The organism is Lysobacter firmicutimachus, assembly GCF_037027445.1.
GTDB classification, from domain to species: domain Bacteria; phylum Pseudomonadota; class Gammaproteobacteria; order Xanthomonadales; family Xanthomonadaceae; genus Lysobacter; species Lysobacter firmicutimachus.
On the sequence record NZ_JBANDL010000002.1, the window covers coordinates 3955881 to 4013551 of the forward strand.

Below are 57671 nucleotides of genomic sequence, written 5' to 3' on the forward strand. Positions count from 1 at the left end.
TGCCAGAAAAGCATCGGACGCGATTGCCGCGTCAAGTTGAGGTCATGCCTTACTGCGCTGCGGGATGCTCCGCATTCCATTCCGCCGCAATACGCTCCGGACCTTTCGTCTTCCACTCCCACGCCTGCTCGGTCGTCAGGCGGCGAATTTTCCGCTCCTATGCAGATCCGTCGTTCGAGGGTGGCTGCCGTCGATCAGAGAGACTCCCCAAACAAAGCCGGCCTCATCGACGCCCAGGCATAAGCACGGATGGAAGAACACGTCTTCGTAGATATCTCCGAGCTTGACGATCACCACTCATTCTCCAAATCAGTATCCCCAGAGCTGACGACGGGGCTTCGGCCTCGCCCGAGTCGAAGCGTTCGAAAGCCAGAGTAGCCGTCCACGCATAGAAGTAGCTCTAACCCGGTTTTGCAGAGCCTGGGCGGGTCCGGGCGGGTGGATGCGCGGACGGGGGATGCGATGGGGAAGTTCGGCTTGATGTGTGGACGCGATTCTAACAACCCGCTTAAACAACAAGCCGAGAGGACATCAGCCCACCTTCGGCAGGGCCGTCTTAGAAAAAATGACAAGCCCTCCAGATTCATTATTCGCCAAGAAGTCATTCAAATGAGCATGTTCCCATTCCGAGTTCGCTCTCATTTCGCGACCAACTTCGCCTAGAAATTCAATCAATCGAGCAACCTCATCTCGATCTAGAACGACAGTAACTTCATGGAGCCTGACAGGCTCTCTAGCCCCCACAGACAGTCGACCAAAAAATTCCATCCCCTCCTCCTTTGTTATGCAACGACAACAGCGCTTACGCCATCTAACAGCCCACCATCATTCAGCAACGCTACTGGAGGATCATCTATAACCTGCCCCCCCCAAATCTTGGAACAATTTACAGGAAGCCCCGTCTCCATTTGCGCAGTCTCTCGCCAATATTTGCATAAGCACATCGTAGAAAAACGGCGGGCATATAACGAGCTTAAAACCGTGCTTTCTCAGATAGTCCTTGACGCGTCGCTTTAGCTTCGACGGATCGGTGCCGTGACTACCGGTACCATCTCTATTCACCACGATTTCTTTGCAACCCTTCTCGCAAACATGCGCATGCTCCTGCTGTCCAGTAACGTGAGGAGGATCAATTCGGACGGTTGTTGGATTTCCGCCTTGGATTTTTACAGTTTGACCCGAATTAGCTAGGCCAAATAGATCTACAAGAGCCAGTGGCCTCCCCTCAACATAGCCATAGGTTGACATGCCCGCCTCAAGGCCAATCGGATCGCTCTGCACATACCGACCGATCCCGGCATCGTAGTCCCGGAAGTAGTTGTAGTTCAGCCCCGTAGCCACATCGAACCGTTGCCCAGGAAATCGCAAGTCGAACACGAATGCGACGCCGTCCTGATCCGGATCTTGATTCGGGTTGTCGCTGCCGAAGACTTCGCTCTTGGCGTTCCACGACCAGATGGCAACGTTTCGGTTCGCATCAATGACCGACCGCGGGCCGCCTAGGTGGTCGGGTTGGACGTAGTGCAGCTTCTGCACGGTGTCGGCGCCAACTAGGACACCGACCGGCGAGCCACCTAACCACACCGCTTGCTGCTTGGCCGCACCGCTGGCTTCGTAGTCGCCGATCCAATTGCCAGCTTCGTCGTACAGGGTGTATATCGCGACAGGACCGCTGGCGCCGTTAGTCGCTGCGACGCGTTCGCCGATAGCGTTATAGCGGTAGCTACGCGCGACCACCCCACCCAACTTGACCTGACTCATCCGGTCGTTGGCGTTGTAAACGAACTCCTTCGCCGCACCACCGATACTGGTGGTGTTGCCGACCGCGTCGTAGCCGCGGGCGATGCCGCCCACGTCGCTCAGGCGGTGGCTGGTGGCCGGGTAGCTGTAGGTCGTCGTCGTGCCCGCACGTAGCAGGCTGGTGCGGTTGCCGGTGGCGTCGTAACCGTAGGTCTCCAGCGGCGTGCCGGTGGGGCCGTCGCGGGTGATCTTCAGCCGCCCAAGGGCGTCGTAGTCGTACTTGGCCAGGAACGCGCTCTGCAGGCCGTCTTTGAGTTCGGTCAGTTCGCCGGCTTCGTTGTAGCCGTAGGCCAGCGACAGGCCGCCGGCGGCCGGGTCGAAGACGGTCTTGGCGCGGTAGTCCAGGTCGTAGGTCCGGCTCAGGCTGCGGCCGTTGCCGTAGGTCCAGCCGGTGGCCGGGCCGAACGGCAGGTAGCCGACGTTGTTCAGCAGCACGCTGCGCACGCCGCCGGCCGGGGTGACGCCGATCTCGACGATGCGGCCCTGGGCGTCGCGCACGTAGTCGGCGACTGCGCCGTCCGGGTAGGTCAACGCGCTCAGTTCGCCGGCCGGGGTGTAGGCGTAGCGCAGGGTGAAGGACTGGGCGTCCACCGACTGGATCTTGCGCACCACCCGACCGAAGCGGTCGTAGCAGTACTTCAGCTCGGTGCCTTCGGTGCGCATCGCGGTGACCCGGCCGACGGCGAAGGTTTCGCCGGTGGCGCAGGCCGCGTTGACCGTGTCGTAGTCGTACTCGACGTCGTTCGCGCCGCTGCCGTAGGACACCGTCTTCGGCCGGCCCAGCGCGTCGTAGGTGTAGGTATGCGGGTTGGCGTCGTTGGCGTCCTGCTTGGTCGCCACCTGGCCGGCGGCATTGAAGGTGCGGGTGGTGATGCCGGTATCCGGGCTCGACAGCTGGACCTGGTCGCCGAAGCCGTTGTAGCCGTAGGTCGTGTTCAGGCCCTTCGGGTCGTTGACCTGGGTCAGGCGGTCGAGCGCGTCGTACTGGTACTCGATCTTGGCGTTGATGCCGCCGACGTCCTGCAGGGTCTTGGCCAGGCGGTTCAGCGGGTCGTAGTCGTTATCGGTCTTGCGGTTCAGCGCGTCGGTGGTCAGGTCGGCGTTGCCGGCCGCGTCGTAGGTGAACGCGGTCGGATGGCCGTCCGCGGTCTTGGCGGTCTTGAGCTGGCCGAGCTGGTTGTAGATCCGCGACAGGGTGCGCTTGAGCACGCCGTTGGCGTCGCGGGTGTCTTCCTGGGTGCGGTTGCCGGCGACATCGACGGTGTAGTGGATGCGGTTGCCGGCGTTGTCGTAGACGTCGCTCAAGCGGTGCGCCGCGTCGTAGTCGTAGCGGACGAAGGCGCCGTCGGGCTGGATCACCTTCTTGACCTGGCCGATCAGGTCGTACTCGTAGCGGGTGATCACGTCGTCGGCTTCGGACGCCGCGTTCGTACCGCGGACCTTGCTGGCCTTGAGCCAGCCGCGCGGGTAGTACTCCAGGTCGGTGACCACGCCGTTGGCGTCCTTGCTCGACAGCAGGCGGCCGCTGGCGTCGTAGCGCAGGTACTCGGTGACGTGGCCGAGCGCGTCGGCGACCCTCCACAGGTCGCCCTTGCGGTAGGCGCAGGTCGCCGGCGCGCTCGCGCAGGCCGGATCGTCGCTGGCGTAGTAGGTGTAGCGGGCGACATCGGCCACGTCGCTGCGCGGGCCGTCGACCGACTTGAGCAGGCCGGCGACCGGACATGTCCCCGCCGCCACGTCGGCCGACTCGCAATAGGTCAGCGTCGTGACGCGGGCGACGGAGGTAGCCGGGTCGATCGAAGATGCCGTGACGACCTGTCGGCGCGCGTTGTAGGTCCAGGCCTGCTTGCCGACCAGAGCGTTGCCCGCATCGTAGACGCGCCGTTCGGCGGGCAAGCCGACGGCGGCGTTCCAATCCGTTTGCGTGGTACGGGTCTGCGGCGTAGCCGAACCGCCCGTGGTCAGGCCTTCGATCGCCGACGTCGCATACAGACCGTTGCTGCTGGAGAACTCCGAGCGGGCTCCCGAGCCGGAGACCGAATGCGCGACCCGGTCGTTGGCATAACCCGCCGAAACCGTGCGAGAGCCGCCGTCGACGCTCGTGATGACGGCCTGCAGCGGACGCTTGAAGGGCGCGCTGTCGAAGGTATAGGTCTTTTTCGCGCCCGCAGGCAGCGTCACTTCGACGTTGGAGGCGGACGTATAGTTCAAAGTGACGCGGCCCGCCCCGCCGGCATGCTCGCTGCTGGTAACGCGGTTCTTGTCGTCGTAGGTGTAGCGCGCGACACGCACGCCTTGTTCGTCGATCACGCCGGTCAGGTTGTTCGCGTAATGGGCCGGGTTGCAATTGGCGATGGCGTTGCCCAGATGGTCGCGGCACAGCAGATCGGCCTCGGCATACAGATACTGCCGCCCGGCCCCCGAAGGACCGCCGTGGCGAACGCGGGTCAGACGGGCTGCGGCGTCGTACTCATACTCCAGCAACAGCTGACCGTCGGCCAGGACACGCTTCATGCGCATTTCGTAACGGGTGCCGCTGGCCCCGACCGGGATCGCCACACGCGTGTATTCGAACTTCAGGCTGCGCCCGCTCGACGAGGCGACGCTCGCCACGTAGTTGGCATTCGGGCATTGCTCGGTTCCCAGCACGCTGCCGCCGCAATAGCTCAAGCTGAAAGTCCGGGCGCCTTCTTCGATCCGACGCAGACGGCCGTCGGCGCCGAACCAAAGGCTTTCGCCGCTCGGTCGCCTGAGCTGCCATACCCCCTTGGCCGCGATCACCGCAGCATCGGTCTCCTGCCGCAGGCTCATGTTCGCGCTGCTCGACGGCCGGTACATCCCGGCCGAGGCCACCCAGTTGGTGGATTCGATGTAGCCGTCGGCGCGCACCCAGAGGTTCGGATAGCCGCCGTTGTCGAACATCAGCCGATCCGAGAACGGATGCGACCAACTGTCGCTCATGCCGGACAGCAAAGGCACTTCTGCGATGGAATTGTAGACCCGCTGGAAGCTCCGCCCTTCCCAATCGAAATCGCTCTCGCGGTACTCCTTGTTTCCGGTATCCGCCGCGCAGGGATTGCCGTCGCGGGGGATCAGGTCCGGCGGCAATGCATCGCAGCTTGGCGCATATTGCTTGGCCACCTTGACGATCTGCCCCATCGCGCCGTTACGGCAGATGACCGGCCAAACGCCGCGTCCCGGCTCGCCGAAGCTGTTGTCGGTGGCGGTGAAAAGCGTCGGGCACTCGTACACGTCGACACGGTTCACCCGATAGATGTACTGGTGCCCGGTAGCCGGCGCTGTCGCAATCACCTCGCGCTGATTGGGTATCGACCCGCCGCTGTACTGGATCGCATTCATGACCACATGCGCGGTCTGGCCGTTGCTGCCCCACATGGTGTGCGGCGGCGACAGATATGCGCCTCGCAGGGTCGCCGTGTAGCTCCCGGAAAGCGGATAGGCACGCAGGCTCGCAGCGACCATTTCCTCTTCCGTATCGCATTTCAGGCCATCGCAGTCGGTCGCGTTTCCGCTCATGTGGCCGTCGTAGAAGTCGCCCACGTAGCGCGCGAAGGCGCTGTCCGGAACGCGATAGTCGAACAACGTGCCGTACTGGCCGTTGTACTGCACCTTGTTCTTCTGCAGCAGCGCGTTGCCTATCGGTGTCGCCGGCTCCGTGCGGATATAGGCTTCGGCCTCGGCCAGCGTCTTGAAGGTCTGCGACTCACCATTGGGCATGTAGCGCGACGCGCGGTACTCGTATTCGGGCACTTGCGCGTCGGCAGCGCCGGCGATCGACAGGAGAAGCAGCGCCGACAAGGCTGCTGCGGAACGCTGGGCTACGACGGCCATCGGTTTTCATCCATTGAAATGCATGCGCGCGCATCGCGGCGTCCGAGCCGGCCGTACGAGGACTTCGCCTCGTCGCGCACAAGCGATCGGATTCGATCGAACGCGGGATCGAAGTCATGATTCATTAGATTCCGACGCGGTTACAACTGGAATCGGCGACGGCAGTCCGAATCGGGAGACCAGTCACACTGCTTGATGGGTTGCATAGCGACGCGTCGGCAATCGTCTGCGCATCGGCGCAACCAGCCGCTCCGACCGCCGCTGCGCGCCCTGACTGCAGCCTGCTATTTCGCCAAACTCAGCAAATACTAACCCGCTCGCCGCAACGCCCAGAACGGAATATCCCGCCGCAGTTCGAACCCATTGCGCTCGTACAAACCGATCGCGCGCGGGTTCTCGCGGCTGACGTGCAGGAACGGGATGCGGCCGCGGGCGTGGTTGTCGTTGGCCAGGAACAGCAGCAGTCGGCGTGCGTAGCCCAGGCCGAGGAAGTCGGGGTGGGTGCAGATCGCGCTGAGTTCGATGTAGTCGTGGGTGCCCATGCGCTCGCCGGCCATCGCTGCGAGGCGACCTTCGCGGTAGAAGCCGAAGTAACGGCCCAACTCCATCGTGCGCGGACGGAAGTAGTGCGGGTAGACCAGCGCCGTCAGCGCCAGCACGTCTTCGCGCTGGTCCGGGCCGAGTTCGACGATGCCGTCCGGGTCGGCTTCGCCGGCCACCGGCGCGGCGCAGACCATTTGCGCGAGATTGGCCAGATGGCGCAGCTCCCACCCCGGCGTTGCCGGCGGCGGTACGCCGAGCAGCAAGGCGGTGTCCTCGGGCGGCACCAGCGCGGCGAAGGCGCCGCTCAGCGCTTCGGCGGCATCGGCCGTTACCGAAGCGACGCCCAGGAAGGGCGCGATCTGCGCCGGGTAGCGCGCGGCCGGCTCATGGCGCTGCGCCAGGTCGAGGTGGCGGCTGATCAGCGAATGCCAGATGGGGTTGTCCAGGACGTGCGCACTCATGCCGAACGGGCCGCTGGGAGGACGCTCCCTCTATAGCGCAGCCGCGGCGACGCCGCAGTCGTCGCCGGACCCGCGGCCTGCGCAGCGGCATGGACGGCAGCCGCATGGTCCCGGCCGGCCCCGCCGCGCACCGGCGGGATCGATACTTTTATTTCATCGCGATAAAGAGATATTATCGACCCACCCCCACGCCCGCCTGCGCCCATGCTGCCGATCAGCTTCGAGTTCTATCCGCCCAAGACCGACGAGCAGCGCACGCAGCTGGACAAGACCGCCGCCAAGCTCAAATCCCACGCCCCGCAGTACGTGTCCTGCACCTTCGGCGCCGGCGGCTCGACCCTGAGCTACACCCCCGAGACCATCCGCCGCCTGCGCGAAGCGCATCGGCTCGATGCCGCGCCGCACCTGTCCTGCGTCGGCGGCACCCGCGCCGAAATCCGCGAACTGCTGGGGCTGTACCGCGAGCTGGGCTGCAAGCGCCTGGTCACGCTGCGCGGCGACCTGCCCTCGGGCATGGCCAGCGCCGGCGACCTGCGCTACGCCAACGAACTGGTCGAGTTCATCCGCGCCGAAACCGGCGATCACTTCCACATCGAAGTCGCCGCCTATCCGGAGACCCACCCGCAGGCGCGCGATGCGCTGTCGGATCTGGAGAACTTCAAGCGCAAGGTCCGCGCCGGCGCGAACGGTGCGATCACCCAGTACTTCTACAACCCCGACGCTTACTTCCGCTTCGTCGACGACGTACGCGCAGCGGGCATCGACATTCCGATCGTGCCGGGGATCATGCCGATCTCCAACTTCAGCCAGTTGCGCCGCTTCTCGGACCTGTGCGGCGCGGAGATTCCGCGCTGGATCGGCCAGCGCATGCAGGCCTACGGCGACGACGCGGACAGCATCCGCGAATTCGGCGCGGACGTGGTAGCGCAGCTGTGCCGCCGGCTGGTCGAGGGCGGTGCGCCCGGGCTGCACTTCTACACGCTCAACCTGGCCAAGCCGACCCAGACCGTGTTGGCGCGGATCGCCTGAAGCGTCCGGCCTTAACCGTTCAGACGAGGCGAAAAGCAAGCGCCGGCGTCGCAGTTCTATCTGACCTGGCGCGGCTGCTGGCCGGTTTTGCTAAAGCAGTTCTCAACCTCTATTTGCGATCGGACAAGTTCGTTCTTGAGCCTTGCGACGACGCGGCGGCTCACTGAGCCCAGGATGCATCGCCGCGACGAGCGATGCCCTCGCGACCGCCACCGCGGCTGAGGCCGCGGCGTGCCGCGGTCCCTCAATGGAGAGAACGCACCATGTCCGCACGCCATAAGCCGCTGCCCCTCAGCGTCGCCGTCGTACTGTCCCTGGGCCTGGCCGGCGCCGCTGCCGCCGCCGAACCCGCTCCGCTGTTCGGCTCCCCCGCTTCCAGCCTGGCGCGCAGCGCCGCCAGCGACAGCGCCTACCGCGCGGCCCGGGCCGAGCGCGCCGCGGTCCGGGTCGATCTGGTCCGCGCCGACACCGCGCAGATCACCGAGACCCAGGACACCCTGCTGCTGAACCTGGCTCCGGGCGTGAGCCTGAAAGCGCATAAGCTGCAGGCCGAACGCAAGCCCGACGGCGTGGTCATCTGGCAGGGCCTGGTCGGCGATCCGAACAAGCAGCTCAAGCGCATCAACACCTTCACCGGCGCCGAACTCATCGACGACCCGGAAGAGTCGGCGATCATCGTCCGCAACGGCGACAAGATCGCCGGTACCGTGCGCAGCGGCGGCAAGCTGTACCGCATCGATCCGCTCAAGCGCGGCGGCCACACCATCAGCCTGATCGACGAATCGCGCATGCCGCCGGACCATCCGGCCTCGGGCTACAACGCCAAGCCGATCGTGCCCTTCGTCAACGACCCCGGCTTCGACGAGGCCGCCTTCAACCAGAAAGCGCCGTACACGGTGCGGGTGATGGTGGTCTACACCCAGGCCGCGGCGAACGCGGTCGGCGACACGCTGGCCAAGGCCAATCTGGCGATCACCGAGAGCAACCAGAGCTTCGCCAACAGCGCGGTCAACGTGCGCTTCCAACTCGCCGGCCAATACACCAGCAGCTACGTGACCGCCGGCTTCGATACCGACCTGAGCCGCTTCCGCGGCACCGCCGACGGCTATCTCGACAGCTACCACACCACCCGCAACAACATCGCCGCCGACGTCAACGTGCTGATCATCACCGACAATGCGTACTGCGGCCTGGGCTATCTGAACTCGAACGCCGCCGGCGCCTTCAGCGTGGTCGGCCACACCTGCATGACCGGCTATTACAGCTTCGCCCACGAGATCGGCCACAACTTCGGCGCTCACCACGATCCCAACAACGGCACCAACACCGTCTATCCCTACGGTCACGGCTACTGGGCGCCGAACAAGACCTGGCGCACCGTCATGGCCTACAACTGCGGTTCGAACTGCCCGCGCCTGAAATACTGGTCGAACCCCAACATCACCTACAACGGCGTGCCGATGGGCACCGCGGCGAAGAGCAACAACGCCCGCGTGCTCAACGAGCGCGCCGCGACGGTGGCGGCGTTCCGCTGAGCCCGGACGCAGGCGGCGCCGCGCGCGCCGCCTGCCTTGGCCGGCCCGCCCACCGCGGCCGGATCCGGTGCACGGACGCCGCCCCGTCTTGTCCGGTTCCTGTACCGGCGCACTGTCCCGCGGCCGCGCGCGGCGCTAGGCTGAGCGGATGCCTTGGTTCGCCCGCTCCCGCTCCTCGCTGCCGTTGTTCGCGCTCGCCGCCGTCGCGTCCATCGCCGTCCCCTGCTACCCGGCGCCGGCCGCGGCGGAGATCCGCCGCTGCACCGACGCGCACGGCAATTCGGTCTATACCGATCGCGACTGCGCCGCCGCCGGCGGCGTCGATCGGCTGCCGCGCGGCGCCGCCGCCCAGGCGCAAAACCCGGCCCAGAACGGCGGCGGCTGCGCGCGCAACCTGCGCGATCTGGTCGGCCAGATCACCAACGCCATCGACGCCCAGGACGGCAACCGGCTGGCCGCGGTCTATCACTGGACCGGCATGTCCGACGACCAGGCCTATGCGGTGTTGCAGCGCCTGGATGCGATCGCCCATCGGCCCCTGATCGACATCGCCCCGGTGCTTCCGGCCGCACCGCCGCCGCCCGAGCCCGGCCCCTGGACCACCCTGCCGCCGGCCGCGCCGAACGCCGCCACCGCACCGCTGCCGCCGGCCGAACCGCCCTCGCCCGCGCTGGTCAGCCCCCTGGGCCGCCCCAGCGGCGCGGCGGCCACGGCCGCCGATGCAGACGCGGCGGCGCCCACCGCAACGGCCGAGACCGCCGCAGCCGCGGTCGCCGCGACCCCACGCCGGCGCGCGCCGGTCGGCCTGCGCCTGGAGCAGACCCTGGGCAACGGCATCACGCCCTCGCGCACCGTGTTCGGCCTGACCCGCCATTTCGGCTGCTGGTGGATCAAGGGCTGAACCCTTCCCGCGGCCGATCCGGCACGCGTCCCCGCCTCACACAGACGGCCCCGTACGTTGGGCCTGCATGCGCGCGCAGGGCACAATAGGCGTTTCTCCACCCCACGACGGAAGCCGACGATGCAATACCCCGAATGGATCTGGCACAACGGCGCGATCAAGCGCTGGGCCGAAGCGACCACCCACGTCATGTCGCACGCGCTGCACTACGGCTCGTCCGTATTCGAGGGCATCCGCACCTACGACACGCCGCAGGGGCCGATCATCTTCCGCCTCAACGACCACAATCGCCGCCTGTACGCCTCGGCCAAGATCTACGACATGGCGGTGCCGTACTCGCTAGAGCAGATCAACCAGGCCTGCCATGAGGTGATCAAGGCCAACGGCCACACCACCGACTACCTGCGTCCGGTCGCCTACCGCGGCCTCGGCGGTTTCGGCCTGTCCGCCGACACCCCGACCGACGTCGCCGTGGCGACCTGGAAGATGGGCCAGTACCTCGGCCCGAGCGTGCTCGAGGAAGGCATCGACGCTTGCGTGTCGAGCTGGCAGCGCTTCGCGCCGAACACCATTCCGGCCGGCGCCAAGGCCGGCGGCAACTACCTGTCCGGCCAGTTGGTCGCGCGCGAGGCGCGCCGCCTGGGCTTCGGCGAAGGCATCGCCCTGGCCTCGACCGGGCTGCTCTCGGAAGGCGCGGGCGAGAACCTGTTCCTGGTGTTCGACGGCGCCCTGCACACCACCCCGGTCAGCGCCGCCCTGCTCAACGGCATCACCCGCAACACCATCATCACCCTCGCCCGCGACGCCGGCATCGAAGTGATCGAACGCGACCTGCCGCGCGAGTACCTGTACCTGTGCGATGAGCTGTTCATGTGCGGCACCGCCGCCGAGATCACCCCGATCCGCTCGGTCGACGGCCGCCAGGTCGGCAGCGGCCGCCGCGGCCCGGTCACCGAACGCATCCAGGACCTGTTCTTCGGCCTGTTCAACGGCAAGACGGCCGATAAGTACGGGTGGCTGGAGCCCGTCAGCTGACGCTGCCGGGCCGGGATTCGGGATTCGGGATTCGTAGAGCGCTTCGTCCCCTTCCGACCCTGCACGCAAGCTTCAAACAAGAACGCCCGGCTTCCATCGAAGCCGGGCGTTCTGCTTTTTAGCTCTTGCTCAACCAATCCCTAATCTCTAATCCCGAATCCCAAATTCCAAATCCCAGCTCGACCAATCCCGGCTCAACCAATCCCGAATCCCAAGGTAGCCACCACCCCGCGCGTCTCGCCGGGCTTCACCCGCACGTCCCAGCCGTACAGGGCGCACAGGCGGCGCACGATCGACAGGCCGATACCGCCGCCCTGGGAATGGCCGGCGTGGGTGCCGCGGTAGCCGCGCTCGAACAGCTTGGCCGCGTCTTCGGCGCTGAGGCCGGGGCCGGAATCGATCACTTCGACCGAGTCGGGGTACAGGCGCACCACCACTTCGCCCTCGGTGGTGTACTTGACTGCGTTGCCGATCAGGTTGCCCAGCGCCACCGCGACCGCGGCCTCCGGCGCGTCGACCACCAGCCCGCGCTCGCCTTCGATGCGCAGCGCCAGCGGCTTGCCGCCGAGCTGGGCGCGGTGGGCGTCGAGCAGTTGCTCGGACAGCTTGGCGATGTCGGTCGAGCCGTGCCCGCGCTCGTTGCGCGACAGCAGCAGCAGGGCGCTGATCAGGTCAGTGCACTGCTGCTCGGCGCGCTGGATACGCAATAGTCGGTTGCGAGTCTTGTCTTCCAGATCGGGCCGCGACAGCAGCAGCTCGACCGCGCCCTTGATCACCGCCAGCGGGGTGCGCAGCTCGTGGCTGACGTCGGCGTTGAACTCGCGGTCGCGCTGGACCACGTTGGTCAGGCGCTCGGCGTAGTCGTCCAGGGCCTCGGCCAACTGGCCGACCTCGTCGTCGGGGAAATGCGCGGCCAGCGCCTCGGACTGGGCGCTGCGGCCGGACCGCTTGAGCCGGTTGGCCAGTTCCGACACCGGGCTCATGACCCGCGACGCCGCCCACCAGCCGACCAGCAGCGAGAACAGGGTGAACACCAGCACCGACAGGTAGATCGCGCGATTGAACTGGGCCTCGCCCTTGCTGGCCTGGGTCATGTCGTAGGCGAGGAAGAACCACTCGGTCGGCGTCTTGCGCACCGCGAGCTTGTACGAAAACGGGGTGCCGTCCGTGTTCTTGCCCTGGATGTTGTGAATGCCGTCGGGCAGCGCGTACCAGTCGGGCTCTTCCAGGCGCAGGTTCTCGAAGCGGTCGCTCTTGACCACCCGTCCATAGACCTGCTTGAACGGCACCGGCGGGTTGGAATCCGGCGCCAGGTAGAACTGGCGCGCGTACTCGTCGATGTTGCGGTTCATCGCGTCCTCGACCAACTGGTTCTCGACCCGAGTGCGGGTCCAGTTGGTCGCGAACGCGAACATCGCGGTCAGGCCGAAGCCCAACAGCACGAACGACAGAATGATTCGGCTGCGCAGGCGCCGCCGGAATCGCTTCTTTTTCCTTAGCCGCGAGCTCGCGGCAGGTTCTTCCGATGCCACGCGCTCAACCGTTGTCCGGGGCGGCGATGCGGTAGCCGATGCCGTGGCGGGTCTGGATCAGCGGCGTGTCGAAAGGCTTGTCGACCACCGCGCGCAGGCCGTGGATGTGCACGCGCAGGCTGTCGGAGTCGGGCAGCTCTTCGCCCCACACCCGGGTTTCCAGTTCCTGCCGGGTGACCACCGCCGGCGAGGCTTCCATCAGCGCCTGCAGGATCTTCAGCGCAGTCGGGTTGAGCTGCAGCAGTTTGCCCTGGCGCCGCACTTCCAGCGTGTCGAGGTTGTACTCCAGATCGGCCGCGGTCAGCACCCGGGTCTGCACGCCGCGGCCGCGACGCGACAGCGCGTTGAGGCGGACCTCGACCTCCTGCAGCGCGAACGGTTTGATCAGGTAATCGTCGGCGCCGGAATCGAAGCCGGCGAGCTTGTTGTCCAGGCTGTCGCGCGCGGTGAGCATCAACACCGGCGTCTGCTTGCGCGCTTCGTTGCGCAGCTTGCGGCAGACCTCCAGGCCGTCGATGCCGGGCAGGTTCAGATCCAGCACGATGGCGTCGAAATCGTGCACCACCGCCAGATGCAGCCCGGTGATGCCGTCGGCGGCGAAATCCACCGTATGCCCGCGGTCTTCGAGAAAGTCGCCGAGGTTGGCGGCGATGTCCTGGTTGTCTTCGATCACAAGTATGCGCATGGGCTCGTCCCAGTGGGTTGGCGTTCGACCGTAGCCGCGCGCCCGGGTTCCGTAGGCGTCGCGCACGAGGCGGCGACGGCAAGCGAAGGATGATGCCAGAGCGTTTGTAAAATGAACGGGAAACGCTCGCCCCCCATCCCCCGGAAGTCACTCCGGCGTTCATCGCCGGTCCCGAATCCCCAGTCCGAATCGCCCATTGCGGCGCCAAAAAACAAAGGCCCAGACGCGGGGCCACCGCGCCTGGGCCAAAAGGGTATTGCCCCGATTACCGTAACCTGCTTCGACCAGATACGTCTGACGAGGAGCGTGATTTGGTGGCGCTGCAGTGCTTCGGTCCGGGTAACGCTACGCGGATTTCGATTAAACGGTCGTTAAAGATCGCGTTAAAAGCAAGTTAAACGCAACTTGAAATTGGAACCGCCCCGGCCCAGCCCTTCCGCACCGGGGCGCTGCCGTTCGGCGGGGCGCCGACAGATGACCTGCCAGGCTTGCCATTGACGAGGATCGGGCAAGCCCAAGCCTCGCCCCACCCCCTGTTCAGCGTCTCACCGCAGCGCGGCGGGGGGTCTTCTCGCGCAGCCGGCCGGCCACGTATTGGACGATTTCCCCGGCCACGTCCACCCCGCTGGCCTCCTCGATGCCCTCCAGGCCCGGGGAGGAATTGACCTCCAGCACCAGCGGGCCGCGGGCCGAGCGGATCAGGTCCACGCCCGCCACCCCCAGCCCCAGCACCCGCGCGGCGCGCACCGCCACGTCCTGCTCGGCGGCGCTGGCGCGCACGCCCTTGGCGGTGCCGCCGCGGTGCAGGTTGGAGCGGAAATCGCCCTTCGGCGCCTGCCGCTTCATCGCCGCCACCACCTTGCCGCCGACCACGAAGCAGCGCAGGTCGGCGCCCTTGGCCTCGGCGACGAACTCCTGCACCAGGAAGTTCGCGTACAAGCCGCGCAGCGCTTCGATCACGCCCTTGGACGCCGACAGCTTCTCGGTCAGCATCACCCCCGCGCCCTGGGTGCCCTCGTTGAGCTTGATCACGTGCGGCGGCGGGCCGAGCATCGACAGCAGGTCGGCGGTGTCGTCGGGGTTGTCGCCGAACACCGTCGCCGGCAGGCCGATGCCCTCGGCGGCCAGCAGCTGGTGGCTGCGCAACTTGTCGCGCGCGCGCAGGATCGCGTCCGAGCTGTTCGGGCTGTAGGTCTCCATCAGCTCGAACTGGCGCAGCACGGCCGAGCCGTAGCGGGTGATCGAGGCGCCGATGCGCGGGATCACCGCGTGATAACCGGCGATCTCGCGCCCCTTGTAGTGCATCTGGAAGCCGTCCGAGGCGATGCGCATGTAGCAGCGCAGGGGGTCGAGCACGCGCACGCTGTGGCCGTGCTCGCGCGCGGCCTCGACCAGGCGGCGGGTCGAATAGAGCTTGGTGTTGCGCGACAGGATCGCAAGCTTCATCGGGCGGGGTTCGCGGAAAAAGGAGGGGGACGCGCGTTCAGAGGCTGGGCGCGCGGCGGCGCAGCCGCCCGTGCAGGAACGAGCGCGCCGGATCGACCGTGAACGCGCCGGTGACCGCGGTGCGGCCGAGCAGGATCGGGAAGCGCATGCCGCGACGATCCGCCAGGTTTATTTCAATTTCGCGTTCGGTGCCGGCCAGGCTCAGCGCGGTACGGATGAACAGGCGACGGGTGCGATGGCCGCCGGAGTCGGTGACCCAGCGCTCGTCGTAGACCGGCGCCGCGGCCTCGATCACCGCGCTGCCGCGCGGGCGCAGGCGGAACCCGACCCAGGGCGCGCCGGCCTCGACGAAGCTCCAGTGCGACTCCACGTGCAGCGCCGAACTGCGCGCGCCGGTGTCGATCTTGGCCCGCATCGCGGCGATGCCCAGGCCCGGCAAAGCGGCCAGTTCGCGCCAGCCGAGGACGATCATCGATGACATCGGACCTCCGCTGCGCAGCCAGCACGATCGAATGGGAACCCACGAACCGATGGCGCTTGGACCGTACCCGGCCGGCGTCGTTCCATCGCGCCGCGAGGCGACAAAAAAAGCGACCTTGCGGTCGCCCTGGGCCCGTCCCGACCGCGCTGCGCCGCCGCCTGGATGGCGAGCCGCATCGTGCCCGGAACGGACCGGGCGCGCAGTCTAGCGCGCGCCCCGCGTCAGGTCGATGCGCATCGCAACGGCCATCGCGCCGAGCCGGCGACCGCCGCCCAGGCTCCGACACTGCCCCCGCGGGCATTAGCGCAACGTGAGCGGGAAATGCTCTTGCCCACCGGCCGTCGAAGGCCGCCCGGCCACGATCGATGCTGCGTTGCGCGGCCGCGGATCGACGCGTCCCTGCCCTCCTGGCGGCGGACCCGGCCTGCGCGGATTCAGCCTGCGCTCGTATCCGTTCGGCCGGTCGATTCGCGGGCCGCGGCACAGCCGCATTCCGTCGACGCCGCCTGCCGCGATCGCGCCCGCAACGACCAAACACACCGGCGAACGCGAAACCGCTACCGCCCGGCCGCTGCCCTGCGCCGCCCGATCGACACCCTGGCCTGCGCGCACTGCGGAACTCGTTACCGTCCGATAACGGAGCATGGGCAGACGGCGGATGGACACGGGCAAGCGGATGTCGAGGACCTTGGCGCACTGGAACGACGACCGCGGCGATGGGTTCCTGGCACCGGTCGGCGGCGGCCCGCAGGTCTTCATGCACGTCTCCGCGCTCGCGCCCGGCAGCTCGCGGCCATTGCCCAATGAGCGCTTCACGTTCGAATCCGTCCGCGACACGCAAGGCAAGCACAGCGCGACGCGCGTGCGCCGCCCCAACGAGCGGCCGCATGCGCGAACCGACCGGCGCCGCCGATCGTCCGAGCGCCGCGGCCGCCGTTCCTGGGGACCGGCCCTATTCGGGTTGGTCGCGATCGGCGGGATCGTCGGGTATGCGCAGGGTCTCATCGACATCGCCCCCCGCACCGACGCCATCGTCGGCGCGATGCCGGCGTGGATACCGATATCGCGGCCCGCACCGGCCCGCTACCGCTGCGACGGACGCACGCACTGCAGCCAGATGACCTCGTGCGCCGAGGCGCGTTACTTCCTCGCCCATTGCCCCAACGTGAAGATGGACGGCAACGGCGACGGCGACCCTTGTGAGCAGCAGTGGTGCAACTGACGCGCCGTGCGCCGGCGAACCGGCCCATCGATCGATCCCCGGCGCGCCCCATGCATGGCCGGAACGCGATCGGGCCCGTCAACGACCTTCGTTCGAATCCGCGCAACGCCCTCATTGTCCGGCAATCGAATCGAACCATAGGTATCGCCCGCTCACCCTTTCTCATCGCTGAGCGCCTCGCAACCGGTGAGACGGCTTGCGCGGACGATCGCCGCATCGGCCGTTCGGACCGCTACGACGCAAGCGCTTTGCCGCGACCGATCGCCGTCGCGATCCGCGTGAGATCGGGCGTGACTGCGATTCCGGATCGGATCTGCGCCGATCTGCAGGAAGAAATTCGAAACACCGCCATCGTTCAAAAAACGCAAGGCGGCTTGTTCGTATAGTGCGGCCGGCATTGCGTCACGCCGATACCGGGCACCGACGTCCGAACCGGAAGGTTCCACCATCGAAGCAGGAAGCGTTGTCATGGGCATCGGCCTCGGCCAACAGCATTACGCGAATTTCATCGGCGGCCTGGACACGCCCGAGCGCACCCAGGACGAAGTGCTGTCGCGCCTGATCGCGCGCGGCCGCGACACCGCCTTCGGCCGCGAGCACGGGTTCGACCGCATCGACAGCCTGGCCGAGTTCCGGCGCCGGGTGCCGTTGCGCAACTACGAGGAGCTGCGCCCCTACGTCGACCGCATCGTCGCCGGCGAAGCCGACGTGCTGTTCCCGGGCGAGGTGTTCCGTTTCATCTCCAGCAGCGGCAGCACCGCCGGCAAGGCCAAGGTCCTGCCGCTGCCGCGCGTTTATTTCGCCGAGACCTTCAACCCCTTCTATCTGACCTACATGGAAGGCGCCGTGCGCGCCCATCCGGGGCTGGCGGCCAGCCGCGACCGCACGGTCAATTTCAAATGGGACCCGCTGCGCGACACCTCGGTGCTGAGCAGCGGCGCGCCGCACGTCGGCCTCAGCCAGGTCAACCTGGCCAACGAGTTCGACAGCCAGGCGTTGCTGGAGCCCGGCACGCAGGGCCCCTGGGCGACGGTACCGGCGGACATCCCCGCCGACCTGGACCGGCTGTATTTCCGTCTGCGCATGGCCGCCGGCCACGACATCCGCCAGTTCATCGGCATCAATCCGGCGATCCTGGCGGCGATACCGCAGCTGCTCGATAACAACGCCGAACGCTTGTTCGCCGACCTCGCCGCCGGCCGCTTCGGCGGCCGCGCCGTCGCCGCGCCCGATCCCGCGCTGGCCGAGCGCCTGTCCGCGCGTCGCGCCGCACGCGGGCGCCTGCTGCCGGCCGACGTGTGGCCGAACGTGGAACGCCTGCTGTGCTGGGACGAAGGCATCGCCGGGATCTATCTGCACCAGGTCGTCGCCGACTACGGCGCCGACGTGGTGGTGCTGCCGGCGCCGCTGGCCGCCTCCGAGGTCCCTCTGGCGATGCACCTGCTGGCCGACGGATTGCGCGGGGTGATGGCCTACAACGCCGCCTTCTTCGAATTCCTCGACGTGCAGAACGGCGCGGCGCAGACGCCATTGCGGCTGGAGCAACTGCGCGAAGGCGCCAGCTACGCCGTGGTCGCCACCCAGGCCGGCGGCTTCTGCCGTTACGTGCTCGGCGATCTGCTCGAAGTGACCGGTCGAGCGGGCAACGTGCCCACGGTGGCCTATGCCGGCCGCATCACCCAGTCCGCGTCCGTGCCCGAGTCGGCGCTGCTGCGCTTCATGCGCCGCTACAACGACGAACACGGCCTGCGCCTGCGCAACTTCACCTTCGTGCCCGCGGCACAGGGCGTGCTCGACCTGCTGGTGGCCTGCAACGACGCCGACGGCATCGACATTGGCGAACACACCCTGCGTCAGGCCTATGCCGCCGATGCGGCGATGGCCGGCACTTCGCTGGGCGAGGTGCGGCAGGTGCCGCCGGCGTACTTCACCCAGCAATGGTGCGACCGTGTCGCCGCGGGCCTGCGCCCGCCGCAGGTCAAGGACCGCATCGTGAGCCCACCCCGATGATCGGTTTCACGCTCGCCATCCTCGCCTGCTTCCTGCTCGGCGATCTGGTCCGCCGCTTCGGCGCGCCGGCCGAGGTCTCGCGCAAGTCGGTGCACGTCAGCAGTTGCCTGGTCATCGCGGCCTTTCCGCTGTTCGGCATCGGCTACCGCGAACTGTTCTGGATCGCCGCCGGCAGTTTCGCCGCCATCGCCTTGCTGCGCGGCACCGTGCTGTTGCGCTCGATCATGGGAGTGGAGCGCCAATCCTACGGCGACCTGCTGTTGCCGCTGTCGTTGATGGTGGCGACCTCGCTCGACCTGTCCTATCCCGCCTTCGTCGCCGCCTACCTGGTGCTCGGCATCTCCGATGCCCTGGCCGGCGTGATCGGCGAGACCTACGGCCGCCGCCGCTACACCTTGTTCGGCCATGCCAAGTCCTATGCCGGCAGCGCGGCGTTCTTCCTCTCCGGGCTGGCCATCCTGGTGCCGGCCGCCCTGTGGATGGGTCTGCCGCCGGCCGCCGCCCTGCCGGTGGCGATGGCGCTGGGCGCCGCGCTGACCCTGATCGAGGCGTTCTCGCACAAAGGCACCGACAACCTGTTCCTGCCGCTGATCGCAGCGATCTCGCTGCAGTCGCTGCTGTCCGTGCAGCTGCAAGAGGCGGCGGTGCGCACGAGTACATGATGGCCAAGATTCTGGTAGTGATCGGCCCTTCCGGCGTCGGCAAAAGCACCCTGTTCGCGCCGCTGCGCCAGGAAGGCCTGGTGCGGCTGGTGCCGACCTGGACCACGCGCAAGCCGCGGCATTACGAAGACCCGGCCAACGCCGATCACGTCTTCGTCGACGACGAGGAATTCAGCGCGCGCGAGCGGGCGGGCTTCTTTCTCGAGACCGCCCAGCTGTTCGGCCTGCAAGCGCGTTACGGCCTGCCGCGGCAGGCGCTGGAGAGCGACGGCGGCAACATCCGCGTGCTGATGATGCGGGCGATGCTGGTGCAGCGCCTGTCAAAGTACTTTCCGAGCCATCTCGTGTACCAAGTGGAAGCGCCGCTGGCGCGCGTCGAAGCCCACCTGCGCACGCGCCTGGAACGCGACGGCGACATCGGCTCGCGCCTGGCCGGCTTCGACGACGAACTGCAGATGGGGCGGCCGCTGGCCCACCGCATCGTCGACAACAGCCAACCGCCGCAACGGGTGCAGGAACAACTGCGGGCCTGGCTGCGCGAAGACTTCGCCGAGAACGGTCTGACCGCATGAGCACGCTGTACGCGCCGGTCGGCATCACCCCCACCAAGCCGCTCACCCCCTCCCACCTCAAGGGCGCGCTGCTGTTGGACTTCATGCGCCGCTTCGAGGGCTTGTTCGCGCCCGGCGCGATCTGGCACAACCGCCGCCCCTGGGACATCTCGCTGCAGACCATCCGCTTCTGGGACTATCTGGACCGCGAACACGCCGGCCTCGACTTCGACGCCATGAGCGAAGGCCAGATCGGCGCGCTGTACGTCGAATGCCATCGCAGCGCCGCGCTGCCCGACGCCGAACGCATCGCCGTCTACGCCCGCCGCATCGAGGACGAGGGCTTCGTGCACGCGGCATCGCGCCGCATCCTGGCGCTGTGGGGCGAAGTCTTCGTCACCTTGGGCCTGGCCCCCGATGCGTTGTTTCATTCGGTGCCGTTCGGCCTCGGCCAGGAGGCCGTGCTCGACCGGCTGCGCGCGCACGACCTGCTGCTGGACCAGCGCCGTTTCGGCGGCGGCGTCTACCTGGACCTCACCGACGAAAGCCGGCCGCTGCGCGTGCTGATCTCGGAACAAGGCCTGCCCAACTACCTGCTGGCGATCCTGCGCGACCTGCTCGAACACGCGCCGCAGCACGACCAAATCTGCCTTTACCACGACGCCAGCATCGAACGCGATTACGAATCGCTGACCCGCGTACTGCAACGCTTCGGCCTGCCCTGCCGCCGGGTCGGCTTCAGCCGCGTGCCGGTCGAAGGCCTGGTGCTGAGCGCCAAGCAGGGCGGTTGGGAACAATACACCGGCGCCCGCCTGCTCGAACGCGTCGCCGGCGGCGCCAGCCGCGACGAGATCCGGCTCGGCTTCCGCCTGTACTTCCTGCATGCGCTGGGACTGCGCCACCCGGCCAGTTATTCCGACGCCGGCCTCGGCGAGTGCCTGGAGCGGGCGCGGCGCCTGCTCGCCGTCCACGAACCCGCACCGCCGACCGCCGCCGACCGGACCGCGCTGGAAAAGCTGATGAAGCGCGACGGCAGCGCCAACGTCTACGGCGCGCTGTCGGTGCTGGAACAGAAGAAAGCCGGCCCCGGCCTGCGCCATGCGGTGATGCAATGCCTGCTGTGACGACCCCGACCGCGACCCTGCCGAGCGACATCGATCCGCTGCACCAAACCCTGATGCAGCGCCGCCTGGACGCGGTCGCCCGCGCCGGCGAAGCCGTCTGCGCCCGCCGCACGCTGTTCGTCGTCGTCCGCGAACCCGACCTCCCCGCCCTCGCCCGCGGCCTCGCCCGCGTCATCGCCGGCCTGCCCGGCGACGACCGCCAGGCCTGGCTGGCCAACTTCACCAAGGTCCGCCTGTTCGCCGGCCACCCCACCCGCACCGCCGTCGCCGTGCTGCTGAGCCACATCGAAGGCGACGCCCTCGGCTTCGCCCTGATCGACGCCGAAACCCGCCATCCCCGCATCGCCGACCTGCTGGTCCCGCTGAAGACCCGCAGCGGCCCTGCCCGGGACACCGAACTCGATTTGATTTGGGACGAAGGCGACGGCCGCTGGGAACTGGAGATCGACGTCAGCGGCCTGGATTGGCCGCGCTATCTGGTGCATGCGCTGCACTTGCTGGCCGAGGCGGCGATTGTCGACCCCAGTTTCGGCGGGCGGATCAGGCTAAAGCATCGCGGCGCCGCACCGGTTTGCGCCGAGGACGCGGTGCAGCTGCGGTTGGACTTGGATGAGTCGCCGCCGAGGTGTCGGGCGGTGCTGCGGCCCGAAACCTAATCCATTCGCACCCATCGCCCCACCCGCCATAGGCCGGGTGGAAGCGCGTCGGATGGACAACCTCACCCCTCATCGGGCTGCTGGGCCGGGGCCGCGGGCTGGACCACCGGCACGGTGATGGCCTCGACCTGCTCCGGCGTCAAAGAGTTCGGCCCTACCCCGGTCTCCAAGATGTGCTTGTTCAACGCGTACAGTTCCTGCGCCGGCGTGCCGGTGAGGCAACGGATGCGGTTCTCACTAATCCGGAAGTGCTCGGCGGGGTATGCGGATGGGTTCGGCGCCACCCATTCGGTGTAGGTCGCTTCGCCAGCGAACACGCCCGGCACCGCCCGGGCGCGGTCCTTGCGCCGCCGTGCTTCCATCTCGGAGGCCGGCGCACAACCGGCCCAGCCGCCACCGCGCGCGGCGAACACCGGGTAGTGGGCGACCTCCGACAGGCGATCGCCGTCGCGGCGCAGGAACAGCAAGGCGTGGCTGAAACCCAGCAGGTGCGGCTCCCCGAGATGTTGGTAAAACTCAAAGTCCACCATCGGCCCCTCTTGGCGGCCGTGGAACCGCTCCAGGACGCGGTAGCGCGCTCGATAGCCGCCCCCCAGCGAGTCCGGGTCCTGGATGTCGTCCAGCGCGACCCGTTCGCCGACCACGACCACCAGATCGGCCTGGGGATCCGCCGCTGCCGCAACAGGAGGCTCGGGCGAAGCGATTCCTGGCGTGGGCGGGGTTGCAGCCTGGCGTGTGCAGGCGCTCAACGTCGTCAAAGCGAACAGCAGCACCGCGACGGTACGGCGGGTGGTTCGGAGCATAGCCAGTTCCTTTCCTTGGATGCCCCATCCTCTCGTTGGCGCGGGGCCCATGCAAGCGCATGGCTCCACCATCTGCAGTGCGTTGCCAGTATGAAAGGGGCCAACGTCGGAGAGTAAGATGACTTTGCTGACGAATGCCCGCCCTTCCTGCTTCCACCGCTATTGGCGAGCGTCTACGCAAGACTCGGCTCGCCCAGGGTGACGCCTACGGCTACCGGCCGCTGCCTATGCACTTTCGTCGACTGCCTCGGAAACCGACCCGAGTCTTATCAACCGCACGGGCCGGCGATGAGCTCGTCATGCCGCAATTCGACCGCACCGTGTCAAATGACCTTGTTGCCGGTGCCCTGGTCGTCCAGTTGCGGCTCGTTGTCGGTGTTGACCGAGTTGTCCTTGCCCTTGAACGTCACCTGCCGGTAGTTGCGCCCCAACAACGTGTTCCGATCGCCGGCGACGGTCGCATGCCCCACCTCGGTCATGTTGAAGGTGTTGTCAGAGCCGACGGTCTCCAGCGTCTCGACCTTTTCGTTGAGCACGGTGACCTGGGTGCCTTCGACGCGGATCGATCGGGCGTGATCGACGTTGACCGATCCGTTCGAGCCGGTGATGACGACCGCGCCGCATTGGCCGTTGAGCACGGTCTGGAAGCCGTTCTTGGTGATCCGCACGTTCGCCCCTTGGCCGCAGCTGGCCCCGCTGGCGGGATCGACGAGTTCGTTGGACATCGCCGCGCCGACGGCCCCGCCCGCACCGTCGGTGCAAGCGGCCGCCACGAGGCACAAGGCCGAGGCGGCGAGCAGGCGCGTATAGCGCCACGAGTGCTCGGTGCGTGAGGTGTCGCGCGGGTGGATTCGAGCCTTCATCGAAGCGTCCTTGTTTGGATTGGGTGGGTCAGTGACCGGCCGACGGCTTCGCCGGACGGCTTGATCTCGGCGTTGGTCTAGTGGTCCAAGCCGGCGGGGTCGTCCTACCGGAGGAGCGCCGGTTATAGCATCCGTTGCGGTCAGGCCAAGTCAGTCGCTGGCGTATGCCGCCAAGGAACAATCCGACTGCAGGGATGCTCCGGGATACAAGCCGAAGCGACTGCAGCCGGAACGGAGCCTGGGCAACGACGGCGCGAGCCAGGAAACAGGGCTTCGGCACGAAACGGTACCTGCGACGACGCCTCGTGGGAGGTCTCGCGATCGAAGTCGAAGGTACGCAAGAGCCTTTGCGGGTCGGCGCGTTACGCGCGGCAAAGGCCGGAAGGGAGGAGACAACGAAGTTGGAGCGGGTGATGGGAATCGAACCCACGCTAGCAGCTTGGGAAGCTGCAGTTCTACCATTGAACTACACCCGCTTTACCGGACCAGTCTAAGCCGAGGCCGCGGCGCTGGCAATTAGGGCCCCGGCAACGGCCAGCCGCCGGCACCCCAAGAAAAAAACCGGGCCTCGCGGCCCGGTTTTTTCGTTGCGTCGTCAGGGGACGGCGGCGATCAGAAGCCGCTGCCGATCTGGGCGAACACCGTGGTGTTGTTGCCGGCGCCCTGGCCGATGGTGGCGCTGGCGCCGACGTTGGCGTCCAGGCCGAACAGCTTGGTGCGCACGCCGAACAGCAGGGTGCCGTAGTTCTGGTCGAAGTGGCGGCCCTTGACCGCGTAGTCGCCCAGGCCCTGCACGCTCTGCAGGCGCGCGTAGGCCTGTTCGGGCGCGTCTTCGAACTCGCGGTCGAGGGTCAGGCGCGCGTACGGACGGAAGCTTTCGCTGTGGGTGTAGTGGACCTGGTAGCCGACGCTGCCGATCAGCGAGTCGAATTCCTGCTTCGGGTAGGCCAGCGAGGTGGCCAGGGTCGGGTCGCTTTCGGCGAAGCCGTCGACTTCGATGGTCTGCGACACCAGGCCCAGCACCGGGCCGTGGCGCAGCGCGTCGTGGCCGAATTCCCAACCGCCGTTGACCGCGACGGTGACGTTGTCGCCGTCGGCCGAGCCGTGGTGGACGCGGCTGACCGGGCCGAGGTTGGCGTTGCGGTCGATGTCGAAGTCCAGCTTGGTGTAGCTGACCTGGCCGTTGACCCAGGCGCGCTCGCCGTACCAGCCGACGAAGCCGCCGAGGCTGGCTTCCTTCTGGTCGAACTCGCCGTGGCGCAGGCCGAAATCCTGCTTCTGCTGGCCGTAGCCGGCGAAGGCGCCGAACACCAGATTGCCGCGGTTCCAGTCGACGCCGCCGGTCAGCGCCGGGCCGGCGCCGTCGTACAGGTCGCCGTGGCCGTAGCGCTGGAAATCGCCGCGCAGGCTGGCCCACCAGCGCATGCCCTCGCCGTCCGGGCGCTCGCCGATGTGGGTGGAGACCTGGTCGGCGCGGGCGCGGCCGGTGGCCGCGGCCGAGTTCGGCAGCACCGCGATGAAGCGCGGCGCTTCCAGCACGCCCAGGGCGTAGTCGGCGAGGATCTTGTGCGCCTTGCCCGAGGGGTGCACGCCGTCGGCGAAGGCGTAGGTTTCCGGCGCGTCCGGGGTGGCGTAGTTGACCGGGCTGCAGGTCACCGACGAGGCGGTGATCTGCGGATTGCAGGCGGTGCCGGTGACGTTGCTGATGCCGTACGGGGCCGGGTTGGCGACGATTTCGCGCAACAGGCTGAAGGTGTTGAGCGGGATCACGCGCAGGCCGGAGGCGGCCAGTCCGCTGTACAGGGCATTGTTGTAGCTGGTCGCCAGCTGGGTGCCGGTGGCCTGGGCGACGGCGCCGCCGGCGCGGAACTGCGGGGTCGAGCCCAGGTCGGGCACGGTCGGCACCAGGATGTACTGGGCGCCGGCGTTGTGCAGCGAGGCGACCACGCCGATCTGGGCGGTGACGGCATTGGCGATGGTGGTCTGCGCCGGGGCGCCGGCGACGACCGCGAACAGATCGTTGGCGCCGCCCCACACGCTGTACAGCGCGTTCGGGTCGGCGCGGCCGCCGGTGCTGGCGAGGTAGTTCGCGGTCTGAGTGGCCAGCGACGGAATCGCGCCGAGCGCGCCGGCGCTGTTGGTGCCGGTGCGGGCGCCGCCGACGGCGTAGTTGTCGCCGCCCTGGTTGGCGCTGGCGGCGTTGCCGCCGTAGTACTCGCCCAGGTATTCGGACCAGACCAGGCCCGGGTTGGTGGTGAAGCGGCCGAGCAAGGCGCCGTTCGGGCCGACCGCCTGGACCAGGCGCGGGCGGAACCAGCCCGAGTCGGTCAGGCTGTCGCCGATGAAGACGGTCTTGGAGTAGTCCTGGGCCAGGGCCGGGGCGGTCGCCAGCAGCAGTGCGGCGGCCAGCGCGGTACGAGCGGGTTTCATCATGAACTTCCCTGCGGTGATGTGACGGTGGCGGCGACGCGCGCAGCCCGCCGGGCGGGCCGGCGCGGGCCGGAAAGGGCTCCGCCCGGGCGACATACGCCGGCGGATGGCCGATCCAAACACGCGCGGACCGGCCAAGGCAAGGCGCAGCGCGGCAAAACGGCGCGGCGATTATCGCCGCTGCGGCGGCCGTCGACTGCGGCCGAAGGTCACGAACCGCGACCCGCGCCGCCAGCGCCGGCACTGGCCGCTGCGCGGTGCGCACGCGACAATGCGCGCATGAATATCCAGCTCAACGGCGAGCCGCGCACGCTCGCGGCCGCGCTTACCGTGGCCGAACTGCTGCGCCAGGAAGGGCTCGGCGAACGCCGGGTCGCGGTCGAGATCAACGGCGAGATCGTCCCGCGCGGCCGCCACGCCGAGCAGGCGATCGGCGACGGCGACAAGATCGAGATCGTGCACGCGCTGGGCGGCGGCTGAGGCTCGCCGTTGCGCAGCGAACGGCGCAGGCTCCGGGCTTCGGCGGCGGCGCTTGCGTACGTCGCTGCGGCTGTCGCGGCTCACGCCGCTCCTACAAAAGCCGAGCGCGGCTACTGCCCCCTGTAGGAGCGGCGTGAGCCGCGACAGCCGCAGCGGTGGACAGCACGCCGCGCTCCGAAGCCACGCATCGTCCGGCGCCCCTTAGGCAACGCATCCCCGCAAAGAAAAGGGCCCCGGCGCTAGCCGGGGCCCAAGTACGACCTCCAAGTCGAATGCGTATCAGGTGCCGGCGTCGATGATGGTCGCCGGCGAGACCGAGCAATGGCCCGGGCCGATGGTGCCTTCGTTGTAGGCGGCCAGGATGCCGGCCAGGTTGATCGCCGTGTCGCGCGCGGCGCCCTTCGGGGCGGCGGTGCTGCGGCCGGTGAACCACGCCGTGGCCTGGGCGATCGCGGCCTGCACTTCAGGCGGTGCGGTCGCGCCGGCTTCGACGTTCAGGCGAGCGGCCATGTACTGGTGCGCCAGGATGTAGTAGGCGTTGCCACCCTTCGGCGGCGTCCAGAACACCTTGTACCAGGTCTGACCGGAGCTGAAGAACAGCGTGTCTTCGCCGATGGTCGCCCAGGTCGCGTCGTACGGCGCAGGACCGTACTTCGAGTGGGTCTTCCAGTAACCCTGGGTGTAGGTACAACCCGCGGCGGCGCACAGTTCCGGCACCTTCACGGTGATGATGGCCTCGTCGCTGGCGTTCACGCCGCCCGCTTCGCCGATACCGCTCACCGTCAGCACGTTGGGAACCATGAACTCGCAGGTGTTGCCCGGACCGACTTGGGTCGGCAGGATCCACGCCGCGAAGATGTCGAGGCTCTCGACGATGCCCGGGTCGGGGTTGATGTCGCCGGTGACGAACTTGGCGAAGCTGTCGCACACCAACGGCTCCACGATCCAACCGAAGCTGTTGCCCAGGTTCAGTCCAGGCGTACCGTTGAACAGGTCGCTGGCCACGACGCAAGCGTCGGCTTCGGTGGTGGGCGCGCCGAACGAGAACGCGGCCTGGTTCGAGGTGTAGCTCTTGAAACCGCAGTCGCTGGCGTTTCCGGCGGCGTCGTAGCACTTCAGCACGCGCTGGATGCTGGCTTCGTTGTAGCCTGCGGTCTTGTCGGCCACGTCTGCGGCGTAGTCGCAGCTCAACGAGGTCGCGCCCGGCGGTTCGCAGGTCGGAACCACGGCCTGAGTCGCGCCGCCGTTGAAGTGCAGCGTGTCGCTCGGGTCCGCGGGGCTGAACTGCGGCGTCACATCGCCCGGCCAGGTGATCAGGATGTTGCCGCTGACCCTGAAGCCGCTTTCCGACTCGATGCTGCGGGTCGCCGCGAGACGATAGACGGTCTCGTAGTTGCCGCCGGCATTGAGCAGGACCTGCACGTCCTCGCACAGGAAGTTGCCGGCATAGGTGCCGCCGACGATCGGATCGGGCAGGCAGCCCTGCATGCCGACCACCTTGGCGTCGGCCGGCGAGACCACCACGTGCTTGTCCGGAGTCCAGGCATAGTCGCGGTCGTAGCGGGTGTTCGCGCTCTTGATGATCGACACGGTCCGGCAGGCCACGGTGACCATCGCCGAATCGCTGGCGGTGGCGTTGGTGCTGGCGCTGGTGCTCCAGGTACCGGTCGCAGTGTTGGTGTGCTGGCCTTCGTCGGCGCCGCACACGAACGGCTGCGGACGCGGATACTTCCACACGTACGGCCCGTTGCCCAGGTTGAAGCTATGGTCCGGGTTGTTCGGCAGGATCGAGTCGTCGATCGCGAAGGTATCGCCGTAGCTCTCGGCCGGGTTGGCCGGGATCGTGAACGGCGCGCTCGCGGTGAAGGTGTAACTCGTCGTGCTTCCGCTGCTGCCGTCGTCGCTGCAACTGCAGGACTTGCGCTCGGTAGTGATGCCCGCGGCGTTGATGCCGCCGGTGGCGCTGAGCAGGAAGGGATGACTGATGCTGCTCAGCTCGAACGCATAGGTGCAGGACAGGATGATCTTGTCCGCGTTCGGCGCCGGTTTGACGCAGTTGAGGGTGTCGGTGTCGCCGCCGGCCGCGGTCCACTGCAGCGAGAACTGGGTCGCGCTGTTGTTGAACTGCAGGGTGTCGACGACCGCGGTGGCCTTCCAGCCGAAGCTGAAGGGGTCCTTGACCGTGATGGTGCCGGCGACGCGGTACAGGCCGCGGGTGGTCGGCGTCGCGGTGACGGTGTACTCGACCTGATGGCTGTCGCCGTCGAGCATGGTGATGCTTTCGGGCGTTACGGTCTTGTCGATCTGCCAGTCGGTGTAGCGCTTCCAGCTGGCCTCGGCGGTCTTGACGCCGGTGGGCTTGGGCAGGAAGCAGAACGCGACATGGCTGACGCCGGCGGGTTCGCCGCTGGCGTTGTTGGGCGCGTACAGATTGGTATCGCTAAGGACAGCGGGGTCGTAGTGGAAGACGTTATAGGCGTTGCCGCCCTTGATCACGATGTAGTCCATCGGGATGGTCGACGTGAAGCCGATGAACTTGTTCTGCCCGGAGGGCGTGTAGTTGAAGGTGATGGTCTGGCCGTTGCCCAGGTTGTAGACCTGGCCGTCGAGGGGTGCGCCGCCGGAACTGGCCCCGCCGCCCTGCCAGGTGCCGACGCCGGGTAGGTCGTCGCACCCGGCGAAGTTGCCGGGGTAGGTGGTGGGTTGCACCGAGGCGGCCCAGGCCGCGGTAGGCAAGGCTCCGACGGAAGCCATTAGCAGCGCCGCTGCGAGCAGCGGACGCCAGCGTCGGTTGGTGGACATGTCAGAACTCCGTGAGCGGGGCAGTAAGCGCCCAGTTCTTCGCGCTCGGTAGCTCGGCCATGCCGCCCCTATGCGGATCGGCATCCGTGGCTTTGCGACGCCGGCTCGCGCCGGTTGTGCCTTTTTCGAGTCCTGTACAACGGCGGCACCCGCTTCCCCTGGCGGGCGCCGCGACGGCACTGCAGAGCGCTATATCCGCAACGCCCTCCCCAGGTACCGCTAGGCGGCACTATACGCCGCATTTTGGGACGTCAATCACATTATTTGAGGCTGACGACGAACGGTCGCCGATTGCGATGGGCGGGCCCGCCGGCCCCACTGCGGCCGTTTCAAGCGAGCGCGCCACGCGTGTCCCCCGGCTCCCGCCCCGACTCCGACGAACGGCGGCCGGCGCGCTCCCTTCACGGCGCCCCCTGCTGCATCGCCGCACGTCCCTGCGTCGGCCCCTGCTGCCGCGTTCGCGTCCCGCTCAGCCCCAGGGTCCAAGCGCCCGCCGATATCCGACATAATTCGACGATGACGAATACCGCCTTCTCCGACCCGCTGATCATCGCCGGCAAGACCTACCGCTCGCGCCTGTTGACCGGTACCGGCAAGTTCCTCGACCTCGAACAGACCCGCCTGGCCACCGAGGCCGCCGGCGCCGAAATCGTGACCGTGGCGATCCGCCGCACCAACATCGGTCAGAACCCCGGCGAGCCCAACCTGCTCGACGTGCTGCCGCCGGACCGCTACACCCTGCTGCCCAACACCGCCGGCTGCTACACCGCCGACGACGCGGTGCGCACCTGCCGCCTGGCGCGCGAGCTGCTCGACGGCCACAAGCTGGTCAAGCTGGAAGTGCTGGGCGACCAGCGCACCCTGTTCCCCGACGTGGTCCAGACCCTGGCCGCGGCCGAGACCCTGGTCAAGGACGGCTTCGACGTCATGGTCTACACCTCCGACGATCCGATCCTGGCCAAGCGCCTGGAAGAGATCGGCTGCGTCGCGGTGATGCCGCTGGCCGCGCCGATCGGTTCCGGCCTGGGCGTGCAGAACCGCTACAACCTGCTGGAGATCGTCGAGAACGCCAAGGTGCCGATCCTGGTCGACGCCGGCGTGGGCACCGCCTCGGACGCGGCGATCGCGATGGAGCTGGGCTGCGACGGCGTGCTGATGAACACCGCCATCGCCGGCGCCCGCGACCCGATCCTGATGGCGCATGCGATGAAGCTGGCGATCGAGGCCGGCCGCGCCGCGTTCAAGGCCGGCCGCATCCCGCGCAAGCGCTACGCCAGCGCGTCCTCGCCGGTGGACGGATTGATCGGCTGATGACGGATTCCGGCTCCAAGGACAAACCCGGCGCGGGCGAAGGCAAGGTCCCGCCCAAGCCGTTCACGATCGAGGAAGGCCGCCGCCAAGTGCGCAGCTTCGTGCTGCGCCAGGGCCGCTTCACCCCGGCCCAGCAGCGCGCCTTCGACGAGCTGTGGCCGCGCTTCGGCATCGACTACCAGGGCGCGCCGCGCGACTACGACGCGATCTTCGGCCGCCGAGCCAAGCGCGTGCTCGAAATCGGTTTCGGCAACGGCGAGGCGCTGCGCTTCGCCGCCCAGCACGACCGCGAGCGCGACCTGATCGGCATCGAGGTGCACGCGCCCGGCGTCGGCCGGCTGCTGAACGCCTTGGCCGAAGACGGCAGCGACCACGTCCGCCTGTACCACCACGACGCGGTCGAGGTGCTCAACCACGAAGTCGCCGACGGCTCGCTGGACGAGATCCGCATCTACTTCCCCGACCCCTGGCACAAGAAGCGCCACAACAAGCGCCGCCTGGTCCAGCCCGCGTTCGCGCAGCTGCTGGTGCGCAAGCTCGCCGCCGACGGCCGCTTGCACCTGGCCACCGATTGGCAAGACTATGCCGAGCAGATGTGGGACGTGCTCGACGCGACCGAGGGCCTGGTCAACCGCGCCGGTCCGCGCGGCAGCGTGCCGCGGCCGGACTGGCGCCCGCAGACCCATTTCGAGACCCGCGGCCAGAAGCTGGGGCACGGCGTCTGGGATCTTCTGTACGACAAGAGCCGGGATTAGGGATTCGGGATTGGAGATCGGCGTGAAGGTTCTCGAACGTCCGCAACGCTGCGCTGACGCTCCTTCCCGGGGCTGCGCCCTGCTTGGCTCCAACCAATCCCGAATCCCGAATCCCCAATCCCCCTGATGGACACCGCCCTCGCGCTCACCACCGACATGAAGCTCGTTCTCGGGCTGGTGGTGTTCACGATGGCGATGTTTTTGTTCGAGCGCATCCGCGCCGACGTGGTCGCGCTGGTGGTGCTGGTGCTGCTCGGGCTGTCCGGGCTGGTCGAGCCGGACGAGCTGTTCAACGGATTCTCCGGCAACGCGGTGATCAGCATCATCGCGACCATGATCCTCGGCGCTGGGCTCGACCGCACCGGCGCGCTGAACCGGCTGGCCGGCTGGCTGCTGCGGCGGGCGCACGGCATCGAGCAGCGCCTGTTGCTGCTCACCACCGCGGTGGCCGGGCTCAATTCCTCGTTCATGCAGAACCCGTCGGTGATGGCGCTGTACATGCCGGTCGCCTCGCGGTTGTCCTCGCGCACCGGCCTGTCGCTGCCGCGCCTGCTGTTGCCGATCGCGGCCGCTATCGTGATGGGCGGCGCGCTGACCATGGTCGGCAATTCGCCGCTGATCCTGCTCAACGACCTGCTGCTGAACGCCAACAGCAACCTGCCCTCGGGCGCGGCGACCATCGAGCCGCTGAAGATGTTCGCGCCGCTGCCGATCGGCCTGGCGCTGCTCGCCGCGTCGCTGGCCTACTTCCATTTCTTCGGCGACAAGCTGCTGCGCGACGACGGCGACAAGGGCGCCACCCCGGCCCGCACCCAGAGCTATTTCGCCAAGGCCTACGGCATCGAGGGCGACGTCTACGAACTCACCGTCACCGCCGACAGCCCGTTGGTCGGCATGTCGCTGGGCGAGGCCGAGGCGCTGCGCGGCGCGCCGCTGCTGCTGGCGCTGAAGAGCGACAACGAGTCGCGCCTGGCGCCGCCGGCCGACACCCGGATCTGGGTCGGCAGCGTGCTCGGCGCGATGGGCCCGAAGCAGCAGGTCGCCGACTTCGCCCAGAACCATTTCCTGCGCCTGTCCTCGCGCCTGCGCAACTTCGCCGACCTGTTCAACCCCAGCCGCGCCGGCATTTCCGAGGCGGTGGTGCCGGCGACCTCGGGCTACATCGGCAAGACCGCCGGCGACCTGCACCTGCGCAAGCAGTCCGGCCTGAGCCTGCTGGCGATCAACCGCGACAAGAGCGTGCTGCGCGAGAACGTGCGCAGCGTGCCGATGCGCGCTGGCGACATGCTGGTGTTCCACAGCATCTGGACCGACCTGGCCAGCGCCGCAGCGAGCAAGGACCTGGTGGTGGTCACCGACTACCCCAAGGGCGAGCAGCGCCCGCACAAGCTCAAGATCGCCCTGGCGATCTTCGCCGTGGCCATGCTGCTGGCGCTGTCCTCGCGCCTGCCGGTGTCGATCGCGCTGATGACCGGCGTGGCCGGCATGCTGATCGCCGGGGTGATCAACATCGACGAGGCCTACGCGGCGATCAACTGGAAGACCGTGTTCCTGATGGCCTGCCTGATTCCCCTGGGCTGGGCGATGGATTCCAGCGGCGCGGCGGCGTGGATCGCGGGCCACAGCATCGAGCGTCTGCCGCACGGCACGCCGGTCTGGCTGCTGGAGATCTTGGTCGGACTGTTGACGACGGCCTTTTCCCTGGTGATCAGCCACGTCGGCGCGACCATCGTGGTGGTGCCGCTCGCGGTCAACCTGGCCCTGGCGGCCGGCGGCAACCCGACCGCGTTCGCGCTGATCGTGGCGCTGTCGGCTTCGAACAATTTCATGACCGCGTCCAACCCGGTGATCTCGATGATCACCGGCCCGGCCGGCTACAGCGGCAAGGAGCTGTGGAAGATCGGCGGGCCGCTGTCGCTGATCTACACCGTGGTGACGGTGTTGATGGTCAACGTGTTGTTCTGGGGCAAGTAAGCGGCAGGGCAGCGACGCCGGCTTGAGCGGGCGCCGGTTCGCGCGGGCAAGAGCGAATCCCCTGGCGCGCTCTTCCAAAGGGGGGACGCTTCGGCTGGATTCGCCGCAGGCCGGAACTGCGCGGGCTCGGTCGGCGCGCGCAAGCAGCGCTGGCTGCGCAAGGCCCGGTCGGCCGCGGGCGCAAGCGCGTCGGCGCGAGCGCGTTGCCGGCGCGTCCACGCAAGCCGAATCGCCCGCGCGAGTCGCCCGTGCCGCCACGCCCCGCCTATCGCGCGCTATGAAAAAGAGGGCCGGGCGGATCTGCCTTTGAGCCGTTGAGCTCGAGCGCTGCAACCCGACCCGCTTACCCCAGCCACACCGCGCCGTCGCGCACCGTCACTGCGACCGCGCGCAGCGCTTCGCCGCGGCAGGGGCCGGCGGTGCACTCGCCGCCTTGCAGTTCGAAGCTGGCGCCATGCGCGGCGCAGACCAGCAAGCCATCCTTGCTCTTGAGGAACTGGCCCGGCGCCCAATCCAGGCGCCGCCCGGCATGCGGGCAGATGTTGAGCCAAGCGCGGACGGCGTCGCCGTCGCGGTACAGCACCAGCGATTCGGCGTCGCCGTCGAGGGTCGCCTCGACTTCGGCGAAGCCGCCGTCGGCCAGGCGCTCGAGGGCGATCAATAGTTGACCGCCGGCATCGCCGCCGCCCGCCGGGTTTAACGAAGTTCTCACACCCTCGTCCATGCCTGCAACGATACTCACGTGTCCGGCGAATGGCCGCATTGTCTCACGACACCCGAAATGTTTGCCCACAGCTTCCGCTTCACCGATCACCGGTCGCCATGGAATGCGTTCCAGTCGCGCATGCGCAGCGCTTTCGAGCCGCGCAAGCCGCGCCATCGCCTCCTGCGGTTCGCGTTGGGCGTGGTCGGGCTGGGGCTGCTCGCCCTGCTGGTGATGTTCAGCGTGTTCGTCGGCGCGGCCATGATCGCCATCGGCCTGGGCTACAAGCTGTGGAAGCGCCGCGGCCGCCCGGTCGCGCGCGCCCGCGGCGGGCGCGACGTGGTGGAAGGCGAGTACCGCGTGGTCGCACCGACCCTGCTCGGTCGTTCCTCCACGCCGAATGCACGCTGAGTCCATGACCGACATCGTCGCGGCGCCGCCGCTCACCCGCATCCCGGTCCGCGGCGCCGACATCGCCGACGGTACGTTCTTCCCGGTCCGCCGCGTGTACTGCGTCGGACGCAACTTCGCCGAGCACGCGCGCGAGATGGGCGCGGCGGTGCCGACCTCGGCCGCCGATCGCGGCCGCCCGGTGTTCTTCCTCAAGCCGCACGACGCGATCGAGCTCGGCGAGGACGTGCCCTACCCGCCCGGCACCGACGATCTGCACCACGAGGTCGAACTGGTGGTCGCCATCGGCCGCGATGCGCCGCCCGGCGAACTCGCCCCAGCCGACGCGCCGGGCCTGATCTACGGTTATGCGGTCGGCCTGGATCTGACCCGTCGCGACCTGCAGACGCAGGCCAAGGCCAAGGGCCTGCCCTGGGACATCGGCAAGGCCTTCGACCACGCCGCCCCGATCAGCGCCATCGTCCCGGCCGCCGACGTCGGCGAACTCGGCGCGCGCGCGCTGACCCTGGAAGTCAACGGCGAGCTGCGCCAGCGCGGCTCGCTCGACGATCTGGTCTGGAACGTCGAGGAAATCCTGCACGAACTGTCGCGCCTGTACGCGCTGCGCGCCGGCGACCTGGTCTACATGGGCACCCCGTCCGGGGTCGGCCCGCTGCAGCCGGGCGACCGCTATCGCGCGACGCTGGAAGGCGTGGCCGAACTCCACGGCCGCATCACCCCGGCCCGGGCATAGTTCCGCGCCGGCGCTGTCGCGCCGCACCTCATGTCGTCAACCAGGGAGAGCATGCGATGGGCATGATCAGCGAGTTCAAAGAGTTCATAGCGCGCGGCAACGTGGTCGATCTGGCGGTCGGCGTGGTGATCGGCGCCGCCTTCGGCAAGATCGTCACCGCCCTGGTCGACGGCATCGTCATGCCCGCGATCGGCTACTTCAGCGGCGGAGTCAACGTCAGCGACTGGAAGCACGTGCTCAAGCCGGCCCAGCTGGACGCCGCCGGCAAGGAAGTCGCGGCCGAGGTCGCGATCAAGTACGGCAGCTTCCTGCAGACCGCGATCGACTTCGTCCTGATCGCGTTCGTGATCTTCCTGTTCCTCAAGGCCTACAACCGCCTGCGCAAGCCGGCCGCCGACGCGCCGGCCGCGGTGCCGGAAGACGTATTGCTGCTGCGCGAGATCCGCGATTCGCTGAAGAAGTAAGCCGCCTCGATGGCGCCTGCGAACGGCCGCGCCCTGCGCGGCCGTTCGCGTTTTGCGCCGGGCGTTTGTAGGAGCGGCGTAAGCCGCGACAGCCGCAGCGGTGTACGCCAGCGTCTTGTCCGAAGACCAACTCCGTGGGGCAAGCGAGCAGGCGAACGGCTGGCCGGGCTTCGGAGGCCGCGCTTGCGTTAACCGCTGCGGCTGTCGCGGCTCACGCCGCTCCTACACAAGCCGCGTCAATCGCCACGTTCGGCAAAGCCCCGCAGCCACCGCCTCAAACGCGGCGATAGCCAGCGACAAAAACGGCTCAAGTCCAGGGTGACTTTCCTCAGATAGCGACGCCCATCGCGGTTGCTAAGCTCGCGGTTTCGCCTTATGCCGCCCGACCTTCCGGGCGGCGGGCCAGCACCAGGAGATGGGGATGCGCGCACCGTTGTGGGCAGCGTTGGCTGCCGTGTTGTTCACGGGTTCAATCGCGGCCGGCGGCGCCGCGGCGGCCCAGCGCGAAACGCGCATTCCGCAGGCCGCGCTGGACGCCGTGCCCGAACTGCGCGAGCGCGCTCTGGCCAGCGACCTGGGCTATCGCATCACCGAATCGTTGACCACCGAAGTCGGCCCGCGCCTGGCCGGCAGCGAAGCCGATGCGCGCGCGGTGAAGTGGGCGGAGGCCAAGTTCAAGGAACTGGGCTTCGACAAGGTCTGGACCGAACCGGTGACCTTTCCCAAGTGGGAACGCCGCAGCGAACGCGCCGAAGTGCTGGGCGCCCACCGCCAGCCGCTGGCGCTGACCGCGCTCGGCGGCAGCCCGGCCGGCCAGGTCGAGGCCGAGGTCGTGCGCTTCGCCGACCTGGCCGCGCTGGAAGCGGCACCGGCCGGCTCGCTGGCCGGCAAGATCGCTTTCGTCGACTACCGCATGGAGCGCGCCCGCGACGGCGCCGGCTACGGCCCCGGCGGACGCGTGCGCAGCCGCGGCCCGTCCGCGGCGATCCGCGCCGGCGCCTCGGCCTTCCTGATGCGTTCGGCCGGCACCGACTCGCACCGCAACCCGCACACCGGCATCACCCGTTTCGACGACGGCCTGACCCCGATCCCCTCGGCCGCGCTGGCCGGGCCGGACGCCGACCAGCTCGCCCGCCTCAGCGCGCGCGGCCCGATCAAGGTCAGCCTCGCGCTGGACTGCGGCTGGGACGGCGAAGCGACCTCCCACAACGTGATCGGCGAAATCCGCGGCAAGAGCAAGCCGGAGGAAGTGGTGATCATCGGCGGCCATCTGGATTCCTGGGACTTGGGCACCGGCGCGATCGACGACGGCGCCGGCGTCGGCCTGACCATGGCCGCGGCCAAGCTGATCGGCCAGACCCGGCTGCGCCCGGCGCGCAGCGTGCGGGTGATCGCCTTCGCCAACGAGGAACAGGGTTTGCACGGCGGCAAGGCCTATGCGCTCAAGCACGCCAAGGATGTGGCCAAGCATCAGATCGGCGCCGAGAGCGATTTCGGCGCCGGCCGCATCTACGCCTATTCCAGCTCGGCCCCTGACTACGCCCAAGCCGCCGACAAGCAGATCGCCAAAGCGCTGGCGCCGCTGGGCATCGAACACACGCCCGGCAAGGGCGGCCCCGGCCCGGACATCTCGCCGTTCGCCGCCGGCGGCCTGGCCTGGGCGCGGCTGGCGCAGGACGGCAGCGATTACTTCGACTACCACCACACGCCCGACGACACCCTCGACAAGATCGATCCCAAGGCGCTGGCGCAGAACGTCGCCGCCTACGCGGTGTTCGCCTACCTGGCGGCGTCGGCCGAGGGCGATTTCGGCAGCCGCGCGAAGCAGGTGACGCCGCCGGAGGAGTGAGGCTCCAAGCCGACGCGAGTGGCCCGCAACGAGGAACGAGCAGCGTGCCTGCCCGTTCCTCGTTTTCGTTTGGGCTGGGCCCGGCCGCCGCCGCGGTGGGAACGCTGGCAAGGGTGCGGGGAATCCGGCGCGCTTGATCCGCTCCGCCCCTGGGCCCTGTCGCCGCCCTCGTCCGATTCCGACGTTCGAGTCACAGAATCGGCCCGAGGTGCGCCCGGTCGCGGGTGCGAATTGCGTTGTTCCAAGACGCACGGCTGCACGCCGCTCACACGTCGCTATCCATACAGGGGGAACTCATGCCGGACACTGTCGTCAATCCGCAGATCACCGATGCCGTCACCCAGGCCAACGTCAAAGTCCTCGGCCAAGCGCCGGCCGTGGGGATGGGCACGATCTACCAATCCGTCTCGCACGCGCTGGCCGTGCTGTATCAGGACGCCGTGACCAGCCAGCAGCAACTGCAGATCACGGCGCAGGCATCCCTGACCCAGGGCGTCATGCAGCTTTATAGCGTGGACACCGCATCCGACGCAGGCCCGCAACGAGTGGAGACCGCCGTGAACGACACCGCGCAAGCGCTGAACGCCTTGGCCTCGACCCAGAACGCCCAGCTCGGCAGCGAAGTCTCCGGCCAGGTCAAGGACGCGGTGAATTTCGCCCAGGACAAGGTGCTCGGCGCGATCGGCGACTTCGCCTACGGCCAGCGCGCCTGCACCGATGCTTTCGTCGCCGCCCTGGAGCAGGTCGGCACCGCCCAGCACCGGCAGCGGATGCAGGTGCTGCAGGAAGCCGCCACCGCGGTGTGCCTGAGCGCGATGCTGAAGTCGCCGGACCAGGCCGAGGCTTACGCCGAACTGCTCGAACGCATCAAGCGGCTGGTCTGAGCGCCGCGACGGCGCGCGCGCTCAACGGCGCGCGCGCCAGGCCGCCAACAGCACCGCGGTGGCCGCGGCGACGTTGAGGCTTTCGACCCGGCCCGAGCCCGGGATCGACAGGCGCTGGTCGCAGGCCGCGGCCAGTTCGCGGTCCATGCCCTCGCCTTCGGCGCCGAGCACGTACACCAGGCGTTCGGGCAGCGGCGCGCGGAACAGGTCGTCGCCGCCGTTCACCACCGTCGCGGCGAGGGCGAAACCGGCGCCGCGCAACTGCGCCAGGGCGTTGTCGCTGCGGCCCATGCGCACCATCGGCACCGCTTCGGCGCCGCCCTCGGCGACGCGTGCGGCGGCGCCGGACAGGGCCAGGCTGGAATCCTTCGGCAGCAACACCGCGCTCACGCCGAAATGCGCGGCCGAACGCAGGATCGCGCCGAGATTGTGCGGATTGCCGACGCCGTCCAGCCACAGCGCCAGTTGCGGCCCGGCCGGCAGATCGCGCAGCCATTCCGACAACGAGACCGGTTCCTCGCGCAGTACGTCGGCGACCACGCCTTCGTGATGGTTGCTCGCCGCCAGGCGGTCGAGATCGTCCTGTTCGACCACCCGGTAACCGACCCGGTTGGCCACGCACCAGGCCAGCAGCGGCTGCAGCTGGGGAATGCGCGGCGTGTCCAGGTACAGCTTGCGGATCGCCTGCGGGCGGCGCGCGTACACGGCGCGGATCGCGTTGAGCCCGTACAGGCGCACCTCCGCGTCGCGGCGCGCGCGCTGCGGCGACGGCGTGTCGTAGCCTTCGTCGTCGCCGTCCTCGAAGCGGCCGCGGGCTTCGTCGCGGGCGCGCAGGCCGGCGCGCGGCGCGCGTTCGCGCGCGTCGTCGCGCACGCTGTCGCGATAGGGGCCGTCGCCATGGCGATGACGTTGCTCGCGGCGCTCGGAACGCGAATGCGGATGGGCGTGGCCGCGATGCGGCGCGCCCTCGCGATGGTGCGGTTCCCCGCCGGCCGGCCGCGGCGGTCGCGCGTCGTCGCGACGTTCGTCGCGGCGCGGGCCGCTGCGCCAGGGGCCGCCCTCGCCCGTACCGCCGGGCTTGCGCGGGCCGCGCGGAGGGTCATGTCGCATCGTCGAGACTCCTTCTTACCTTGGCGAACACCCGCAGATCGTGCAGCTGGCCGCGCTTGTACACGGCGCAGCGTTGCGCGCCTTCTTCGTCGAAACCGTTCTTGAGCAGCACCCGCGCCGAGGCCGGGTTGTGGTCGAGCACCGTCGCGTACAACCGGTACAGCGACAGCTCGCGCATCGCCCAGGGCGCGTACGCGGCGACCACCCTGGTCATCAGCCCCGCGCCCCACAGGCGCCGGCCCAGCCAGTAGCCGAACTCGGCCGAGTGCGCACGCTCGCCGCTGCCCGGGCGCGCGCCGATACCGCCGACCGCGCGGCCGTCGACCACGATCGCGAACACCGAAGCGTTGAGGTCGACGACTTCGCCGGCGAGGAAGCGTTCGCCGTCCTCGCGGGTGTAGGGATAGGGAAAGCGGTCGCTGGTCGCGCGCGAAACCTGCTCGTCGTGCGCGTGCGCCACCAGGCTGTCGAGATCGTCGCGGCGCCAGCGGCGCAGGACGAAGCCGTCGCCCGGAACGGGGTCGGCAGAGGAAACGGCGGCGTTCATGGGATAAGCCTAATTAGCCGGCGGTCGGGCTGCAAACGCCAAGCCGAAACGCCGCCCCGCCGCCCCTGTAGGAGCGGCGTGAGCCGCGACCGCCGCAGCGGTATAAGCCAGCGCTGTGGCCGCAGACCGGATGAACGGTAAAGCCGGCGGCCGGCTTATGGGCTTCGGCCGGTACGCGTTCGAGCACCGCTTCGGTTGTCGCGGCTCACGCCGCTCCTACAAGAGCTCGGCTCAGGCGTGGCCGCCGGCCTGCGGGGTTTCCTTTTCCAGTTTCTCCAGCTCCTGCGCGACCGCTTCGGGCGACTTGGTGTAGCGCGCCAGCAGCACGTAGAACGCCGGCACGATGAACAGCGACAGCAGGGTCGAGAACGAGACGCCGAAGATCACTACCACGCCGATCGTCGCCCGGCTGGCCGAGCCCGGACCGCCGGCCAGCACCAGCGGCACCGCGCCGACCACGGTCGCGATCGAGGTCATCAGGATCGGCCGCAGGCGCACCGCCGAAGCCTCCACGATCGCGTCGTGGATGCGCCGGCCTTCGTCGCGCAACTGGTTGGCGAACTCGACGATCAGGATGCCGTTCTTGGCCGCCAGACCGACCAGCATGACGATGCCGATCTGGCTGAACAGATTGAGCGTGCCGCCGGTCATCCACAGGCCGAGCAAGGCGCCGAGCACGCCCAGAGGCACGGTCAGCATGATCACGAACGGATGGATGAAGCTTTCGAACTGCGCCGCCAGCACCAGGTACACCACCAGCAGGGCCAAGGTGAAGGTCATCAGCACCGCGCCGCCGGCCTTCTGGTATTCGCGCGATTCGCCCTTCCAGTCGATCTGGGCCTGCTCCGGCAGTTCCTCGGCCACCACTTGGTTCAGCCAGGCGATCGCCTCGCCCATGGTGTAGCCCGGCGCGAGGCCGGCGCTGATGGTGATCGCGCGCAGGCGGTTGAAGCGGTTCAGGCTGCCGGGCTCGGCCAGTTCCTTGAGCGTGACCAGATTCGACAGCGGCACCAGGCCGCCGTCGCGGGCGCGCACCTGGATCGCCGCCAGATCGTCCGGCGAAGCGCGCAGGACCCGGTCGGCCTGGGCGATCACGTCGTACTCCTCGCCGTTCTGGACGAAGGTGGTGACCCGGCGCGAGCCCATCAGGGTCTCCAGCGCGTGACCGATGTCGGTGACGCTGACGCCGAGGTCGGCGGCGCGCTGGCGGTCGATCTCGACCCGCATCTGCGGCCGGGTTTCCTTGTAGTCCGAGTCGGCCGAGAACAGGCCTTTGTTCTGCTCGATCCGCGCCAACAGGCGGTCGCGCCACTGCGCCAGCTGCGCGTACTCGGGGCCGCCGAGCACGATCTGGATGGGCTGACCGCGGGTGCGCACCAGGCCGCCGCCGACCTGCGGCAAGGCGCGCACGCCGGTCAGCTTGCCCAGCTCGGCGCGCAGGCCGTCGGCGACCTCGGCCGTGCTCTGTTCGCGCTTGTCCCAATCTTGCAGGAACACCGCGATGCGGCCGGTGTGCATTTCCTCGCTGGCGCCGAAACCGCCGGGCACGCGCGGGTTGTAGCGCTGGATGGTCTGGTCCGGGCCGGTGTGCGAGGCGACGATCTTCTCGACCTGCTGCACCTGCTTGACCGTGTAGTCGAAGCCGGCGCCTTCCGGGCCGAGGATCGAGATCTGGAACGAGCCGCGGTCCTCCTGCGGCGCCAGTTCCGACGGCACCAGCTTGAACAGGCCGAAACTCATCGCCAACGCGACCAGCATCAGCACGCCGAACAGCCACGGCCGCTCGACGGTGTGGTCCAGCAGGCGGCGATAGCGGCGGCCGACCCCGTCCAGGCGCGCATTGACCCAGCGATTGATCGGATTGGATTTCTCCTCGCTGTGCGGACGCACGAACTTGGACGACATCATCGGCGTCAGGGTCAGCGCGACGAAGGCCGACAACGCGACGGCACCGGCCAGGGCCACCGACAGTTCGCGGAACAGCCGCCCGGTGTTGCCTTCCATGAAGCCGACCGGCAGGAACACCGCGACCAGCACCGCGGTGGTCGCGATCACCGCGAAGGCGACCTGCTTGGTGCCGCGCGCGGCGGCGACCAGCTTGGGTTCGCCGAGATCGGCCCGGCGCTGGATGTTCTCCAGCACCACGATCGCGTCGTCGACCACCAGGCCGATGCACAGCACCAGCGCCAGCAGGGTCAGCAGGTTGATCGAGAAGCCGAACGCATACAGCGGAATGAAGGCTGCGATCAGGCACACCGGCACCGTCACCGCGGGGATCAGCGCGGCGCGGAAGCTGCCCAGGAACAGCCAGATCACGATCAGCACCAGCACCATCGCCTCGAACAGGGTGTGGTAGACCCGCTCGACCGCCGACTCGATGAAGATGGTGGTGTCGAAGGCGACGAAGATGTCGGTGCCCTCCGGCAAGCTGGGCCGGATCACGTCGGCCTCTTCGCGGATCGCCCGGGCCACGTCCAGGCTGTTGGCGGTGGACGTCTTGACGATGCCCAGGCCGATGTTGGGCTCGCCGTTGCTGCGGTAGTAGGCGCGGCGTTCGGCCGAATCGAGCTGGATCCGGGCCACGTCGCCGAGCCGCACCACATAGCCGTCGGCGCCCTTGCCCAAGGGGATCTGGGCGAAGTCTTCCGGCTTCTGGTAGCTGCGCGCCACGCGCAGGGTGAAATCGCGCGATTCCGATTCGATCCGGCCCGCCGGCAACTCGACGTTCTCCGCGCGCAGCGCGGCCTCGACTTCGTTGACGGTGATGCCGCGCGCGGCCAGCGCGTTCTGGTCCAGCCAGATCCGCATCGCGTAGCGCTGCTGGCCGCCGATCCGCACCTGGGCCACGCCGTCGACCGAGGACAGCCGGTCGACCACGTAGCGCTCCGCGTAGTCGGACAGCTGCAGCGTGTCCATCTGCTTGGAGCTCATGTTGAGCCACAGGATCGGGTCGGCGTCGCTCTCGACCTTTTCGATCTGCGGCGGGTCGGCTTCTTCCGGCATCCGGTTGGACACCCGGCTGACCGCGTCGCGCACGTCGTTGGCGGCGGCCTCGATCTCGCGCTGCAGGGTGAACTCGATGCTGATCGAAGCGCGGCCGTTGACGCTGCGCGACTCGATGCTCTCGATGCCCTCGATGCCGGCCAGCGCGTCTTCCAGCACCTGGGTGATGCGGGTTTCCACCACCGCCGCCGAGGCGCCGGGATAGGTCACGTCGACCGAGACCACCGGCGGGTCGATCGCCGGCAGCTCGCGCAGGGTCAGGCGCGAGAACGCCATCACCCCGAGCACGATCAACAGCAGGCTCATCACCGTGGCGAACACGGGGCGGCGGATCGAAACGTCGGACAGCATCATCGTCCGTCGCTCCGGCCGTCGCGGCGCTTGGGCGCGATGTAGACCGGCGCCGGCTTGGCGCCGTCGCGCGTCTCGCTGCGCGGCGCATCGTCGTTGGCCGTCTCCGCCGCGCTATCGGAGCGCGCCGCACCCGGCAAGGCCGGCAGCAGCGCGCGCAGCCATTCGGACAGGCGCGAGAGCTCAGTCATGCGCGCCGCCCTTGCCGGCCGCGGCCTTCGCCGGCGGCGTCGCGGCGCCCGCCGGCGCGGCGGCGATCTTGCTGCCGACGCGCAGCTTGCCGGTGCCGTCGACGACGATGCGGTCGCCGGCGGCCAGGCCCTCGACGATTTCGGCCAGGCCCTCGCGGCGCGCGCCCACGCGCACGTCGGCGCGTTCGACGGTTTGGTCCGGCTTGACCCGGAACACGTAGGAATCGGTGCCCACCTGGACCACCGCGATCTCCGGCACCAGCAGCGCCTGGCGCTCGGGCTGCAGCAGGGTCACCTGGATCAGCATGCCCGGGCGCAACAAGTGCTCGGGATTGGCGAACTCGCCGCGCACGGTGACCGCGCGCGTGGCCGGGTCGATGCGCGCGTCGACCGTGCCGACCGTGCCTTCGAACGTGCGCCCGGGGTAAGCGGCGCTGCCGCCGTCGATGCGCTGGCCGCGGGCCAGGCTGGCCAGGCGGGTTTCCGGCACCGGGAAGTCGACGTAGACGCGGTCGGTGTCGTCGAGGGTGGCGATCGGCGTGCCCGGGGTGACCAGCGAACCCGGGCTGACCTGGCGGATGCCGAGCACGCCGGCGAACGGCGCCCGGATCACCCGGTCGCCGATGTCGGCCTTCATCTGTTCGACCCGGGCGCGGGTGGCGTCGCGGGTGGCGCGCTGGGTGTCCAGCGCCGAGCGCGCGATCAGCTGCTGCGCGGCCAGCTCGCTCTGGCGCTGGTACAGGCTCTCGGCTTCCTTGGCCGCGGCTTCGGCCTGGGCCAGGGCGGCCTGCTGGGCCTTGCCGCTGAGGGTGACCAGCGACGCGCCGGCCGCGACCCGGTCGCCGCTGTCGAAATGCACGGTCTGGACGATTTCGCTGACCTTGGCGGTGACCGTGACCGACTCGCGCGCCTTGACGTTGCCCAGCGCCTGCAGGCTGTCGTTCCACGGCCGCAGACGCACCGACTCGACCGTCACCGGCACCGGCCGGTCGCCGCTCCTGCCGGGCCCGTCCCCGCCTGGACCGCCCTGGGGCGCCGCCCCCTTGCCGCAGGCGGCCAGGGCCAGCGCAGAAACGAGGGCGAAACACAGGGGGAATCCGGTACTGGGTCGCATGCGGTTCTCTGAACGGGGGCCCGGGAGGGCGGCGGCGCGGCCCGCCGCGGCCCGGAGGCTGCGGCGGACGGATCGCGCGACGGACGCGGCACGCGCGGCAACGAAACCGCGCGAGTCTAGCGGTGGGGCATGAACGCATGCGTGGGCCATTGGTTGACCACCGTATCCGCAAAGTCGTGCCGGCCATGTGTTGGGGCCGCGACCGCTGTTGCAGTCCGGTAACCGCCGCCAGGCCGCCGCGCCGGCCGGCGAAGTTCATACTCGCAAGACGTCCCCCCCAGGCTTGCTCCGGAGTCTTCGCCATGATCCACGACAGCATTCTCGACACCGTCGGCCGCACGCCGGTGGTGCGCCTGCACCGCCTCGCTCCCGCCCACGTGACGCTCTACGCCAAGGTCGAGGCCTTCAATCCCGGCGGCTCGGTCAAGGACCGCCTGGCCCTGGCGATCGTGCTCGACGCCGAGGCGCGCGGCCTGCTCAAGCCCGGCGACACCGTGATCGAGGCGACCTCGGGCAATACCGGCGTGGCCCTGGCGATGGTCTGCGCCGCGCGCGGCTACAAGTTCGTGGCGACGATGAGCGAGACCTTCTCGGTCGAGCGGCGCAAGCTGATGCGCGCCTACGGCGCCAAGGTGATCCTGACCCCGGCCGCCGAACGCGGCAGCGGCATGGTCCGGCGCGCCGCCGAACTGGCCGAGAAACACGGCTGGTTCCTGGCCCGCCAGTTCGAGAACCCGGCCAATCCGGCCTACCACCGCAGCACCACCGCGGCCGAAATCCTGCAGGACTTCGCCGGCCGCCGGCTGGATCATTTCGTCAGCGGCTGGGGCACCGGCGGCACCCTCACCGGAGTCGGCGAAATGCTGCGCCTGGCCCGACCCGAGGTGCAGGTCACCGCCTGCGAACCGGCCGGCGCCGCCCTGCTCAGCGGCAAGGAATGGCAGCCGCACAAGATCCAGGGCTGGACCCCGGACTTCGTCCCGGCGGTACTCAACCGCAACGCCGCGCACGCGATCCTGTCGGTCGACGACGTGCTCGCCCGCGACACCGCGCGCCGGCTCGCCGCCGAGGAAGGCCTCTTCGTCGGCATTTCCGCCGGCGCCACCGCGGCCGCGGCGCTGGAAGTGGCGCGCAATGCCGAGCCCGGCGCGGTGATCCTGGCGATGCTGCCGGACACCGGCGAGCGCTACCTCAGCACCTTCCTGTTCGAAGGCATCGCCGAGGGCAGCGACGACGAATGGCTGGCCTCGCTGGGTTGAGCGAGGTCACCAGAACGCGGGGAATCGAGCGCGCTCGATTCCCTGCGTTGCGCTTCTCTGGCGGCGCATGCCGTCGTTCCCACTCGAACGACCCGGCAGCGCTTCGGCCACACCGAACATGCAAAGACTTCAGGGCCGAACCTGGATGCAGCCCTGGACGATGCCCGGCTTCGCGGGCATCACGACGGGCGGGCGGCGGCGAGCGTTCCGGCCGGGCACGACGGTTGCAAGGGGCTCGTCCGGCGCGACTATCGACCCGCGTGCCGGTTCAAACCAACGCGTACCAGGCGCCGCCGGCCAGCAAGGCCGCAAGCGCGGCCCAAACCATCCAGCGACCGCCGCCGTCGCCCGCGGCGACCGTGGCCTGCTGGCGGCCGCCGCCGCGGCCGATCCGCTGGCGTTCGTGCAGCAGCACCTGGCGCAGCGCCTCCGTCGGCTCCAGGCCGTGGCGGTTCTGCAACAGTTCCAGCGCACCCTCGCGGTCGCCGCGCAACAAGGCCATGGCGACATCGCCCGGCACCGCGGCCATCACCGGCGCGCGGCCGGAGACGAAAGCCTTGTCCTCTTCCGCCTCGAAGGCTTCGACCCGGGTCAGGGCGTCGCGCAGGCCCAGGCCCAGCGCCTCGCGCACCCGCTTCACCGCCTCCAGCCGGCGGCCGCTGCGCAACAGGCTCACCGCCTCGTCGGGCAGCCCGCCGGTGGCGCGCACCGCCGCCGGCCCGTCCGCGGCCGGCGCATCCTTCCAGCCGCCCGCCTCGATATTGGCCTCGACATAGGCCTCCACCGCATCCTTGGCCTCGGCCAAGCGCATGCCCGGGTTGGCCTCCCGCACCAGCTTGATCGCCTCGATCGTGTGCCCGGCACGTACCGCGGTAGCGGCGGCGGGAGGAATGGTCGGCATGGAGGTCTCGGTCACGGCATGGCGTCCCTGCGGCAGGACCCGCAGCTTACGGCCGGCGCCGGCCGCGCGCACCGGCGGCGCGCGGTCCGCCGCCGCAAAAACGAAAACGCCGGCTCGGGGCCGGCGTTTTCGTCGCTATGTCAGCGGCGCGGGTCGGCTCAGGCCGCCTTCTGCCACTGGCCCAGCGCGGCCAGGCCGTTGGCCTTGGCGCGCTCGTACACGGTCTGCTGGGCCTTGGCGACGTTGCCGGCCAGATCCTGCGACCACAGCTTCAGCGCCGCCGACTGCATGGCGCGGCCGTAGGAGAACGACAGCGGCCACGGGTTCGGGCCCATCAGGTTCATCGCGTTGAGGTGGGCGGTGGCGTCCTCGTCGGACTGGCCGCCGGACAGGAACACGATGCCCGGCAGGGTCGCCGGCACGGTCGACTTCAGGCACTGCAGGGTGGCGGCGGCGACTTCCTCGACGCTGGCCTTCTCGGCGGCCAGGGTGCCCGGCAGGACCATCGACGCCTTGAGGATGGTGCCCTCGAGCAGCACGCTGTGCTCGTACAGCGCGCCGAACAGCGAGCGCAGGGTCACTTCGGTGACTTCGAAGCAGGTATCGATGTCGTGGCTGCCGTCCATGATCACTTCCGGCTCGACCATCGGCACCAGCCCCTGCTCCTGGCACAGCGCGGCGTAGCGCGCCAGCGCGTGGCTGTTGGCTTCGATGCAGGTGCCCGACGGGATGTCGTCGCCGATGTTGATGACCGCGCGCCACTTGGCGAAGCGAGCGCCGAGCTTGTAGTACTCCTCCAGGCGCGCACGCAGGCCGTCCAGGCCTTCGGTGACGACTTCGCCCGGGAAGCCGGCCAGCGGCTGCGGGCCCTTGTCGACCTTGATGCCCGGGATCACGCCGTTGTCCATCATGATCTTGGTGAACGGCACGCCGGCCTTGGTCGACTGGCGGATGGTTTCGTCGTACAGGATCGCGCCGGAGATGTAGTCGCCGATCTTCGGCGTGGTGAGCAGCAGCTCGCGGTAAGCGCGGCGGTTCTCCTCGGTGTTGTCGATGCCGACGCCGGCGAAGCGCTTGGCGATGGTGGCGTTCGACTCGTCGATGGCGATGATGCCCTTGCCCGCGGCGACCATCGCCTGGGCGGTTTCGGCAAGCTGTTCGATGCTCATGGAGATCCTGCGGGAGCGGTGGGAAGCCCGCGATTATAGCGGTTGTGGGTGAACGCTGCCTTGGCCGAGCCCTGTTCAATCAGAGACTTGCGACGTGCGGCGCGGGTAATCGGTTACAAGGCGCCCTCGCGCGGCGACCGGTACCGATGTCATCGGGGGCGCCGCCCCCGATCCAGCCGCCGGGCACACCGTCGTTAGGCTCGACGCCACGCAATGCCGGTTCCATGGCCGCGCCCGCCTCCGCTCACGCACGCGCCGCCCCTATGACGCCCCGGGGTGGAATTCCGTCCGATACCGGCGGCCGGCCTGTCCGGCCGCCGGCGATTGCACATCAGAACGGGATGCTTTCCAGCGAGTAGCAGCCGGTGTACTGGCAGAACAGATTCGACGAAGGTGACGGCGTGTTGTTGTCGCCCTTCAGGATGCCGTAATGGTGCTCGGGATCGGGCGCCGTGATCAGGTCGCTGTGCACGTCGCTCATCCGGAACCAGATCAGATAGGTCAGCCACGGCATCGCCGAAGCCTCCGGCGACTGGCTCAGCTCCAGGGTGTGCTGCATCCAGTCGCGCAGCTGGGTCGCCGAGCGTTCCTGGCATGAGCCGGCGCTGCAGGAGAGCGACGAGTTGCCGGCCTCGGACAGGATCACCGGCACATCACCGTCGCCGTAGTTCTCCAGCACATCGTGGATAGCGTTGTTGGTCTGCAGCCAACTGGTCGCGGTCGCATCGCCGAAGATGTACGGATGCCAAGACACGCCGTCGAAGTAGTCGCGCGCGTTGGTACTGGGCCGGTTGCCGGCCGCGATGTTGGCGTAAACCGCGCCGATGAAATTGGCGATCGGCGCCAGGCTCACGTCGCCGAGCGGGGACGGCGGCGGGAAGAAGGCCAGCGCCTGCGGATTGCCGGCCTTGATGCCGCGCCGCGCATGCAGCATCAGGTCCATGGTGATGTCGACCCGGTCTTGGTCGGTGAACTGGACTCGTCCGTTTGCGCAAGCGCCGGGCTGTCCCGCCAACGGCGCCGCGAACACGTCGATGCCGTGGCCATTGACCTTCACGCCATTGGTTTCGTTCGCGACCTGCCACAGCTTGATCTGCGGATAGGCGCGCGCGATCGTGGCCCAGCTCTTCTCATAGCGCTGCAGGAAGCTCGCGTACGTCGCCGAGCCCGATTCCGGGCACGGCAGAATCCAGGAGCCGCCCTCGCGTCCCGGCACACCGGTCAACCAGGTCGGAAACGAATTGTCCACGCCAACCAGGGTGATGTTGGCGTCGGCCAAGGCTTGCACCGCGCGCTGATGCAGGTGGGCGTAGGGCCCCAGGGTGTTTTCGTCGGTCAGGATATGGGTATTGAGCATCCACATCCGGAACACCCGCGGCCGCAACCCCTTGGCCAACAACACCTGCCGATCGACATCGGCCTGCTGCTGCGCCGGGTCGTGCGGGAAGCGCGAGACCGCATTCGGCACGATCGGCTCGCCCAGTCCCAGGCTGCCCTTGCCGGCCGGCTGCAGGCCCGCGTTTTGCGGCTTGCCGCAGTAGTAGAAGGTGTAGTCGATATTGGGGCTGCCCAACGCGGTGTAGCGCGAATAGCCGCTGGGGCAGGTATGGGCGACGCCGGTGGCGGGGTTGGCGTACGGCGCGGCACCGTCGCCGGTCATGCCCGCGAAATCCAGGCGCAACCCGCCCTCGACATGCGGCCGGTAGCAATAGAACAGATTGTGGTCGACGCTCGGCGTACCCAGCACCTGCCGGCGCTGATAGCCGCTCGGACATTCGTGAGTATGAGTGAAGGGATTGACGAAGTAGTGATAGCCGCGCCACGGCAGGGCGCCGTTTTCCGGGCTATTGGCCAGGCCGACCATGCCGCCGAAGTCGTACAACGGCGCGCGCCCGGTCACATGCGGGCGGGTGCACAGGTACATCGACCAGTCGACGTTGGCGGTGCCGTAGACCAAGTGGGCATCGTAGCCTGTCGGGCAACTGGCCGCGCCCGTGGCCGGATTGGTGTAGTACTGCACGGCACCATTGGACGGGTACAGGCCGTACATGCCGCCGAAGTCGTAAGCGTCGCCATCGGCTGCCCAGGCCGAGCCCGACGCCAACACGGCGGCAGCCAGCGCGGCCCGCACAATGATTGCGTATCCCTTGTTCATTAGCTTCCTCAGTGCATGATGATCGGAGCGGCGTCCACGCACGCGGCCGCCGCTTCGTCCTTGTAACCCACCCCCGTCGCCTCAGGCGAGATGTGCCATGCAGCATTCGCGGTGGTCCATTCCGGACTGTACAGCGCGGCTGCGGCCGCCCTAAGCTCTGCGACCGACTCATCGCCGCACAAGGAACGCGCGCATGCCCTCGAACCCTCCGCCCCACTGCTTGCGTCGATCGGCCGTGGCCGCCCTGGCACTGGGCGTTTTAGCCGCCCTGCCCGCCGCCCAGGCCCAGACCGACGCCGACCGAGAGTTCCGCGAAGCCGTCGCCCGCTGCGAAGCCCAGCTCGACCGCTCCACCCGCTACGTCGTGGTCGACGCCGCACGCATGCGCTCGCTGCCGCGCGCCGACGGCGGCGCTGTGACCTCGGTGCCGATCGGCGCCGAAGTCCAGGTGCAATGCCAGCTGGGCGACTGGGTGCGCGCGACCTCCGAACGCCCCAATCCCTCGGTCGGCTGGATCCGCGCCGACCTGCTCGGCCCGCGTGCGCCGACCGCGGCCTCGCTGGAGCAGGACTACCGCCGCGCCGCCGGCGCCGAGCGCCGCACCATCGCCGAGCGCGCGATCGCCCTGCGCCCGTTCGCGCGCGACAGCCACCAGTTGCTGATCGACGCCTTGCAGGCCGACGGCGACGGTGCCGCCGCACGGGCCGCGATCGAACGCCGCGAACGCATGACCGCGCCCAAGGTCGAACGCCTGGCCGGCGAACCGCGCCTGCTGTTCGGCGTCGATCATGGCTACCTCACCGCGATCGCGCGCATCGACGGCCGCGGCCGCTACGCCGAGGCCGCCACCGGCGACGCTACCTACCCGGTCTGGCGCGGTTTCCACTTCTACCGCAATGGCGCCGGCGACGGCCTGGTCCAGGTCATCGAGCGCGGCGAAGAGGTCGGTCTGGGCCTGGAGGCCAAGGTCCGCCACCCGCCCGCGACCGAGCGCGACGACAAGCTGGCTGGCCTGGCCAGCAACGAGCCGCTCGGCGCCGGCGCCGCACGGGTCGAAGCGAAGCTGTCGTCCGACGAGCGCCGCGCGGTCGAGCGCGAACTGCGCGCCCTGCTGACCGGCAAGCGCCTGGACCGCGCCGCGATCGACAAAGCGCTGCGCCCCTACGACGAAGAACAGCGCGCCGGCCTGCGCGCCCATGCCGTGGTGCTGGCCGGCGGCCAGCGCCTGCTGGTCGCCACGGCCGACGCGGCGGTACCGCTCAAGCGCCCCGACCAGGCCGACAGCGTCCTGGATGCGGTGCTGGTGCTGGAGGCCTCGGGCAAGCAGTACCGCAAGGTCGGCGACATCGCCCGCGAAACCGGCGGCGACATGGTCGAAACCCATGCCTTCCACGACGCCCTGGACCTGGACGGCGACGGCGAGGCCGAACTGATCTTCCGTCTGCATCAGTACGAAGGCAGCTCGTACCAGATCTGGACCCGCCAGTCCGACCAGTGGAAGCCGGTGTACGCCGGCGGTTACACCGGCGCCTGAGTTTCGCCCGACCGCGCTGCCGCGGTCTGGAATCGCTGACACCGACGGTCTGCGCATCGCCCGCCATTCGAAGAGAAACCGGATCGGAAATATCGCGAGCACGAAAAAGCCCGGCGCGAGCCGGGCTTTTTCGTGTCTCCGCATCGCATGTCCGCATCGGCGCCACCGCAGCGGCCCCGCGGATCGGCTTACAACTCGCCCAGGCCCTCGGCGCAACCGTCCGCGCCGACCTGCAGCAGACGCAAGGTGTTGGTCGCGCCGTGCTGCTCCATGGTGTCGCCGCTGGTGAAGATCACCCGCTCGTCCTGGGCCAGCTTGCCGGTGTCGAACAGTTGCTTGACCGCGCTGCGCGCGGCGTCGCGCGAGGCCAGGCCGCGGCTGTCGAAATCGATCGGGTAGACGTCGCGCATCAGCGCCATGCGCCGGCGCGCACCGGCGTGGCGCGAGAAGGCGTAGATCGGCGCGTTGGAGCGGAACCGCGACAGGAAACGCGCGGTGCCACCGGACTCGGTCATGGCGACGATCGCGCGCACGCCGATGTGCTCGGTCAGGAACATCGCCGCCATCGCGATCGCCTGGTCGGCGCGCTCCAGGTTGCGCGGCGCCGCCTCGAAATCGGTGTCGTGGTCGAACTGGCGCTCGGCGCCGAGGCAGATGCGCGACATCGCCTCCACCGCCTTGACCGGATAGCGGCCGGCGGCCGATTCCTGCGACAGCATTACCGCGTCGGTGCCGTCGATCACCGCGTTGGCGACGTCGAGCACTTCGGCGCGGGTCGGGATCGGGTTGTCGACCATCGACTGCAGCATCTGGGTGGCGGTGATCACCACCCGGTTGCGCGCCAGCGACTCGCGGATGATCTTCTTCTGCAGGCCGGGCAGCTCGGCATCGCCGATCTCCACGCCCAGGTCGCCGCGCGCGACCATGACCACGTCGCTGGCCTCGACGATCTCGCCGAGGTTCTCGATCGCCTCGGCGCGTTCGATCTTCGACACCAGGGCGGCGTCGCAGCCGGCCTCGCGGGCGATCCGGCGCGCCTCGTGCATGTCCTCGGCGTTGCGGCAGAACGACACCGCGATGAAGTCGGCGCCGAGTTCGGCGGCGATCTTGATCAGTTCCTTGTCGCGCTCGGTCAGCGCGCCCAGCGACAAGCCGCCGCCGAGCTTGTTGAGGCCCTTGCGGTCCGACAGCGCGCCGTCGTTGAGCACGGTGGTGACGATGCGCGCGCCGTCGACCGCGCCGACCCGCAACTGCAGCAGGCCGTCGTCGAGCAGCAGCACGTCGCCCGGGGCGACGTCGTTGGGCAGGCCCAGGTAGCTGACCCCGACCTCGCGCAGATTGCCCGGCGGCGCGTCGGTGCTGGCGATCAGGTCGAAGCGGTCGCCGGCCTTGAGCAGCACCCGGCCTTCGGCGAAACGCTCGATGCGGATCTTCGGCCCCGGCAGGTCGACCAGGATGCCGACTTCCACGCCCTGCCGCTGCGCCGCCTCGCGCACCGCCTGCGCCCGCGCCACCTGCCCCGACGGATCGCCGTGGGAGAAATTGAGCCGGACGACGTCGACGCCGGCATTGAGCAGGGCGTCCAGTACGCCCGGCGGATCGGTGGCCGGGCCGAGGGTGGCGAGGATCTTGGTGCGACGCAGATTCGAGGACATAGGGGGCTCTCTGGACTTGGCCCAAAACTAGCACAGCCGGGGTGGCGGTCGCAGGCGCGATTCGCCGCTGCGCCACAGGCACGACGATGCGGTGGCGAATGTCATGATCAAAGACCCTGGTTGGCTCCGGAACGCTGCGCGGCGACGATCGCCGAAGCCGCGGCATTTCGACGTTTTTACGCATTCGAGGCGACAGCAGATTCGGGCAAAAATGCATCCGGCAAAACTGCGGTTCGCAACGCTCGCGACGCTTGCGTTTTAGTCTGCCCTCTTCGACCATGATCGCGGGCCACGGAGCATGGCCCCACGCCGATCGATACCGTCGCCAAGGAAGGAGGACGCCGCTACTCGGTTTTTAAGACAAGACGTTTCACCCCCCTACCCATCAGGACTCCGCGGCTTCAGCCGTTCGGAAATCCGGCCGCATCCGCGGTCGCCAAGGATCAGGTATGCCTTCAAAATTCCCCCTCTCTCCCCATCGGGCATCGGACGCTCGCACGGCGTCCGCACGCTCAAGCATCGCCCGCAGCTTGCTCACTGTCGCAGTAGCCTATTCGTTGAGCCACGGGGCCCTTGCCCAAGAAAGCGGCAACAAGTGGAAGATCGTAGATCCCACGGGACAGGCGACCGAGTACAACACCCAGCAAGAAGCCGTCGACGCCATCAAGGAGCTTCCCGCCCCCTCTCCGGACTGGGAAGGCGCCTACCTGTTCGTCGAACAGATCAAGAGCGCCAAGATCGACCCGGACGGCAACGCGCTGATCACCTATTGGATGGGCAAGGACCAGCCCAGCGATCCTGATTGGACCTACGGATCTGGCCTGGGCTCCGGCTACCTCACGGAGGCCGAAGCCGTAGCCAAGATGAACGAGATGATGGACGCGTCCAGCCCCAGCTGCGCTCCGTCCGCGCAGTCCGTTCCGTTGGGCGACTGGACCGAAGCGCAGCCCGGCTACGAAGGCCGGAGCGAAGTGCGCATGTACTCGCGCACAGTCCGCGCCGGCGAAAATTGCGCCACGACCGTGGATTTCGGCCCCACCCAGTTCGCCCGCCAACGCCGGATCATGTGCCCCATCGGCTATACGGAGTGGAACGACGACTACGAGGCCTGCGTCAACACGGAGATCACCGCCACCGTATCGGGCAAGGTCAGCTCCTGTGAGGCGGCCGCCATCATGGGCATGGTCGGCAACCCCTGCGACGTCAAAACCGGCGAAAAGTTCGAAACCGAGCAAGACTTCGATCTCGGCTGGATCGCGTTCGTGCGCTACTACCACTCCGGCAGCAGCATGAACAACGGCGGCTTCGGCCCCGGCTGGGCGCACTCGCACTCCACCCGTCTCGCAGTTTCCGGAGCCACGATCGGCCTGATCGAGGCCAACGGCTACCAAACCAGGTTCGTGCAGAACGGCAGCAGCTACTTCGCCGCCGACGACAGCGGCGACAGGCTCACAGCCGTGAGCGGAGGCTGGTCCCTTTATCGAGGCGACAGCACCGTCCAATTCGACGCCCTAGGCCGGATGTCCGGCGTCGCCTTCGAAGACGGATCGTCCCTGAGCTATCTCTACGATCAATACGGCCGGCTGGACCGCATCGTCCACTCCTCCGGACGATCGGTACAACTGCATTACGCGGATCTTTCCTCCGACGCCGAGATCGTCTCGATTTCTTCGGCCGGTTCGAACCTCGCCAGCTATACCTATCTCTACCAGGACCCCGAATACCCCACGCTCGGCACGGTCAAAACGGCGACCTATGCCGATGGAAAGACACGCACCTATCATTATGAGGATGCCCGCTTCTTCGGCCACCTGACCGGCATCAGCGGCGAGGACAACGTCCGATTCAGCACCTTCGCCTATGACGCCAAGGGTCGTGTCGTGTCCAGTGTTCACGCTGGGGACAACGATGGTGTCAGCCTGGTCTATTCCGCCACGGGCGGCGCAGTGGTCACCGACTCGCTAGGAAATCAGGAGAATTATGGCCTTTCTGCCGTATCCGGCGCCCTTCCGCGCAAGATCTCGGGCGTAACTGACTCTCGCGGGCAAGTCAGCCAGACCTTCTACGACGCGGCCACCGACTTCCGCCGCCGCCTGGACACCGTCACCGACCGCAACGGCACCCAGACCAAGCACAGCTACGCCGAAGCCAACGACCCGGTCACCGGCCAGCCGGCGCGCACGCACACGGTCAAGGAAGCCGTGGGCCTGCCCCAGGAGCGCACCAGCCTGGAGCGCCGCGACATCGCCGCCAACCGCACCGTGCTGACCCAGCTCGGCAACCGCGAGACGCGGATCGTGCGTAACGCGCGCCTGCAACCGGTCACGGTCACCGTGCGCGATACCACCACTAACCAGACCCGCACCACCGCCTACGCCTACTGCGAAGCCGCCGACGTCGCCGCCGCCAACAGCAGCTGCCCGACCCTGGGCCTGCTGAAGTCGGTCGACGGCCCGCGCAGCGACGTCAACGACGTGGTGACTTACCAGTACTACGGCAGCGACGACAGCACCTGCGCCACCCAGCCGGCGCTGTGCACCTACCGCAAGGGCGACCTGCGCAAGACGATCGATGCGCTCGGTCGCGCCACCGAGATCCTCGGCTACGACCCGCAGGGCCGGCCGCTGTCGATCCTCGATGCCAATGGCGTGGTCACCGACTACGAGTACCACCCGCGCGGCTGGCTGGCCGCGACCAAGCTGCGCGGCGCCGACAACAGCGTCGAGACCGACGACCGCATCACCCGTATGGAGTACTGGCCGACCGGCCTGCTGCGCCGGGTCACCCCGCCGGGCGGCGCCTACGTCACCTACAACTACGACGCCGCCCAGCGCCTGACCTCGGTGACCGACAAGGCCGGCAACAAGCTCCAGTACACCCTGGACAAGGCCGGCAACCGCAAGCAGGAGGACACCCAGACCCCGACCGGCACGGTGCGCCAGACCCTGTCGCGGGTGTTCAACTCGCTCGGCCAGCTGCACCAGGCCAAGGACGCCGCCGCCCACGCCACCACCTTCACTTACGACGCCGACGGCAACCCCGACCTGACCACCGACGCGCTGGGCCGGATCAGCGACCAGAACCACGACCCGCTCAACCGGCTCAACCGCCTGCTGCAGGACGTCAACGGCCTGGCGGTCGAGACGAAGCTCGCCTACAACGCCTTCGACCAGATCACCCAGGTCACCGACCCCAAGGGCCTGAACACCGTCTACGCCTACAACGGTTTCGGCGACCGCACCCAACTGAGCAGCCCGGACACCGGCGTCACCGACTACACCTACACCCCCGCCGGCCAATTGGCGACCAAGAAAGACGCCAACGACGCCGTCGCCCACAGCTATACCTACGACGCCCTGGGCCGGCCGAAGACCATCTCCTACGGCAGCGGCAGCAACGATGTCGAGTACGACTACGACACCGTCAACGCGGTCTGCGCCGCCGGCGAAACCTTCGCCCTGGGCCGGCTGACCGCGCTGCGCACCGAAGGCACCGAGCTGAAGTACTGCTACGACCGCTACGGCCAGTTGGTGCGCAAGGTGCAGGTGGTCGACAGCAAGTCGTTCACGCTGCGCTATGCGTATACGACCTCCGGCCAGGTGCGCACGATCACCTACCCGGACAACGCCGTCGTCGACTACGTCCGCAACACCCTGGACCAGGTCACCGAAGTGGGCGTCAAGCCGGCCGGCGGCGTGCGCACGGTGCTGCTCAACGGCATCGCCTACGAGCCCTTCGGCCCGGCCACCGGCTGGACCTACGGCAATGGCCGCAGCCTGGCCCGCAGCTACGACCTGGACTACCGCGCCAAGACGATTCACGACAATGCCGACGGCGGCCTGTCGCTGGGCTACGGCTACAACGAAGTCGGCGAACTGACCGAGCTCAAGGACGGCCTGCAAAGCGCCGTGCTGGCCAAGTACGACTACGACAACCTGGGCCGGCTCAAGATCACCCGCGACGGCCCCAGCAACACCCCGATCGAAACCTACGGCTACGATGCCACCGGCAACCGCACCAGCCTGCTGCACGCCGGCACCACCACCACCTACACCTATCCGACCACCAGCCATCGCCTGACCAACGTCGGCGGCGTTGCCCGCGGCTACAACGCGGTCGGCAACACCACCAGCATCGGCGGCACCGCCAAGGAGTTCGTCTACAACGGCAACGACCGCATGAGCCAGGTCAAGCTGGCCGGCGTGGTCAACCGCAGCTACCGCTACAATGCCAAGGGCGAACGCGTCGCGGCCACCAACGGCGCCAGCGGCCCGGTCGCGGTCTACACCCTGTACGACGAAGCCGGCCACTGGCTGGGCGACTACGACGCCAACGGCGCGACCAAGCAGCAGGCCGTCTGGCTGGGCGAGTCCCCGGTCGGCGTCCTCGCCGGCGCCGGCAGCGCGCAGAAACTGCACTACGTCCAACCCGATCACCTCGGCACCCCGCGCACGGTGATCGACGCCACCCGCAACGTCGCCATCTGGTCCTGGAACGCCAAGGGCGAAGCCTTCGGCAACGACACCCCCAACCAGGATCCCGACCAGGACGGCACCGCGTTCGTATTCGACCTGCGCTTCCCGGGCCAGCGGTATGACGCGGCTACGGGGCTGAATTACAACTACTTCCGGGACTACGATGCAGCTAGCGGCAGGTATGTGCAGAGTGATCCGATTGGGTTGGGCGGCGGGTCAA

General features: G+C 68.4%; 43 protein-coding genes, 1 tRNA gene, 1 pseudogene and 1 riboswitch (1 of these 46 only partly in view). Of the genes and pseudogenes, 23 read left to right on the forward strand and 22 right to left on the reverse strand.

Translation table 11 applies throughout. The features are described from left to right. Nucleotides 1–135: 135 nt before the first annotated feature. From V2J18_RS17120 to V2J18_RS17130, 3 genes are all read right to left on the reverse strand, one after another. Nucleotides 136–297 carry a hypothetical protein gene (locus V2J18_RS17120; RefSeq protein ID WP_336132421.1) on the reverse strand — a complete coding sequence of 54 codons (162 nt, stop codon included), beginning with the start codon at nt 295–297 and terminating at the stop codon, nt 136–138. 552 nt (nt 298–849) lie between these two features. Beyond that, nucleotides 850–5652 carry an RHS repeat-associated core domain-containing protein gene (locus tag V2J18_RS17125; protein WP_336132422.1) on the reverse strand — a complete coding sequence of 1601 codons (4803 nt, stop codon included), beginning with the start codon at nt 5650–5652 and terminating at the stop codon, nt 850–852. Between the two features lie 308 nt (nt 5653–5960). Beyond that, on the reverse strand, nt 5961–6656 hold the full coding sequence (locus tag V2J18_RS17130; protein WP_336132423.1) for a GNAT family N-acetyltransferase: 696 nt from the start codon (nt 6654–6656) through the stop codon (nt 5961–5963). Nucleotides 6657–6860: 204 nt separating this feature from the next. On the opposite strand from V2J18_RS17130, the gene metF reads away from it, so the two are divergent. From metF to V2J18_RS17150, 4 genes are all read left to right on the forward strand, one after another. After that, nucleotides 6861–7685 (forward strand): methylenetetrahydrofolate reductase [NAD(P)H], encoded by an 825-nt coding sequence (metF, locus tag V2J18_RS17135; protein ID WP_064747752.1) that lies wholly within the window; start codon nt 6861–6863, stop codon nt 7683–7685. A 263-nt stretch (nt 7686–7948) separates the two neighbouring features. Then, nucleotides 7949–9220, forward strand: coding sequence for a M12 family metallo-peptidase (locus tag V2J18_RS17140; protein ID WP_336132424.1), 1272 nt, complete (start codon nt 7949–7951; stop codon nt 9218–9220). A 148-nt stretch (nt 9221–9368) separates the two neighbouring features. Continuing rightward, nucleotides 9369–10121: a DUF4124 domain-containing protein gene (locus V2J18_RS17145; protein WP_064747756.1), complete on the forward strand. Its 753-nt coding sequence runs from the start codon at nt 9369–9371 to the stop codon at nt 10119–10121. Between the two features lie 120 nt (nt 10122–10241). Further along, nucleotides 10242–11156: a branched-chain amino acid transaminase gene (locus V2J18_RS17150; protein ID WP_064747758.1), complete on the forward strand. Its 915-nt coding sequence runs from the start codon at nt 10242–10244 to the stop codon at nt 11154–11156. Between the two features lie 194 nt (nt 11157–11350). On the opposite strand, the gene V2J18_RS17155 is transcribed toward V2J18_RS17150, so the two are convergent. The 4 genes from V2J18_RS17155 to V2J18_RS17170 form a co-directional block, all read right to left on the reverse strand. Continuing rightward, the gene (locus V2J18_RS17155; protein WP_064747759.1) at nt 11351–12688 is read right to left on the reverse strand and encodes a sensor histidine kinase; all 1338 of its coding nucleotides are present in this window, start codon (nt 12686–12688) and stop codon (nt 11351–11353) included. Between the two features lie 4 nt (nt 12689–12692). Beyond that, nucleotides 12693–13373 carry a response regulator transcription factor gene (locus V2J18_RS17160; protein WP_064747760.1) on the reverse strand — a complete coding sequence of 227 codons (681 nt, stop codon included), beginning with the start codon at nt 13371–13373 and terminating at the stop codon, nt 12693–12695. Nucleotides 13374–13910: 537 nt separating this feature from the next. Further along, nucleotides 13911–14819: a 30S ribosomal protein S6--L-glutamate ligase gene (gene rimK / locus V2J18_RS17165; protein ID WP_064747761.1), complete on the reverse strand. Its 909-nt coding sequence runs from the start codon at nt 14817–14819 to the stop codon at nt 13911–13913. 37 nt (nt 14820–14856) lie between these two features. Continuing rightward, nucleotides 14857–15300, reverse strand: a complete 444-nt coding sequence (locus V2J18_RS17170; protein WP_064747762.1) for an ATP-dependent zinc protease family protein — start codon at nt 15298–15300, stop codon at nt 14857–14859. A gap of 658 nt (nt 15301–15958) precedes the next feature. On the opposite strand from V2J18_RS17170, the gene V2J18_RS17175 reads away from it, so the two are divergent. The 7 genes from V2J18_RS17175 to V2J18_RS17205 all read left to right on the forward strand — a co-directional run bounded on the left by V2J18_RS17175 (nt 15959) and on the right by V2J18_RS17205 (nt 21525). Further along, nucleotides 15959–16522, forward strand: a complete 564-nt coding sequence (locus tag V2J18_RS17175) for an excalibur calcium-binding domain-containing protein (RefSeq protein ID WP_064747763.1) — start codon at nt 15959–15961, stop codon at nt 16520–16522. Continuing rightward, nucleotides 16513–16908: a hypothetical protein gene (locus V2J18_RS17180; protein ID WP_141233451.1), complete on the forward strand. Its 396-nt coding sequence runs from the start codon at nt 16513–16515 to the stop codon at nt 16906–16908. Before V2J18_RS17175 ends, V2J18_RS17180 begins: the two co-directional genes overlap by 10 nt. Before the next feature lie 82 nt (nt 16909–16990). Beyond that, nucleotides 16991–18532: a GH3 family acyl-acid amido synthetase gene (locus V2J18_RS17185; protein ID WP_336132425.1), complete on the forward strand. Its 1542-nt coding sequence runs from the start codon at nt 16991–16993 to the stop codon at nt 18530–18532. Then, complete coding sequence (locus V2J18_RS17190) at nt 18529–19194, forward strand: diacylglycerol/polyprenol kinase family protein (protein WP_336132426.1); 666 nt, start codon at nt 18529–18531, stop codon at nt 19192–19194. The genes V2J18_RS17185 and V2J18_RS17190 overlap by 4 nt, the downstream gene beginning before the upstream one ends. After that, nucleotides 19194–19766, forward strand: coding sequence for a hypothetical protein (locus tag V2J18_RS17195; RefSeq protein WP_064747768.1), 573 nt, complete (start codon nt 19194–19196; stop codon nt 19764–19766). The genes V2J18_RS17190 and V2J18_RS17195 overlap by 1 nt, the downstream gene beginning before the upstream one ends. Continuing rightward, entirely contained in the window at nt 19763–20869 is a 1107-nt protein-coding gene (locus tag V2J18_RS17200; protein WP_336132427.1) for a hypothetical protein, read from the forward strand. Before V2J18_RS17195 ends, V2J18_RS17200 begins: the two co-directional genes overlap by 4 nt. Further along, nucleotides 20857–21525 carry a DUF6182 family protein gene (locus tag V2J18_RS17205; protein WP_336132428.1) on the forward strand — a complete coding sequence of 223 codons (669 nt, stop codon included), beginning with the start codon at nt 20857–20859 and terminating at the stop codon, nt 21523–21525. Before V2J18_RS17200 ends, V2J18_RS17205 begins: the two co-directional genes overlap by 13 nt. Nucleotides 21526–21587: 62 nt before the next feature. Here the strand turns inward: V2J18_RS17205 and V2J18_RS17210 are convergent, their stop codons facing one another. From V2J18_RS17210 to V2J18_RS17225, 4 genes are all read right to left on the reverse strand, one after another. Further along, nucleotides 21588–22328, reverse strand: coding sequence for a hypothetical protein (locus V2J18_RS17210; RefSeq protein WP_336132429.1), 741 nt, complete (start codon nt 22326–22328; stop codon nt 21588–21590). Nucleotides 22329–22651: 323 nt separating this feature from the next. After that, complete coding sequence (locus tag V2J18_RS17215; RefSeq protein WP_336132430.1) at nt 22652–23191, reverse strand: DUF3060 domain-containing protein; 540 nt, start codon at nt 23189–23191, stop codon at nt 22652–22654. 402 nt (nt 23192–23593) lie between these two features. Beyond that, nucleotides 23594–23667: transfer RNA gene (locus V2J18_RS17220), tRNA-Gly, on the reverse strand. A gap of 136 nt (nt 23668–23803) precedes the next feature. Then, on the reverse strand, nt 23804–25600 hold the full coding sequence (locus V2J18_RS17225) for an autotransporter domain-containing protein (RefSeq protein WP_186442572.1): 1797 nt from the start codon (nt 25598–25600) through the stop codon (nt 23804–23806). Nucleotides 25601–25900: 300 nt separating this feature from the next. Between V2J18_RS17225 and thiS the strand changes: the two genes are divergently transcribed. Then, on the forward strand, nt 25901–26101 hold the full coding sequence (gene thiS, locus V2J18_RS17230) for a sulfur carrier protein ThiS (RefSeq protein ID WP_064747775.1): 201 nt from the start codon (nt 25901–25903) through the stop codon (nt 26099–26101). Between the two features lie 279 nt (nt 26102–26380). On the opposite strand, the gene V2J18_RS17235 is transcribed toward thiS, so the two are convergent. Beyond that, the gene (locus tag V2J18_RS17235; protein ID WP_336132431.1) at nt 26381–28903 is read right to left on the reverse strand and encodes a hypothetical protein; all 2523 of its coding nucleotides are present in this window, start codon (nt 28901–28903) and stop codon (nt 26381–26383) included. A gap of 44 nt (nt 28904–28947) precedes the next feature. Continuing rightward, nucleotides 28948–29034, reverse strand: a riboswitch (cyclic di-GMP riboswitch). A gap of 385 nt (nt 29035–29419) precedes the next feature. Between V2J18_RS17235 and V2J18_RS17240 the strand changes: the two genes are divergently transcribed. The 3 genes from V2J18_RS17240 to V2J18_RS17250 all read left to right on the forward strand — a co-directional run bounded on the left by V2J18_RS17240 (nt 29420) and on the right by V2J18_RS17250 (nt 32943). Further along, on the forward strand, nt 29420–30214 hold the full coding sequence (locus V2J18_RS17240) for a thiazole synthase (protein WP_336132432.1): 795 nt from the start codon (nt 29420–29422) through the stop codon (nt 30212–30214). Beyond that, nucleotides 30214–30969: a tRNA (guanosine(46)-N7)-methyltransferase TrmB gene (gene trmB / locus V2J18_RS17245; protein ID WP_064747778.1), complete on the forward strand. Its 756-nt coding sequence runs from the start codon at nt 30214–30216 to the stop codon at nt 30967–30969. Before V2J18_RS17240 ends, trmB begins: the two co-directional genes overlap by 1 nt. Nucleotides 30970–31095: 126 nt before the next feature. Beyond that, nucleotides 31096–32943 (forward strand): SLC13 family permease, encoded by a 1848-nt coding sequence (locus V2J18_RS17250; protein ID WP_064747779.1) that lies wholly within the window; start codon nt 31096–31098, stop codon nt 32941–32943. Nucleotides 32944–33286: 343 nt separating this feature from the next. Here the strand turns inward: V2J18_RS17250 and V2J18_RS17255 are convergent, their stop codons facing one another. Continuing rightward, the gene (locus tag V2J18_RS17255; RefSeq protein ID WP_336133131.1) at nt 33287–33604 is read right to left on the reverse strand and encodes a Rieske (2Fe-2S) protein; all 318 of its coding nucleotides are present in this window, start codon (nt 33602–33604) and stop codon (nt 33287–33289) included. A 120-nt stretch (nt 33605–33724) separates the two neighbouring features. On the opposite strand from V2J18_RS17255, the gene V2J18_RS17260 reads away from it, so the two are divergent. The 5 genes and pseudogenes from V2J18_RS17260 to V2J18_RS17280 all read left to right on the forward strand — a co-directional run. Continuing rightward, nucleotides 33725–34057 carry a hypothetical protein gene (locus tag V2J18_RS17260; RefSeq protein ID WP_064747781.1) on the forward strand — a complete coding sequence of 111 codons (333 nt, stop codon included), beginning with the start codon at nt 33725–33727 and terminating at the stop codon, nt 34055–34057. Nucleotides 34058–34061: 4 nt separating this feature from the next. Beyond that, nucleotides 34062–34790, forward strand: coding sequence for a fumarylacetoacetate hydrolase family protein (locus V2J18_RS17265; RefSeq protein WP_336132433.1), 729 nt, complete (start codon nt 34062–34064; stop codon nt 34788–34790). 56 nt (nt 34791–34846) lie between these two features. After that, entirely contained in the window at nt 34847–35254 is a 408-nt protein-coding gene (gene mscL / locus V2J18_RS17270; protein ID WP_064747783.1) for a large-conductance mechanosensitive channel protein MscL, read from the forward strand. A 547-nt stretch (nt 35255–35801) separates the two neighbouring features. Beyond that, the gene (locus tag V2J18_RS17275) at nt 35802–37103 is read left to right on the forward strand and encodes a M28 family peptidase (protein WP_425606117.1); all 1302 of its coding nucleotides are present in this window, start codon (nt 35802–35804) and stop codon (nt 37101–37103) included. 296 nt (nt 37104–37399) lie between these two features. Continuing rightward, nucleotides 37400–37711: pseudogene (locus tag V2J18_RS17280) on the forward strand (RebB family R body protein); the annotation flags it as partial. A gap of 297 nt (nt 37712–38008) precedes the next feature. Here V2J18_RS17280 and V2J18_RS17285 read toward each other — a convergent pair. From V2J18_RS17285 to V2J18_RS17305, 5 genes are all read right to left on the reverse strand, one after another. After that, nucleotides 38009–39097 (reverse strand): TrmH family RNA methyltransferase, encoded by a 1089-nt coding sequence (locus tag V2J18_RS17285; protein ID WP_425606050.1) that lies wholly within the window; start codon nt 39095–39097, stop codon nt 38009–38011. After that, nucleotides 39087–39644 (reverse strand): GNAT family N-acetyltransferase, encoded by a 558-nt coding sequence (locus V2J18_RS17290; protein ID WP_064748984.1) that lies wholly within the window; start codon nt 39642–39644, stop codon nt 39087–39089. Before V2J18_RS17290 ends, V2J18_RS17285 begins: the two co-directional genes overlap by 11 nt. 231 nt (nt 39645–39875) lie before the next feature. Further along, nucleotides 39876–43001, reverse strand: coding sequence for an efflux RND transporter permease subunit (locus V2J18_RS17295; protein WP_336132435.1), 3126 nt, complete (start codon nt 42999–43001; stop codon nt 39876–39878). Next, complete coding sequence (locus V2J18_RS17300; protein ID WP_336132436.1) at nt 42998–43189, reverse strand: hypothetical protein; 192 nt, start codon at nt 43187–43189, stop codon at nt 42998–43000. Before V2J18_RS17300 ends, V2J18_RS17295 begins: the two co-directional genes overlap by 4 nt. After that, nucleotides 43182–44303: an efflux RND transporter periplasmic adaptor subunit gene (locus V2J18_RS17305; RefSeq protein ID WP_336132437.1), complete on the reverse strand. Its 1122-nt coding sequence runs from the start codon at nt 44301–44303 to the stop codon at nt 43182–43184. Before V2J18_RS17305 ends, V2J18_RS17300 begins: the two co-directional genes overlap by 8 nt. A 302-nt stretch (nt 44304–44605) precedes the next feature. Between V2J18_RS17305 and cysK the strand changes: the two genes are divergently transcribed. Then, nucleotides 44606–45562, forward strand: a complete 957-nt coding sequence (cysK, locus tag V2J18_RS17310) for a cysteine synthase A (RefSeq protein ID WP_064748979.1) — start codon at nt 44606–44608, stop codon at nt 45560–45562. Between the two features lie 268 nt (nt 45563–45830). On the opposite strand, the gene V2J18_RS17315 is transcribed toward cysK, so the two are convergent. The 3 genes from V2J18_RS17315 to V2J18_RS17325 form a co-directional block, all read right to left on the reverse strand. Continuing rightward, nucleotides 45831–46463: a hypothetical protein gene (locus tag V2J18_RS17315; RefSeq protein ID WP_141233531.1), complete on the reverse strand. Its 633-nt coding sequence runs from the start codon at nt 46461–46463 to the stop codon at nt 45831–45833. A 158-nt stretch (nt 46464–46621) separates the two neighbouring features. Then, on the reverse strand, nt 46622–47632 hold the full coding sequence (locus V2J18_RS17320) for a class I fructose-bisphosphate aldolase (protein ID WP_064748977.1): 1011 nt from the start codon (nt 47630–47632) through the stop codon (nt 46622–46624). A gap of 331 nt (nt 47633–47963) precedes the next feature. Continuing rightward, nucleotides 47964–49787, reverse strand: a complete 1824-nt coding sequence (locus V2J18_RS17325) for a hypothetical protein (protein ID WP_064748976.1) — start codon at nt 49785–49787, stop codon at nt 47964–47966. Nucleotides 49788–50022: 235 nt separating this feature from the next. Between V2J18_RS17325 and V2J18_RS17330 the strand changes: the two genes are divergently transcribed. Then, complete coding sequence (locus tag V2J18_RS17330) at nt 50023–51321, forward strand: SH3 domain-containing protein (RefSeq protein ID WP_064748975.1); 1299 nt, start codon at nt 50023–50025, stop codon at nt 51319–51321. A 188-nt stretch (nt 51322–51509) separates the two neighbouring features. On the opposite strand, the gene pyk is transcribed toward V2J18_RS17330, so the two are convergent. Next, nucleotides 51510–52976 carry a pyruvate kinase gene (gene pyk, locus V2J18_RS17335; protein ID WP_336132438.1) on the reverse strand — a complete coding sequence of 489 codons (1467 nt, stop codon included), beginning with the start codon at nt 52974–52976 and terminating at the stop codon, nt 51510–51512. A 557-nt stretch (nt 52977–53533) separates the two neighbouring features. Here pyk and V2J18_RS17340 point away from each other — a divergent pair. Next, nucleotides 53534–57671, forward strand: partial view of an RHS repeat-associated core domain-containing protein gene (locus tag V2J18_RS17340; RefSeq protein WP_336132439.1) — the 5' portion only. 500 nt of this gene lie beyond the right edge of the window; 4138 of the gene's 4638 nt are visible here — the first part of the coding sequence; the start codon lies at nt 53534–53536; the stop codon falls past the right edge of the window.

Coding starts and splice junctions, on each gene's coding strand:
- V2J18_RS17125 (WP_336132422.1), bottom strand. CDS start 5,652: ATGGCCGTCGTAGCCCAGCGTTCCGCAGCAGCCTTGTCGGCGCTGCTT.
- V2J18_RS17130 (WP_336132423.1), bottom strand. CDS start 6,656: ATGAGTGCGCACGTCCTGGACAACCCCATCTGGCATTCGCTGATCAGC.
- metF (WP_064747752.1), top strand. CDS start 6,861: ATGCTGCCGATCAGCTTCGAGTTCTATCCGCCCAAGACCGACGAGCAG.
- V2J18_RS17140 (WP_336132424.1), top strand. CDS start 7,949: ATGTCCGCACGCCATAAGCCGCTGCCCCTCAGCGTCGCCGTCGTACTG.
- V2J18_RS17145 (WP_064747756.1), top strand. CDS start 9,369: ATGCCTTGGTTCGCCCGCTCCCGCTCCTCGCTGCCGTTGTTCGCGCTC.
- V2J18_RS17150 (WP_064747758.1), top strand. CDS start 10,242: ATGCAATACCCCGAATGGATCTGGCACAACGGCGCGATCAAGCGCTGG.
- V2J18_RS17160 (WP_064747760.1), bottom strand. CDS start 13,373: ATGCGCATACTTGTGATCGAAGACAACCAGGACATCGCCGCCAACCTC.
- rimK (WP_064747761.1), bottom strand. CDS start 14,819: ATGAAGCTTGCGATCCTGTCGCGCAACACCAAGCTCTATTCGACCCGC.
- V2J18_RS17170 (WP_064747762.1), bottom strand. CDS start 15,300: ATGTCATCGATGATCGTCCTCGGCTGGCGCGAACTGGCCGCTTTGCCG.
- V2J18_RS17175 (WP_064747763.1), top strand. CDS start 15,959: ATGGACACGGGCAAGCGGATGTCGAGGACCTTGGCGCACTGGAACGAC.
- V2J18_RS17185 (WP_336132425.1), top strand. CDS start 16,991: ATGGGCATCGGCCTCGGCCAACAGCATTACGCGAATTTCATCGGCGGC.
- V2J18_RS17190 (WP_336132426.1), top strand. CDS start 18,529: ATGATCGGTTTCACGCTCGCCATCCTCGCCTGCTTCCTGCTCGGCGAT.
- V2J18_RS17195 (WP_064747768.1), top strand. CDS start 19,194: ATGGCCAAGATTCTGGTAGTGATCGGCCCTTCCGGCGTCGGCAAAAGC.
- V2J18_RS17200 (WP_336132427.1), top strand. CDS start 19,763: ATGAGCACGCTGTACGCGCCGGTCGGCATCACCCCCACCAAGCCGCTC.
- V2J18_RS17205 (WP_336132428.1), top strand. CDS start 20,857: ATGCCTGCTGTGACGACCCCGACCGCGACCCTGCCGAGCGACATCGAT.
- V2J18_RS17210 (WP_336132429.1), bottom strand. CDS start 22,328: ATGCTCCGAACCACCCGCCGTACCGTCGCGGTGCTGCTGTTCGCTTTG.
- V2J18_RS17215 (WP_336132430.1), bottom strand. CDS start 23,191: ATGAAGGCTCGAATCCACCCGCGCGACACCTCACGCACCGAGCACTCG.
- thiS (WP_064747775.1), top strand. CDS start 25,901: ATGAATATCCAGCTCAACGGCGAGCCGCGCACGCTCGCGGCCGCGCTT.
- V2J18_RS17235 (WP_336132431.1), bottom strand. CDS start 28,903: ATGTCCACCAACCGACGCTGGCGTCCGCTGCTCGCAGCGGCGCTGCTA.
- V2J18_RS17240 (WP_336132432.1), top strand. CDS start 29,420: ATGACGAATACCGCCTTCTCCGACCCGCTGATCATCGCCGGCAAGACC.
- trmB (WP_064747778.1), top strand. CDS start 30,214: ATGACGGATTCCGGCTCCAAGGACAAACCCGGCGCGGGCGAAGGCAAG.
- V2J18_RS17250 (WP_064747779.1), top strand. CDS start 31,096: ATGGACACCGCCCTCGCGCTCACCACCGACATGAAGCTCGTTCTCGGG.
- V2J18_RS17260 (WP_064747781.1), top strand. CDS start 33,725: ATGTTTGCCCACAGCTTCCGCTTCACCGATCACCGGTCGCCATGGAAT.
- V2J18_RS17265 (WP_336132433.1), top strand. CDS start 34,062: ATGACCGACATCGTCGCGGCGCCGCCGCTCACCCGCATCCCGGTCCGC.
- mscL (WP_064747783.1), top strand. CDS start 34,847: ATGGGCATGATCAGCGAGTTCAAAGAGTTCATAGCGCGCGGCAACGTG.
- V2J18_RS17285 (WP_425606050.1), bottom strand. CDS start 39,097: ATGCGACATGACCCTCCGCGCGGCCCGCGCAAGCCCGGCGGTACGGGC.
- V2J18_RS17290 (WP_064748984.1), bottom strand. CDS start 39,644: ATGAACGCCGCCGTTTCCTCTGCCGACCCCGTTCCGGGCGACGGCTTC.
- V2J18_RS17295 (WP_336132435.1), bottom strand. CDS start 43,001: ATGATGCTGTCCGACGTTTCGATCCGCCGCCCCGTGTTCGCCACGGTG.
- V2J18_RS17300 (WP_336132436.1), bottom strand. CDS start 43,189: ATGACTGAGCTCTCGCGCCTGTCCGAATGGCTGCGCGCGCTGCTGCCG.
- V2J18_RS17305 (WP_336132437.1), bottom strand. CDS start 44,303: ATGCGACCCAGTACCGGATTCCCCCTGTGTTTCGCCCTCGTTTCTGCG.
- cysK (WP_064748979.1), top strand. CDS start 44,606: ATGATCCACGACAGCATTCTCGACACCGTCGGCCGCACGCCGGTGGTG.
- V2J18_RS17315 (WP_141233531.1), bottom strand. CDS start 46,463: ATGCCGACCATTCCTCCCGCCGCCGCTACCGCGGTACGTGCCGGGCAC.
- V2J18_RS17320 (WP_064748977.1), bottom strand. CDS start 47,632: ATGAGCATCGAACAGCTTGCCGAAACCGCCCAGGCGATGGTCGCCGCG.
- V2J18_RS17325 (WP_064748976.1), bottom strand. CDS start 49,787: ATGAACAAGGGATACGCAATCATTGTGCGGGCCGCGCTGGCTGCCGCC.
- pyk (WP_336132438.1), bottom strand. CDS start 52,976: ATGTCCTCGAATCTGCGTCGCACCAAGATCCTCGCCACCCTCGGCCCG.